The organism is Nocardia sp. NPDC050713 (assembly GCF_040654315.1).
Taxonomy (GTDB): Bacteria; Actinomycetota; Actinomycetes; order Mycobacteriales; family Mycobacteriaceae; genus Nocardia.
Window position 1 is genome coordinate 57,672 of sequence record NZ_JBFAHS010000011.1, and the last position, 55,565, is coordinate 113,236.

The following is a 55,565-nucleotide window of genomic DNA, read 5'->3' on the forward strand; positions in this document are numbered from 1 at the left end:
TACCGAGCCGAACCCTGCCCGGCGCGGACAGCGTCGCCATCCCGGAGAGCTCGGACATGCCCCAAGCATCGGAAACTTCGACGCCGATGCCGTGAAAGAAGCGCAGTACCTGGGGCGAAACCGGGGCAGCGCCCGACACCGCGAGTTTCACGCGATCCATGCCGATCGCAGCGCGGAGTTTCGACAGCACGAGTGCATCGGCTATCCGCGCCTGGACCGCGAGCGCCGTTGAGACGGGCTTGCCGTCCAGTCGAGCGTCGGAGGCGGCGCGACCAACCGACAATGCCCAGCGGGCAAGCAGGGCGCGACCTCCAGCGGCAGCTTCGACGCGAGATTCGATGGCGGCCTGGAGTTTCTGCCATACCTGCGGTACAGCCCCGAAGACCGTCGGGCGCACATCGACCAACGCGGCAGGGAAATCGGCACGGTCGGCGACGGTGGTCACCTGATTGCCTGCTACTTCGAGAGCGTAGAGCGCCGACCAGCGGTCGGCGACGTGCGCCGAGGGCAGAAACGAGATGACCCGATCGTCGGGGTCGGCTCCGATGAGTGTCTCGGTCGCCTCGAGCATGGCGAGCATATTGGCGTGGGTGAGAGCCACGCCCTTCGGGTTACCGGTGGTGCCAGAGGTGTAGATAAGGGTCAGCAGGTCCTCAGAACCGACAGCGCGCCAGGTCGATTCGAAATCGAAGTCCGCACGACCGGCCGTGAACAACTCCGACAGCGGCACAGTCCCTTCAGGCGTACCGTCGACACAGACAACATGTTCGACCGCTGTTTCCGCTGAACCCGCGAATATCGTTGGTATGAACTGTGTTTCGCCGACGATGAGCTTCGCGCCAGAATCCTTCAACAGGAAGTCGATCTGTTCCGGGGCGGAGGTGTTGTACACCGAGAACGCGGTGGCGCCCAGATGTTGCAGGGCCACGTCGATGGGGTAGAACTCGGGCCGGTTGGTCATCATCAAGGCGACACGGTCACCGCGGCGCACGCCCATCGCTTCGAATCCGGCGGCAAGCGCACGGACCTGCTCACCCCATTCCCGGAAGGTGAGGATGGTGCGGTCACCGACCGTGCGGATAGCGACCTTGTCCGGATCGCGAGCGATGGTCGACTGAAATGCCTCGCACATGGTCGATGCGGAGGCGGCGAATGCGGCCATGTGGTTCTCCTGAATTGTTGAGGGAGATCGGAGGATTCCCGTGTTCAGCGGCTGATGCGGGCGCGGTAGGCATCGCGCGCCCGAGTGTCGATGCCGAGGAAGGCGCGGTCGGCACCGAGTCGAACGTCGTCGACGGGACGGGCAGAGGATTCTCCAGGTCAGGTCCGCGTGTTGCGGACGCGTCGCCAGCCGTCGGCCGCCCAGGGGACGTACCGGAGCCGGATCGGCATTCTGCTGATGATCGGATCCAGGGCGCGTAGGGTGGCAGCCGCGCGCTGGAATCGACGCTCGCGCCGGTCGTCCCAGTCCAGCTGGCAGGCGGCACGCAGCGGTGGCGGCAGTGTGCCGACGATCATGGTGCGGATATAGAGGTTGAGCGGGGCGGCCAGGACCGACCAGATCACCGGTGGCACGAACGACGGTGCGGGAACGCCCTTTCGGATGTATCCGGTCGCGTAGGTGAGCGTCCGGTTCGGCGCGAACCGTTCGAGCATGCTGTCCCAGTACGCGACGAACTCGTCGTATGTCTGTGGCTGGCTCCGGGCGCTGACCCCGTAGTGGCGGTACCAGACCTTGCTCTCCTCGAAGATCTGGACCTTCTCCTCGTAGGAAAGCCTGCGCACGAAAGTATCTGTGCAATAGAGGATCTGGTCGAGAAATGTCGCGTGCGCCCAATAGAAGAGTTCGGGGTTGAGCGCGTGATAGCGCGAGCCGTCGGGCATCTGCCCTTTGATGCCGCGATGGAAGTCGCGCACGGTGCGCCCCCATCCGTAGGGGTCTTCGCTGTAGACCGCTTTGAGCACCGGCGGCGCGGTGCGCAGGGCTCTTCCGAGGAAGTCGCCGAAGATGACCGAATGGTCGGTGACGCCTTGGGCGAGTTCGGCAACGGCGTTCTCGGTGCCGGCCAGACGCTGGAAACCGAACAGCTGAACTCGGAAGTCCCCGTAGAACTTCCAAATCAACGAGTCGGGTCCGAGCCGCGGCATCGCATCGGTGATCTGCTCGTCGACCGGCATCGGTTCCGCTTCGCGCACGTGGTCGTGGTAGGCGGTGTGAGTGTGCTGGTCTGTCATCATGCGCTCCATCGGACATTGCCGTGGGCCGCGCCCGACCGCGGGGACAACCGGATCGGTAGGCCGTCACTCGGGTACGGGCCTGTACCGAATCCGATGGGCGGCTCGTACCCAACCGGCACGGTCCAGCTGAAACGCAGCAGCATCTTGTGCAGGATCGACTTGGCTTCCATACCGCCGAAATACATTCCGATGCACTTGTGCGCACCGCCACCGAACGGCGCGAAGGTGGTCCTGTGCCGCTTGTCCTCACGCCGGTCCGCGGAGAACCGTTCCGGATCGAATCGGTCCGGATCGGTCCACCACGGGGACATACGATGCCCAGACGACAGCGCCACGCCGATCTGGGTGCCCGCCGGAACGTAGTGACCCAGAATCGATGTGTCAGAGACGGTTTCGCGTGCCAACATGCCCACGGGCGAGCACATCCGCAGTGTTTCCTTGAAAACCAGATCAAGCGCGGGCAACCGGTCCAGATCGTCGTAATTCAGGCTGTCCTTGTTCAGAGCGATGCTCTCGGCCCGCACCCGGTCCTGCCACTCTGGATGCCGGCCAAGGAAATACGTCATCATCGCGATGGTCGTCGTGGTGGTGTCATGGGCCGCCATGAGCAGGAAGATCATGTGGTTGACCACGTCGTCGTCGGTGAACCGTGCCCCGTTCTCGTCCTGCGCCTGGCACAACACCGAGAACATTTCCGGCCCGGGGTTCGCGCGCTTGGCCGGTAGCTGAGCGCGGAAGTACTCCTCGAGAACGCGCCGTCCACGCAGACCCGCGTGCCAGCGCCCGCCGGGGACATCGGCGCGCACGATCGCCAGCCCGCCTTCGACCGTCGCGGTGAACGCACGGTGCAGTCGTTCGGCCTCGGGACCGAGCTGGGCCCCTACGAACACCTTGGTGGCGATATCGAGCGTGAGCTGTTTCGCGGTGGGGTACATGGGAAACCGGTTGCGGGGTTCCCAAGCGCTCAGCGCCTCGTCGATGGCGTCGTTCATCGTGGACAGGTATCCGACGAGCCGCGGGCGCGTGAACGCCTGTTGCAGGATGCGCCGGTGGAACATGTGTTCCTCGGCGTCCATCAGGATGATTCCGCGACGGAAGAAGGGGCCCAGGAAGGGAATCCAGCCCGAGTTGGCGAATGCCCGGTCACGATTGGCCAGCACTTCTCCCGCCGCCTCCTCCCCGACCGCGAGCACGAGCCGGGTGCCGAACGCACTGGTCCAATGCACCGGCCCGTAGCGGTTACAGAGGTGCCGCTGCAGCCCCAGCAAATCGTCGAATACGTTGAGCGAATAGCCGACAAGCGGCAGTCCGCCGTCACCGCGTACCGGGAGCAGGTCGCTTCCAGCCGGCGGTTGCGCCAGGTCCGACGGTCGCGCGGGCAGGCGCAGCACCGCAGCGGTGACAGCTGAACTCGCCTGCCGTGCAAGTGAAGTGATCATGACCGCTCCGCCTGTCCCGCAACACGACGACGATATTCGGCGCGCTCGGCGCTGTTGCCGGCGGCGAGCCCACGCTCGCCCAGTCCGCCGACCCGCAGAATCGTATCGACGACGCCACCGGGCAGCAGCTGAGTCATATCGACTGCCGAGCCGAGCCAGCGTGGCAATACGGTCTCGGCGCGACGATGGCGGACGGTGTCGACGACGGCGCGGGCGACGTCCTCCGGTTCCAGTGAAAGCGGGCCGGGCAGGCTGGCCCCGGAACCCAGGTCGGTGTGCACCAGACTCGGCATCACCGCGCTGACGCTTACGCCGAGTTCGGCGACCTCGGCACGCACCGAGGTGCTGAGTCCGAGCACGGCGTGCTTGGTGGCGCCGTAGACCGCCCCTCCCGGCGTTGGCATCTTGGCAGCGAGGGAAGCGATATTGACGATGTGGCCCCGCCTTCGCTCGATCATGCCGGGCAGCGCGGCGCGCATGCCGTGGATCGGTCCCCAGAAGTTCACATTGATCTGCGCGGTGCTGATGTTGTCCGGCTCGTCGAGGAAGCTGCCGAGCGGCATGATCCCCGCGTTGTTGACCAGGATGTCGACCGGCCCGGATGCGGCGAGGAAGGCCTCGACCGATTCGCGGGAGGACACGTCGAGAACAACAGCACTGCAGCCGATTTCGTCGGCGGTGGACTTGGCCGCCGCTTCGTCGAGATCGCCGATCGTCACGGCGGCGCCGTGTGCTGTGAACAGTGCGGCCGTGGCGCGTCCGATGCCGCGGGCACCGCCGGTGACGGCGACGACCGCTCCATTCAGACCGATTGCTGGGTATGGGGAGAGCAGGGACATCGTTGTTCCTTTGAGTGTCGAATCAGAGGCCGAGACGGCTGGGGCCGCGGCCGTGGATCAATCGGGCCGCCGCAGCGAAGAGCCTGCGACGGGCGGGTGTGTAGGGGAACCAGAAGATGTCGTTGGCTGGCAGCGGCATCCAATGGGACGCGACGACCTTGGTGTGCGTGAACTTCAGCAAACCGGTCTCCGACAGGCGGGAGCCGACACCCGAAGATTTCCAGCCGCCTTGCGGCACATCGGCGCACACCATGTTCGCGACGAAATCGTCGATCGAGACCGCGCCGGCCTCGAGGCGCTCGGCGATGCGTTCGCCTTCACCGGTGTTGGCTGCGAATACCGAGGCAGACAAGCCGAATTCGGAATCGTTGGCCAAACGTACAGCTTCGTCGGCGTCAGCGACGCGCACGATCGGCAGCACCGGACCGAAGGTCTCCTCGCGCATCACGGCCATGGAATGGTCCACGTCCACCAGCACTGTCGGCTCGAACCAGGTTCCCGCACGGTCGATCCGGTTGCCACCGGTCAAGACCCTCGCACCCTTGTCCACCGCCTCGCGAACGTGGCGATCGACGATGTCGAGCTGGGGCGGATGGGTCAGCGCACCGACATCGCTGCGGTCGTCGACCCCGGATCGGAGCGACTTCACCTTCGCCACAACGCGATCCACGAACTCGTCGTAGACGGAATGCTGCACATAGACCCGTTCGAAGCCCATGCACACCTGGCCGTTGTTGGCGAAACCACCGTATACCGCGCAATTGGCGGCACGAGCGATGTTCGCGCCCTCGAGCACGATGAGCGGATCTTTACCCCCCAACTCGAGGCTGACGGGCGTGAGAGACTCCGCGGCGCGCACCGCAACTCGGCGGCCGGTGGCCACTGATCCGGTGAACTGGACGAAATCGGCAGCATCCACAAGCGCGGCGCCGACGTCACCTGCGCCGAGAAGCACATCGAGAACCGGTGGCGCACCGATATCTTCGCGCCACCCGCGCACCGCTTCGACGACCGCGCGCGGATTGACCTCGGACGGCTTCAGCGCGACCGCGGCCCCTGCGACCAGCGCAGGCAAGGCGTCACCGATCGTCAACAGGAGCGGGAAGTTCCAGCCCCCGATGACACCGACCAGCGGGAAGGGTGAACGGTGCACGGTGTAGCGCTTGCCGAAGGTCAGTGGTGACGATCCGCGAACGGATTTGGGCGCCAGCAACCGGGGTGCGACCCGAATGTAGTAGTCGATGATCTCCTGCAGGAGGGTGGTCTCGAGGGTCGGCTCGTTGCGGACTCGCCCGCCTTCTTCCATCGCGATCTCGACGAGGTGATCGGCGTTGTCGAGCAACCACTTCCGATACCGTTTGATCCAGACCAGGCGGCCTTTCGGCCCGATCTGCTCCCACTCCCTTTGCGCGTCCCGCAGCCGCTCGGCGACGACGGCGACATGCGCGGCATCGTGGGCCGGGATTTCTTCGATCAGCGTGCCGTCGGCCGGCCGTTGGATTTTCAGAGTGGTCATGGCGTGTCTCACTTCCGAAACCGCTGGACAAGGCGCAGTGACCGTCCGAGCGGTACTCGGATCGCATTGGGCAGATCGCGGGCCGCCGACAGCGGGCCCGCCAGCGCGACCGTGAACACACTGCCGAACGCGGGACCGGTGACGTCGTACTCGACTCCCGCGATGCTGACCGCGCCTTCCAGCCGGGAGTAGCCGGTCACGAAAGCCACCTTGCTCCCGCCAGGGGCTTGTTTGATCGCCCGCTGTGCGGCGGGATTGCGAGTGAAGGTGAGATCGATCGAGCCGACCTCGTTCTCGTCGGTCAGCCGGAACTTGTGCGTGTACCCGACACCGTCGTAGGTCCGGCGTTCGAGAACATCGATGCGGCCGGTGACGAACAGATGATGCTCGCTGCCATCGGCACAGATCGACGCGAAAGGCACCGCCTTGCCGTTACGAATGAAGCCACCGGCTTGCACGATGATGCCAGAGGGGCCCGCCGAGGGCGACCAGTACCAGTTCCAGCCCTCCACAAAGGTCGGCAGATCGGTCTCCCCCAGGAAAGGCTCGAGCCAACCAAGAGTCCCGAACAGATGCTCCAGATAGCCCACACCTCCGACGTCGTAGGTGGTATCCCCCACCCGGATCGTGCCTTTGGCGAAGGCGCGGTAGACCACCCAGTGCTTCAGCTGATTGTCGATGTAGCCTTCACGCGCCTCGGTGACGTCGGCTGAGTAGTCCAGGTCGACCTCGATCCGCGCGCCGCTGGCCGCCTCCCCTTCCAAATGCTGTGTGTAGGAGGGGAACCCGCCCCGCAGGTAATTGCGCCCCTGCGTCACCTCCAACGCATTCGCGCTCGCGCGAATGGAACCGCGCGCCAGCGGCCCGCTGCCGAAATCGGCGAAGATGCCGCCTTCGGGGGAGATGATGACCCGCCGATGCTCCTCGATCACTCCTTCGAACTTCGAGAAGATCGAGATCAGGGTCATCCCGTCGATCGGCGCGCCCGGCGACTCGATCTGCAGGTTGGTGTACCACCACTCGACGGGATGCCGATCCGTGCTGGCGGTTTCGCCGACGTCCGATGGTGCTAGGTGCTCGGCTACTGACGTCACTGCCACTCCCAATCTGTCACGATCGCGTTCTAGATAATCTGGTACTCTAGCGTGACAGATAGGCCGGAAGTGGTCAAGGCACAAGCCGGGAGAACCCATGACACCCAGGGAGCGACGCATCTACGGCGGGGAAACCGCCGAACAGCGCGCCGGACGCCGCCGCGAAGGCTTCATCGAGGCCGCGATCTCCGTCGTGGCATCCCGGGGCTGGCGCCAACTGAGTGTCGAAAGAATCGCCGAACGAGCCGGCATCGGTAAGCGCTACTTCTACGAGTGCTTCACCGACCTCGACACCCTCGCCGCCGCGGTCATCGACAAGTTGAGCACCGAAGTCCTGTTGCTGTCCGTCGCCGAAGACAACACCGCCCCCTTGGAGCAGATGATTCGCGCGATGGCCGGCAACCTCACCAATTACGCACTGGCGCAACCAGATCGAGTGCGGGTGCTGTTCAGCGAGATGGCCGCCACCGAAGCCGCCGCCAAGCGCAGGACAGAAGCTGTCCATCGCATCGTCGAAGTGCTCGCGGCCGAGGTTCGCGCCATCCACAACGAGGACAACTGGCTGATCGATATCACCGCCACCGTCTTGGTCAACGGCAGCATCCAAGCAATCATCGACTGGCTCGACGGCACACTCGCACTCACCCAACAGCAGTTCATCGACCACATGACAACGCTGTGGTTATTGAATTCCGAAGGCGTACGAACCGCACACTCGCCACTACGGTAGCGCCACGACGTTCGCACTGGGCCGCGCCACCGACCCGGCATCTCCTCCAAGACTTCACATCCAAGCATCGCCAGCCACGGCAGTCATCCGATCGACAAGCTGGTCCGCAGTCGCTTCGATCCACCGTCGAGCCAATTCAGCAGCATCCGCATACTGCCGTGAACGAGAATGGATACGGCAACACCGACGGCGAGATCGGTCACCGTTCGGACAACCCGGGCATCCGAAGCCATCCGTCGCCGATCGGCGCGCTCGTCGCGCGTTTCACCTGTATAGGTCGCCGCTTGCTCGCCTCCGGAATTCGCTTCCCCGATTGGCCTTGACCACGGTGCGTCGCTCTGGCACTGTAACGTACCAGACCATTTGGCACATGTCTGTACCAGATCATACGGCTGGAGAGCATGCTTTGCTCGCGGCTCCCACGTTCGAAGGAAAAACTTTGCAACCAAACACCGTCGCGCAAGGCATCGGACTCGATCTGCCCGCCCCGCCCGTCGAGATGGAGGCCAATCTCACTGCAGCATGGGCATTCACGGGGTTCTGCCTGGGAATGTTCGTCCTGGTATCGATCTGGGCGTTATGGATGGCCGCCGCCCGAAGAGAATGGATCCCGATCGCCCTGCTCGCCGGAGGCGCGCTGTGTGGCTTTGGCGAGCCGCTGGGCGACATCCTCGGCTTGACGTGGTATCCCGTCGACACGCCGCTCATCGCCTTCACCTGGCTGGGGCGCGTCATCCCCCTGTATGTGCCGCTGGGTGAGGCGATGTTCATCGCGCTCGGCGGTTACGGTGTCTACAAGATGCTGCAGCTCGGCACACCACCTAAACGCCTGCTGGGAATTATGGCGGCCTTCGCACTACTCGATGCGGTCATGGAGATCGCCGCAGCACAAAGTGGCGTCTACGTGTATTACGGCAACAACCCGTCCCTGATCTTCGGGCTTCCCGCATACGTGATCATCCAAAACGGGGGCATGTCGATAGTTGTCGGGTGGGCCGCCTACTTTGCCACTCGCAACTCACCGAAAATGGCCCTGGCACTTCCATTCGCGATTCCGTGCCTCTACGGCGCTTACGCGTTCGGATGCACTTGGATGGTCTACACCGCGATCAATGCCGATGCGCCCACATACATTTCCGCGCCACTCGTAGTCGTTTCCCTCGTCACCAACTTCACTGTCCCGTACCTCCTCGTCAAATTCAGCACCCGAGATACCTCTGAGAACACGCACACTGCGACGCACGAGGTTGATGATCGAAAGGCCGTGGTGGCCGACATCTGAACGAACAGACGCCAGCTTCGCCGAATCGGCAGGAGTAGCAACCACATGATCCACACGGTCCGGTCATCCCAGATGCAGGCCGTCGACCACACGTACTTCCGCACGGCGCTCACGCGCAGCGGCACGATGCCACCGACCACTCCGACTCGGATCCGCCTCTCGGCGGAGGCGATCCACCGATACGGCATGCTCACCAGCATCCATCCCGCCCTCGGGCCACGCACCGCCCACCCGGCAGTGCTCGAGATCCTGTCCCGCTGCGGCGGCCCGGTCGGCATCCAAGCCGCCGGCGCCGCGAACTCACCGCCATCGCGGTCGAACACACCCCACGCATGGGCGCTCGCCTCGTCGCAGACCGTCACCGTTCCCGGCCCGCGCTCCGCCGAGATCGTGTGCCCCAAACTCGCGGACTCACTGAAAACCACTCTGCTGCAACGGCAAACCATGGCCGCGGACATCGAGAGGATACTCGACGACCACCCTCTTTCCAAGGTCCTGACCTCGATGCCCGGCGTCGGAGTCAGGACCGGAGCCCGCATCCTGCTCGAAGTCGGCGACGGCTCGACCTTGCCCACCACCGGACATCTCGCCGCCCACGCCGACATCGCCCCAGTCACTCACCGATCCGGCAGCTCCAATCCGCGGCGAGTACCCCACCAGATCCGGCAATCACAAACTGAAACGCGCCCTGTTCCTGTCCGCGCCGCCGCGCTACACGCCCCGGCCAGCCCCGCCTATCACGACCGCAAACACGCCGAAGGAAGGAAACACAACGCCGCCCTCATCTGCCAAGCTCGCCGCCGCGGCGACGTCCTTTACGCCATGCTTGAAACCAAACAGCCCTACCGCATTCCAGCACCGGCGGCCTGGTCGCCGGGCAGCTGCCCGGCGACCAGCACGGCTCAGGCGTCGGGCCCCTCGGCACGCCGGGCCCTGGCCGACATGCCGCGCTGCCACCAATCGATCACCTCACCCGCGCCAGCCATGTCTTCGATCAGATGCGCGGCGGCTTCCACCTGCGCACTGGACCCGCCGCAGAACGTCCACAACCGCTGAGCCGCCCGATGGTACTGGTGGATCACGGCGTCGACCTCGAACGCATCCAATTGCCCGGCACGGAACCGGTCCAACGCCCGGCCGACATGCTCGAGCAGCTCGCCGAGCCGCGCTTCGTGATACGCCGCCACACAATCTCGAGCAGCCTGCCGTTCCGCCTTTGACGCCACTCGAATCACGCTACCGACCACGGACTCCGCCAAAGCATCACCAGGCGATACCTCGCCGACCACCCCATGAGCGCGTCCTGGTGAGCACAAACGTCAACGGACGGGTCCAGCACGACAGTTGTATTTCGTTGTGCTGCAGCAGAGTCTGCGCACAACTCACCGTCTCGAGCACCCCGGGCAGCTTCGGCCCAAGAAGATGACGCGGCCGTGTCGCACCGACACAACTGAACGTGCTGAACGCATTTCCGCACGATTCAGATCGGCTCGTGGACGCCCTGGCCGGGCGCTGACGAGTACAGCTCCTCGATCTCTCCCGCGTACTTCTCGGCGATCACTCTGCGCTTGAGTTTCATGGTCAGCGTCACCTCCTCGCCTCCGGCCTCCCAGAACACCGGCAGGATCCGGAATCGTTTGATCTGCTCGACTCGCGACAGCTTCGAGTTGCCCGCTGCGATACCGGCTGCGATCGCTCCGATCACACCGGGATCCACGGCAAGGGTCGCCGCCGAGCTGTCGGGCAGCTGGTGCTGCGATGCGTACGGGGCCGCGCTTTCGGCGTCGAGGACGATCAGCGCCGTGTTGTAGGGCCTGCCGTCACCGATCACGGCCATGGCACCGATCAGCGGGGTGGCCGCCTTGACCGCGTTCTCGATCGCGGTGGGCGACATGTTCTTTCCCGCGGCGTTGATGATGAGTTCCTTCTTGCGATCGATGACACGGAGGAATCCGTCGGCGTCGATGGTGACGACGTCGCCGGTGTGCAGCCAGCCGTCGGGATCGATAGCCTCGGCGGTCTTCTCGGGCTCACCCCGATACCCTTTCATCACCAGCGGACCCCGCACCGACAGCTCACCGTCCTCGGCGATGCGTGCCTGCATGCCATCCAGCAACCTGCCGACAGTGCCGAGCTTGGCGTCAACCGGATGGCTGACGCTGCAGATGCACGACAGCTCAGACATGCCCCAGATCTCGGCGATCGGAACACCGAGTCCCGCAAAGAATCCCAGGGTCTGCGGCGGGATTGGAGCGGCACCGGACATCGCCCAGCGCAGGCGATCGAAACCGAGTTTCGCCCGCAGTTTCGACAGCACCGCCTCGTCGGCTCGTGCCCACGCCGCCGCCACGGGGGCAGGGACCGGCCCGCCCGCCAACAGATACCTGCTGCGCTCGGCTGCGACCTCGAGCGCCTGTCGCAGACCTTGACGCCGCTGCGGGTCGGGCTCGGCCGCAACGGAGTATTCGACAGCGGCCTTCAGTTTCTCCCATACTCGCGGCACCGCGCCCCAGATCGTCGGACGCAGGTCGGCCAGGGCGGCGCCGATCTGCTTCGCATCAGCCACCGTGGTCACCTGGGTTCCGAAGACCTCCTGGAAGTACAGCCCGGTAAGCCGGTCCGCGATATGCGCGGTGGGCATGAAAGACGTGACGCTGTCACCGAACTCGATGCCGAGCACATCTCCGACACTGTATGCCTGAAACATCAAGTTGGCGTGTGTGGTCTCGACGCCCTTGGGGTTGCCCGTGGTACCGGAGGTGTAGATCAGGGTCGCCACATCGTCGGGCCGCACCGCACGCCAGGCCGCCTCGAAGTCGAACCCCGGATCGCCGCCGGCGATCAGTTCGGGCACCGACAGTGTCCCCTCGACGGCGTCGTCAACGCAGACGATGTGTTCCACGGCCACACCGCAGTCTCGGATCCGCTCGACGTACTGCGGTTCGCAGATCACCACGCGCGCTTCGGCATTCCCGAGGACGTGGGCCAGTTGCTCGGGGGCGAGGGTGTTGTAGACAGAGAACGATGTCGCACCGAGATGCTGCGCGCCGACCTCCAGTGGATAGAAGTCGATGCGGTTGCCCATCATCATCGCGACGGTGTCCCCGTGTCCGACACCCAGTGCCGCCAATCCGGCAGCGGAAGCTCGGACACCGTGCGCATACTGCGCCCAGGTGAGGGTTCGGGTATTGCCCGGTGTACGCAGGGCGATACCCGCCGGATCCACCGCGGCGTTGTACTGGAAGGCCGCGCAGAGCGTTTCGAATCGTGACTGGTTCATCTGTTGGCTTTCTGGGGTTGGGGCGGTCATGATGTAGTCGCTCGCTGCTCGACCCGGCGCAGGAGATCCTTGACCTTCGGGTTGGCGGCGAGGTGCGCGTCTATCACGACATTGATCACACCCCGCAGCAGCGCGTAGGGCTGCCAACCGCGCGGCGCTATGGTCCGCGGCGCGCGACGCTCGATGCCCTCAGCGATTACCGTCGCAGCTTCGGCGGCGGTAATCCGAACGTTCAACGGCCAGGGCATAAAGGCCTCCAGTGCGTGGCCGAGATCGTCTCGGTCGAGCATCGCGTGCGTCATCTCGGTCTCTACGAGACCGAAGTAGGCAACCCCGGCGCTGGCCTCACAGGCCGCCAGCTCGACACGCAGCGCACGGCCGAACTGTTCGACGGCTGCCTTGCTCACCATGTAGGGGGACCCGGCCATACCGGGTGCGAAGGCGGCGCAGGACGAAACGACAACCACGTGCCCGGAGACCGCAATGACATGTTCCAGCGCTGGTCGAACGGTATTGAACACGCCGACCAGGTTGATCCCGATTACCCGGTCGAAGTCGGCGTCGTCCATGACACGAACCGTGGCCGGATTCGGCGTCACCCCCGCGTTGGCGATGACGATATCGAGACGACCGAAATGCTCGACGGTGTCCTGCACCGCCACCTGCATCGCGGCACGGTCCCGCACATCGGCGACGACGGCCAGGGCGGCGGACCCGAGTTCCGACACGACGGCCCGCACCGACCGTTCATCGACGTCCACGGCGGCGACGCGGGCGCCGCGACGGTGCAGAATTCTCGCCAGCTCGCGGCCGATACCCTGGCCGGCGCCGGTGATCAGCACCGTCTTACCCCGTACGTCGTACGGCGGCGGCGCGGACTTTCGGACCGGACCGAGAAGCGTTCTGTTCATAGGTGGCTGACCTCGTAGGATGCATGATCGAATGTCGCGGTGCGACGGCGGTATTCGAAGCTCCAGTTGGGGTAGAGCCCGGAATTGTGACCGTCGGGTGTCGTGTAATAGCTCTGGCAACCTCCGGTGAGCCACACTGTGTCCGCGCTGCGCCGCTCCATCTCCGCCACGAACGCGTCCTGCGCCTCACGGCGGACCTCGATTCGCCCGGCACCGACGGCACGTACCCTTCGCAGCGCCTCCACGATGTAGGTGATCTGGGATTCGATCATGAAGATCGCGGACTGATTACCGGCCGCGCCGAAGGGTCCCAGCGTGAGAAAGAAGTTCGGAAAGCCCGCGAGGGCCGCGCCAAGATAGCTCTGCCGCTGCTTACGCATCACCTCGCCCACAGAGACGCCCTCGGACCCGATTATTCGGTCGTATGCGGCAGCAAGAGGTTCGAACCCGGTGCCGTAGATAATCGCGTCCACCGGTATCTCGACGCCCGCCCGGGTGACGATCGATCGAGCCCGCACCTCGGCAATGCCGTCGGTGACGACATCGACGTTGGGCCGCCCTAGCGCTGGCAGGTACGCGTCGGCGAAAATCGCCCGCTTACAACCGATCATGTAGTCCGGCGTGAGCTTGCGGCGCAACTGCGGGTCGCGTACCTGACGACGCAGTTGCAGTTTGCCGATGGCCTCGTACGGGTGCCGGAATCGGTTGTCGATGAACCCGACCGAGCCGAAGCCCTCGATCGCCACGTACCAGGCTCCGCGAATTGCTTTGCCTACCAACGGGACACTGCGTAGAAGTCGCTGTGTCGCCGAACTGGTGCGGCGATCCAGCCGCGGCATGATCCATGGCGCCGAGCGCTGGAACACGGTGAGGAAGACGACCTTCGGCTGGATCTCGGGAATGAACTGCACTGCCGAGGCACCGGTACCGATGACTGCGACGTTCTTGCCCGCCAGGTCGTAGTCGTGATCCCAGTGCAGGGAGTGGAACGTCGTGCCCTCGAAGTTCTCCAGTCCGGGCAGCACCGGATACTTCGCCTCGGCGAAAACACCCGTGGCCGACAGCAGGAAGTCCGCCGTCAGCGGGCCACCGGCGGTGTCGAGCCGCCAGAGGGCCTCCTGCTCGTCCCACCGCGCCTCGAGCACTTCGCAGTTGTATCGGATATCGCGGTCCACACCGTGCTTCACCGCGACGGACCGGATGTATTCGAGGATCTCGGGCTGCCGCCCGTAGGTGCGCGACCAACCCGGATTCGGCGCGAACGAGTAGCTGTACAGGTGCGAGGGCACATCGCAGGCGCATCCCGGGTAGGTGTTGGCCTGCCACGTGCCGCCCAGGTCGTCGGCGCGTTCCATCACGACGAGATCACCGAACCCCGCTTCTCGCAGCTTGATCGCCAACCCGATGCCGCCGAAGCCCGCGCCGATGATCGCGATCTGCCTATGTTCGATCGGGTCGGTCATCGCCTCGCCTTCCTTCCGTGTAGTACGGACACGAGCAGGTCGACGATTCGGTCGACGGTCTCGGTACGAGTGAAGGTGGTCAGCGCCAGGGGTGACGGAAACCGCTGCTGCGTGGTTGATTTGGCGTAGGCGAACTCCTTCAGTCCCTCCGGTCCGTGCACGCGGCCGAATCCCGATCCGCCGACGCCGCCCAGCGGCAGGCTGGGGATGGTGGCGTGCGCGACGAACGCGTTGACCGAGACGCCGCCCGCGCGAATCCGGTCGGCGATCGCCCGGCCGTTGCGACGGGAGAACACCGTGCCGCCGAGCCCGTAGGTACTGGCATTGACCCGTTCGAGCGCCTCATCCATGTCCCGCACCCGCGTAACGGTCAGGGTCGGTCCGAATGTCTCCTCGGTAACGGCGGCCGAATCCTCCGGCACGTCCACCAGGATGGTCGGCTGCACGAAGTGGCCGTCGATGCTGTCCAGCCCACCCAGAACGGCCCGGCCACCACGCGACAGCGCGTCTTTCATATGGCCGCGAATGATGTCGAGCTGTTTCGGCATGGTGACCGGGCCGATCTTCGCCGCCCCCGTCCCTGCCCGCAGCCGCATGGCGAGGGCGCGGAGTTCGATGAGGAATTCCTCGTAGACATCCGTGTGGACGTATACGCGTTCGACTCCCAGGCAGGTCTGCCCCGCATTGGACATCCCACCCCACACCGCTGCGTCCGCGGCGGCGTCGACATCGGCATCCGCGTCGACAATCAGCGCGTCCTTGCCGCCGAGTTCCATCAGGACGGGCGTCAGGTTCTCGGCGCAGGCGGCCATGACCTTCTTGCCTGTCGCAGCGGAGCCGGTGAAACCGATCTTGCCGATATCGGCTCGACACAGCGCCGCGCCCGTTTCGCCGAATCCGGTGATCGCCTGCAACACAGGCTGTTCGGGCACCGCCCGTGCGAACGCCGCGACCAGCCACTTCCCGACGCCGGGGGTGAATTCGCTGGGCTTGAACACCACCGCATTGCCAGCGGCCAGGGCGAACGAGATCGACCCGAGTGGGGTGAATACCGGATAGTTCCACGGTCCGATCACCCCGACGACGCCGAACGGGCGATACTCCACCGCACAAGCCTGATTCAGAGTCAGCAGGCTCGGGGCCACCGACCGCCGGCCGAGCACCTGCTCCGCGTTCGCCGCCGCCCACGCCAGATGTTCGAGTGCCATCGCGATCTCGAGTTTCGCGTCGGAGATCGGCTTGCCCATCTCCTGGCGCATCAACTGCGCGAGTTCCTCTCGGCCCCAGGCGATTTCGGCGCGCCAGGCGTTCAACCGCCGAGCCCGCTCCCGAAACCCGAGCGCCTCCCACCACACCGCACCCTGATGGGCGTGTGCCACGGCCTCATCGACCTCGGCGGCGGTATGTATCGGGTACGTGCCGACCACCGCCCCCGTCGCCGGATTACGCACATCGAAGGTGGAGGCCCCCACCTGCGAACTGCCGGAACGTTCTCGGGTGGCCATCATTCGTTCCCCGCTCCCACCGGAGCTCCCGCCCGGTGAACAATGCCGTTGGCGATGGAGGCGGTGATCCGTTTCGTGACCGAATCCATCGCCCTCAGCAGCGGCTGGAGCATCCGGCCTCCCTCGACCGCGAATGTCCATGTCAATTGGGTGCCAGAGTCCGTCGCGGCGAGCTGGAGGTCTTCGGCGAATCGCCGCAACCCCGGGATCGAGGCGGATTCGACCGAGAACGACATGCGCTGTTGCTCGTCCCAGCGATAGAACCGCTCGGTCAACGCCACCGCGTGTCCGAGGGTGACAACCCGCGTCGCGCCGACGCCGAACGGTCGCGGCGACGTCCACCGATGCCCGCTGATCAGAGGCGACCAGGACACCAGCGCATCATCCGCGCTCAACCAGGCCCAGACCTCACTCAGCGGCGCCGGAACGTCAACGACGTGAACATGCCGGTTCCTCGCGCCGGCGAGGAATTCGTCATCGGATTCCTTCAAGGAGAACGCGGGGGACATCGAAGCGCTCGGTCCTTCCTGTCTTCGACGGCCCATGGTCGGGCCGTCACCTGCCGATATGCGGCCTAAAAGCGGCACATCGCAACTTGCCACGCCAGCCTAGCGCATTACTGCAACGAATTACGAGCATTGTTGCAAACTGACGGTCGTCACTCGAATTGCTACCGTTTGCCCTATGGCCGCGGCACCGAGCACAGTCACCCCAGCAGAAACCCGGATCCTCGATGCCGCGCTCGATCAGTTCGTCGAGGTCGGCATCAAGAAGACGACGACCGAGGACATCGCCCGCCGAGTGGGACTCGACCGCGCCACCGTGTACCGCCGTGTCGGCTCACGCGACGACATCGTCAATGCCGTGTTCAATCGCGAGGTCGCCCGAGTCATGTCCGATCTCACCGCGCTACCGGACCGCCACGACAACCTCGACGACCTCGTCGCCGATCTGTTCGTCACCGTGGTCACCCACTGGCGCACCCACCCGTTGGTGAACCGCCTACTGACCCTCGAACCCGAACGCGTGGTCCTGGCTCTCACGATCAACAGCGCCGGCACCTTCCCGATGTCCATCGCCACCACCGAAACGATGCTGCGCGCCGCGGTCAGCGCCGGCCTGCTCGCTGACCACGACGACCTCACCGCCCGCGCCGAAACCGTCTGCCGCCTGGCTCATTCGGTCCTCCTCGCTCCCCATGGCCGGATTCCCCTCGACACCGAAGAACAGCTCCGCGACTACGCACTGCGGCATCTGGTTCCGATCATCGCCCGGTGAGGAATTGGACTCGATCTCGTGGGGCAAGAAGGTCGGCACGGAGCACGCTGCGCGCCTGAGCCGCTTCGATGACCTGGACTGACTCGTCGTCGATGAACCGCTGCGGGTTGGTTTCGACCCTCTCCGCCACCGCCGCGTCGCCGATGCTGGCATCGACAACTGCTGTGATCAGCGGGAATTCGCGAAAGCGAACCTCAACGAACTCGGTCAGCGCGGACACGAGCCCGTCCCCCGTTTTTGGACCTCGTTCTCCTGCTCCAGCAACCGGATTCGCCGTTTCGCCGCCCGCAACTCGGCAGACTCGCTGCTGCTGGTGCCGGGCTTGGTGCCCTCGTCGACGTCGGCTTGGCGCATCCATTTCGACAGCGTCATCGGGTCGATCCCGAAATCGGCGGCGATCTGCTCGAGCGTCACACCATCGTCGCGGTTGCGAGCGACCCGCACAACGTCGTCGCGGAACTCACGAGGGTAGGGCTTGGGCACAGCGACATCCTCTCAGGCCCACCTCTCGGCAAGCCATCTCGGTTGTCACCTATCCGTGCAGCAGTCCCGTGCGCTAGGAAGCCTCGGCGGCTACCTAGACCAACCCCGCAACCTTCGCAGGGTTCGCGGCACGATGCCACCGAACTGCCTCGCATTATCCTCGGAATCATATTGGTGGAATGGGATTTACGGGCTGACCGTACCGGCGATGCGAGCTTGCCAGAGCCTGAATGCGCGACCCGCAGACGCGGGCCCTGGACCACGCAGCCACCCGAGGAGAGTACGGGGGTGTAATCTCGCTCGACATGAACACATTCGCGTTGCAACCGTGCAGCGCGCCGTGGACTCTTACAGATGCAAGAACACAACAGAAAACGCAATATTGCGTTCCCGCTGCGGCGATCAGCTTTCGCGTGCCGTCGGCACATCCCCGGCCATGCAGGTCGGACGGGTTCCAAGCGGGCCCGATGAGCCCAATATCGATGCGTAAGGGGGCTTTCCACCCCGCGATAGGACGAACTCGAGAACCATTGCCAAATCGTGTATCTCGGTCCACTCCCGAGTGCGCAACACTTGAGCGCGACGTCAAGTTCATGTCACGATTCTGGGAGCGACCGGAGCGCGCGGAGTAGCTGCCCCCACAGGACCGGCGGGTGGAGCGTCGGCGGCACGCACAGGAGGAATGCGATGAGTGAACGACAAACGGAAAATCCGGAGTTCGCGCAGATAGTGCTCAGCATGCCCGCGGCGCGGCATCTGGGTTTCTCGTTCGGTCGAGTGGCCCGGGGCGAGGTGGAGATCGTTCAGCCGTATCGCGTCGAGTTGACCGAGCACAACGGCAACTTCCAGGGTGGCGTGATCGGTTCGCTCGCGGACTTCGCCGGTGGATCGGCGGCGGGCACGTTGCTGCCTGCCGGGTGGGTGAATATGACGGTCGACTACACGGTCAAACTTCTCGCGCCTGCGCGAGGTGAAAAGCTGGTGGCGCGCGGGCGGGTCGTGAAGCCCGGTAAGGCGATCACCGTCGCAGCCGCTGATGTCTTCGGCGTCGACCAGGGCGAGGAAACGTGGTGTGCGACATCGTTGGTCACGATGCGCAATATCGAACTCCCCCTCGCCGGAAACCCGTCACCGGTGTCCCCCGCGAGTCGTGAAGGTTCGTGACCGCGTTGCTCATCCCTCGCCGAGGGCGTAGACCACCGCGTCGTCGAGGGTCAGCGAACGGCCCTTCTCGCAGGCGGCATCGTAGGCTTGCGCACCGATCGCGTTACGGACGCGCTGGTCGCACTCCTGATGGAAGACAGGCAGATTCGGAAAGAGGAATGCGTAATTGCCGACGGTGCCACCCATTGCCTCTGCGGCGGACATCATAACCGCGGCAGGCACCGGCTCACTGTCCTCGGCGGCTTTCCAGGCAAGCACCTCCAGATACGACGCGGCGGATCTCGCGTCCCGCAGCCGATGAGTCAGCCGTAGCCCGCGCTCGAGCAGTTCGGCCGCCCGTTCGCGGTCGCCTTTGCGCCAGCTGTCGATGCCGACACTCCACAACGCCCAGGAGCGGATCACCGATTCGCCGTGGGCTTCCGACAATTCGAGGACCCTGAGATTGCAGGCGAGCGCCGCCTGCGCATCGCCGCGCGAGTCGTGTGCTCGTCCGAGCAGTACCAGCGCGGTCGCCTGCGACACGAGATCAGGGCACTTTTCGACGGCACCGCCGAGGAGTCCGGACGCGCGATCGGGATCGCCTCGCAGGAGAGCCGCGAATCCCTCGGCGACGTCGACGAGTGCACGCGCCGAGGGAACTGTCAGCCGCTCGGTCAACGCCCGCGCCTGCTGCGCCCGAGCGGCCGCGGCCTGCACATCACCTTGATTGCCTGCCAGCACACTGGCGTTGAACAGCATTGCGACGCGTTCGAGTGTCGGCTCGTGCGGCGTCGCGGCCAGCGCCCGGTCGAGCCAGCGGCGCCCCTCGCCGAGCAGGCCGCGGGTCGCACAGAACAGGGCCAGGTCACTGGCCATACGGGATGCGATCTCGGGGGAGTCGGTCACGGCGAACTCGATCGCCTCGCGCAGATTCGGTAGTTCCCGGTCGAGGCGCTCGATCCAACGGATCTGCTGGACGCCGAACCACTCGGCCGCCGCCGCACGGGTCAACCGCCGGTACCACTCGAGGTGCCTGCGACGCAGTTCGAGATGCGCGCCCACGTCCCGAATTCTCTCGCGGCCGTAGTCCCGCAGGGTCTCGAGAAGCCGAAAGCGCACTACACCGTCCGATTCGGTTCGGATCAGAATCGACTTGTCCACCAACGACATCAACAGATCGATCAGATCCTCCGGATGCTCCGCACCGCAAAGAGCTTCTGCCGCTTCGAGTTCGAAGCTGCTCGCGAATACCGACAGCGACGCCCAGAGCCGCTGCTCGGCCGGAGTGCACAAGTCATAGCTCCAGCCGACGCTCCATGCGAGCGTCTGCTGCCGCTGCGGGGCGCCCCGGCTGCCACGGGTCAGCAGCGCGTACCGGTTGTCCAGCCGCTGGAGAATCTGTTCGAGCGACATGGCGCGCAGCTTCGCAGCCGCCAGCTCGATCGCCAAGGGCAGCCGATCCAGCCGGGAACAAATCCGGGCGACGGTGGCCTCGTTCTTCTCGGTCAGCGCAAATCCCGGCACGGTGGCGGCCGCGCGCTCGGCGAACAGGGTCACCGCGTCGTCCGTCAGCGGGGACAGCGGCAGTACCGCCTCCCCGCCGATGCCGAGCCCTTCCCTGCTGGTGGCCAGGATTCGCAGATCGGGGCAGGCGCGCAGCAGCGTCTCGGCGACTTCCGCCGCGGCCTCGACCACCTGCTCACAGTTGTCGAGCACCAGCAACACCTTGCGGGGACGCAAGTATTCGATCAGCACTGCTTGCAACGGGGTGGCCGCGTCGTCGCGCAGACCCAAGCCGGCGGCGACCACGTCGACCACTGCGGACCCGTCGCGGAGTTCACCCAATTCGACCAATTGCACCCCGTCGGGAAAGGCTCCTTCCGCCTCGACAGCGGCGCGCAGCGCGAGCCGGGTCTTGCCAACCCCGCCCACCCCCGTCACCGTGACCAGCGGGAACGTCGCGAGCAGCTTCTTCAGCTCGGCCAGTTCCGCGCCACGGCCGACGAAACTGGTCAGCTCCAGCGGAATACTCGGCCTGGAGCGGAAGCCTGGCCGCGCGATCGGGCGCCGCGCCGGTTGGTCGGGCTCGGCCACGCCCTGGACTGCCGCCTCGTCGAGCGGGAAGCCGAACTTTTCCTGGAGCTGCCGGAGTTGCTCGCCCAACGCGAGGGTCGAGGGGCGGTCGCGCGGATCCCGCGCCATGGCCTTTTCGACGACGGCGGCGACATCGCCGGGGATGCCGTTGTCACGCAGATCGGGGGCCGACTCGGTGGCGATCCGCAGGAACTGGGTCACCACCTGTTCGCCGGTGCGACGCTCGTACGCCGCATGCCCGGTGAGCGCGCAGAACAGCGTCGACCCCAGTCCATAGACATCGGACGCCTCGCTCGGTGGATCACCGCCGAGGATCTCCGGGGCGGTGAACGCGGGCGAACCGGCGAATGTGCCTGCCGCGGTCTCGAACGCCCCGGTGACATACGCGATTCCGAAGTCGGTCAAAGCGGGCTCGCCATAGTCGGAATACAGGATGTTGCCCGGCTTGATGTCGCGGTGCAGGATCCCGGCGCGGTGCGCGGTCTCCAACGCGCCGGCCATCTTCACCCCGAGCCGCAACACATCGGCCAGCGGCAGCGGACCGTGCCTGCGAATGCGCGCCTCCAGAGAACCGCGCCGGTAGTACGGCATCACCAGATAGGGATGACCGCTGGCGGTTTCGCCGATCTGCAGCACGCCGACGATGTTGGGGTGACCCGTCAACCGGCCCATCGCCCGCTGTTCGCGCACGAACCGCTCCCGGTCCTCGTCGAGATGCGCGGTGAGCACCTTCACCGCGACCGTCCGGTCCAGCTCGGCTTGGACGCACCGGTAGACAACGCCGAATCCACCGCGGCCGATCTCGTCGGCCTCGTCGAACCCGGCCGCATGCATCTCCGAGCCGACGGCGGGGCCCACGTCGCGCTGCGTTGTGAAAGGATCGGCCTCCGGCATCGGCTACCTACGATTCACTCCGGGTGCAGGTCCAGCGTACCCACGGCAGCGCGCGATCCGACCTGGCCGGTTTCGAGGCTCACCGTCGCGGGACAGAGACTCGCCCGGTGCCGACGCCACCCGGGCAATGCGACGTGCCGGGCACGACACCCCGAACCGCGGACACCGGTCAGGTCCGCGTTCTCCTCCCCGGGGGGAGAACTCTCCCAGCTGTGCTCCTGTGCAATCGGTCGAGGCACTGTTTACGGAGCTCGACAATCGTCGAGCTGCCGAGTGTGCGCGCGACCGGAGATGCCAGCAGGTGCATCAGGCGCAGGTGGAACTCTCTGGGAGTGAGGCCGAAACGCAGATAGGCCTCTTCGTCGTTGCCACCGTACGGGGCCCACGCGGCGGCGAATTCCAGGATGTCGTTTTCGAAGTGACTCATCGATGCCGATCTTCGGGTCGGAGGGATACAGCTAGGCCCGCGCGACCTCGCGCAGGTGCAGGCACACCTGGTCGATCGCCTGCTTCGTTTGCGCGAACACGCCGAGCTCGGTGAAGAAGCCGTGGAAGACGCCGGGATACCTGGTCAGCGAGACGGGGACCCCGTCGCGCCGCAGCCGTGCCGCGTACGCCTCGGCGTCGTCGCGGATCGGGTCGACCTCCGCGGTCAGGATCAGCGCGGGCGGCAGGCCGTGCAGCGACTCGGCGCGCATGGGTGCCGCGAGGTGGTCGTCCGCCCGGTGTCCTTGGCCGACGTATTGGTCCCAGCACCAGCGCGCGTCCGCGGCGCTCAGCAGCGGCGCGTCGGCGAATTCGGACCACGACGGCGCGGTGAATGTCCCGTCGACGGCGGGGTAGACGAGCACTTGGGTCACGGGGAGGGGGTTGTGCTCGTCGCGTCGGTGCAGGCACAGGGCGGCGGCGAGGTTGCCGCCCGCGGAGTCGCCGCCGATCGCGATGCGTTCCGGATCGATGCCGAGTTCCGGCGCCGTGCGGGTCAGCCACGCGTAGGCGTCGAGGCAGTCTTCCAGCGCTGCCGGGTACGGGTTTTCGGGAGCGAGGCGGTAGTCCAGGGACACGACCGTCCAGCCGGATCCGGCGGCGATCGCACGGCACAGCTCGTCGACTCCGTCCAGGGTGCCCAGGACGAATCCTCCGCCGTGCAGGTACACGAGGGCGGGGCTGTCGCCGTCCGGACCGGCACTGTCCGCGCGGTACAGACGAGCTCGGATCGCACCCGCGCGGGTCGGCACGGTCAGTTGTCCGACATGGTCGAGCGGCGTGATCGGCTCGGCGGACGGCGTCGTGTTCAGTAGCCCTCTGGCCTGCTCGGGGCCCAGCTCACGGAGCGGTTTCCGCAGGACATAGGCGATCATCCCGGCTGCGGCCTTGGCATTGTCGTCGAGCAGGTCCCAGCAGGCGGGAGCGTTGTCGTTCATCTCGGAAACCTCGCAAGTCGTTGACAAGTAGTGATCTGTGCCTCACCATCATAGTCACGTGACTGAGACATATGACCATGAGCTCACGTTCCATTTGGGATCCGCTGCCGACGGTGTACCGCGCACACGATCTCGTCGAATCGAAAGGACAGAAGGATGACCGAAACGACGATCGGTCCCGCGACACGCGGGGCTGACGCGGTCGGCGGGGTCGACATTCGGATCGAGGAGGACGCGAGTCCGATCGTCCGGCTGATCGCCAGGACCATCACCGATTCCCTCCGCGCGAACGGTGCGGACTCCGTCGCGGCGGCGGCGCAAAGCACGGTCGCCGTCCGCTCCCACGACACCCCGCAAGCCGCGACGATCAGCATCTCCAACGGTGCCGTCGCGGTATCGAGCGGCGTGTTCACCGAGCCCGATCTCACCATGACCGTCGACTTGAACGCGCGGCTCGCCTTGGTCGGCGAGCCCGTCGGCGCGGGCGATCTCGCCGCCGCGGCGATCGCCCTGCTGTCGCCGCCGCTGCCGGATTGGAAAGCCGCCGCGGAGTCGTTCTGGGCCGCGGCCCGGACGGTGCCGGGCATTCCCGACATGCTCGTGGCGATCACGGAGGGCCCCGACGGGCTGGATCAGCATGTCGTCGGCGAGGGCGAGACCCACTATGTGATCGCCGGTCCCCCGGAGCTGCTGGCTGGAATTTTCTCGGGCGCCGACGACCTGATCGCCGCCCTGTCCACCGGTCTGGTCGGCGTGCGCGGCACGCTCTCTCAGCTGTCGGTGCTGGTCGCCGCATCATGGAAGGTTCGTTACGATGTCTGAAATCACCTCGACCGCAACAGTTCTCGAGGCCGACGTGCATACGGTCCGGTTGGAGTCCACCAATCACGACGGCTCCTTTCTCGGCAAGAACCTCGCGCCCAAGAAGTTCGCGGCGAGCGCGGGCTCGGGCTTCGCGATGGCCGATCTACTGTTCGGCCTCGACCTGGGCAACGCGCCGACCTTGGGCTTCCCCTTCCCCGAGTGGCGTGGGCACGTGTCCGACGTGCAGTTCCGGCCCGACATGTCGACGCTGGTGCAGTGGGAGCCTGGCCTGCAGTCCGTGATCGGTGACTACTGGCAGGCGGACGGCACCCCGGTCGGACTCTGTCCGCGCAACCTGACCCGAAAGATGGTCGACCGACTCGCAACGCGAGGTTTCACGGCCACCATCGCGGTCGAGATCGAGGCGACCCTGTTCCAGGAGTCCATCCACGAGGCCCGGGCCAAGGGCTACCGCGACCTCACCCCGCTCGGCGGCTCCGCCGGAACCGCGTACCACCTCGCGAAATCCAAGGACTGGATCGACTACATGTCGGCGGTCGCCCGTCGCCTCGACGAGATCGGCATCGAGTGGGAGGCGTGGAGCGACGAGGACGCGGCAGGCCAGGTCGAACTCAACCTGGTTCCCGGTGACCCGATCTCGGTCTGCGATGCCTGGGCTCGCGCCCGGCAGGTAATGCGTGAGGTGGCCTTCGAGCTCGGTCACACTGTGACCTTCATGGCCAAGCCGACGGCCGGGTACGGCCAGGCTTCGCACGTCAACCTGTCCCTGCAGCGCGACGGGGTCAACGCGTTCTACGACGCGGACGGGCCATCGCCGACGATGCGGCACGCGGTCGGCGGGCTCCTCGCGACGATGCGGGGCGCGACGTCGATCATGCTTCCGCAGATCACCTCGTACCGCCGCTTGGTCGACCTGAGCGGCCCGCCGACGACGGTCACCTGGGGCATCGGCAACAAGAGCACCGCGGTGCGCGCGGTGTGCGGGCACCCGGCGTACTCCCGCCTCGAGTACCGCGTGCCAGGCGCCGACGCGAACCTGTACCTCGCGGTCGCGGCCATCCTCGCCGGTGTGATCGCCGGCCTCGACGGCGAGATCGAGCCGCCCGAGCCGGTCAGCGACCTGGCATGGTGCGCTCCCGACCTCGAGCGGCTGCCGGACACCATCACCAAGGCGGCCGCCGCACTCGACACGGACCTGATCCTGCGCGAGCAACTCGGGGACGAGTTCGTCGACTACTGGGTCGGTACGCGGCGGTGGGAGTGGATGCAGTTCCACACCACGGGCGGTGATCCGTTCGCCGAGCTCTCCGAATGGGAGTCGGCCCGGTACTTCGAGTTCCCGTGACCGCGGGAGACGCGACCATCCGGCCGATGATCGGCATCACCGGCCGACGCTTCCGGCTGGGGCTGGTCGACGGACTGGACAAGCGCTACGGTCACTTGCTCGCCGACGCCTTCATGTCCGACTTCTCGGACCGGATCGCCCGGGCCGGTGGCATTCCGGTGAACCTGCCCTACGACGCCGACCCGGAGGCGCTGTGCCACTGGCTGGCGGGCGTGGTCATCACCGGCGGCCAGGATGTTCATCCCGCGTGCTGGGGTGGCGATCCGTCGGTGGTCCGTGACGTGGATCCACGGGATGATCCGATGGTCCACGACCCCGATCGGGACGAGTTCGAGATCGCGCTCGTGCGTGCCGCACTCGCCAGGCACATCCCGGTCCTCGGGGTGTGCCGGGGCATGCAGATCCTGAACGTCGCTCTGGGCGGCACGCTGATCGCGGACCTCCCGCCCGGCTCGGTCGAGCACCTGTCGGGTACGGCGCCGCTCACCGACGGCGCCGACGACCACAAGGTCACGTTCGAGCCAGGTTCGATCGCGGAAGGGCTGTTCGGCGCGAGCGCCGTCACGAACTCGTGGCACCACCAGGCGGTCGACAGCTGCGGTACCGGCCTGGTGGTCACGGGGCGCACGGCGGACGGCGTCGTCGAAGCGGTCGAGCTGCCGGGCGCCGCGGTGCTCGGTGTCCAATGGCATCCCGAGTGGATGGAGCGCGACGATCCGGCGCTGAGCTGGATCGTCGCCGAGGGCAACCGGCGGATCTGACCGTGCGCCGGTCGGTATCAACTCGCGCCCACCCAGGACACGAGTGAACGCATCGTTTCCTCGGGCGATGCCTTCGAGGCCTTCGGCACTTTCGCGGCCTCTGCCACCGGCACGGAGGCATCGCCGAGATTGGCGGCCATCCACGCGTCGAGCACGCCGAGGGTGAGCTCGACCTGCGTCCGCGCCGCCCCGCGGTCGGTGAACACCAGCCAGTTGAGCGCGAATCCGTCGGACAACGCGGACACGATGTAGGTGAGTGCGTCGATGGTGTTCGAGTCGATCGTCTGGCCCGCGGCGGTCGCGGCGGCCTCCAGGATCGGCCGCGTGGTCCCGAATGCCTCGCTGTACACCATCTCGGCCTGCTTGCCCTCCTGACGCTGGGCCCAGCTGATGAGCTCGATGATCGCCGCGCCGAAGTCCGGATTCGCCAGGTACCACTCCATCACGCCGCGCAACAGAGCGCGCGCGGTGGTCGCCACGTCGCCGTGGACATCGTTGCGCAACAACACTTCTCGATACTGCCCCGCGACGTACTCGTAAACCGCCGCGAACAGCGTCTCCTTCGTGGCGAAGCAGTAGTGCAGCGTGGCCAGCGGAGCGTTCGCCTCCTGCGCGATGCGGCGCGTGGTAGCGCCGTCCACCCCGTGGGCGGCGATCATGCGCACGGCCGCCGCCACCAGTTCGGTGCGACGTTCAGCGGCGGGAATGCGGGCCATGCGTTCCTCCAGTGTCGAATCAGATCTGAACGATTGATCAAGTCAACTCAACGCTACCAGCCGGATCGGCGACCCATAACCCAACGATCGATCACCTTTTCGCCTTTCATAGTCATTTGCCTTGATCATTTGACCCAGTAGCGCTACCGTTTATGACTGGCATCACATGCCGTCGATCGACGGCGGCCTCCGCACCACCGCCACACCTCGAAGAGGACCCCATGACCGAAGTCGAATCACTACGCCGGGAACGTGCGATCGCACTCGATCGCGCGGCTATGGACCCGCCGATCGACACCCTCGTCGGCCTGCTGGCGAGCCAGGCCGTCAGCTCTCCCGACCGCGAGTTTCTCCGCTTCGCCGAAGGTTCCTGGACCTTCGGCGAGGTCCACGACTGGACGTCGCGCCTGGCGCAGCGCCTGATCTCCGAGGACGGGGTCCGACCCGGTGACCGGGTCGCGATCATGCTGCCCAACGTGGTGCAGTGGCCGATCGCCTGGCTCGCGATCCTCGGGGCTGGCGGCGTCGCGGTGCCGGTGAACTCGTCGTACCGGCGCGCGGACCTCGAATTCGTCCTCCGCGACTCCGGCGCCCGGCTGATGCTCACCGACGCCGAGCACGCCCCGCTGGCCGAAGAGGTCCGCGCCGCGAACGCCGATCTGCGGGATGTCCGCATCGTCGAAGTCGCGTCACGGAGCGAGCTCGCGCGGTACCCGGCGAACAGGCCGACGGTCGTCGTCTCCGGCGAGACGCTCGCGAACCTCCAATACACCTCGGGGACCACCGGATTCCCGAAGGCGTGCATGGTGACCCACGACTATTGGGTCCGGCTGGGGTGGATCTGCGCGAGCACGGCGGGCCTCGGCGCCGACGACGTGGTACTCACCTCGCAACCGTTCTCCTACATGGACCCGCAGTGGAACACCTCGCTGTGCCTCACGATCGGCGCTCCGCTGGTGGTGCTACCCCGGTTCTCCGCATCGGGTTTCATGGCGGACGTCCGCCGACACCGCGCCACGTTCTGCTACGTGCTCGGCTCGATGCCCACGCTGCTGTTCAAGCAGCCGCCGAGCCCGCAGGACCGGGACAACGACCTGCGCCTCGTGCTGTGCTCGGCGATCCCCGCCGCGCTGCACGCGCAGCTCGAACAACGTTGGGGCGCGCCGTGGCGGGAGATCTTCGGGATGACCGAAAGCGGGGTCGACCTGATCAGCCTGCCCAGGAGCAAAGCCGACGTCGGCAGCGGACGGCTGGGCCAGCCGGTTCCCACGAAGCAGGTCCGGGTGGTCGATCCGGAGGGCCGGGAGGTTGCGGTAGGAGAATCCGGTGAGCTGATCACGTCGGGCAGACCGAGGATGCTCGGCTATTGGAACCGGCCCGAAGACACCGCGCAGGTCCTGCGCGACGGCTGGCTGCACACCGGCGATGTCGCGGTCCGCGAGGCGGACAGCTACCGCCTGGTGGGCCGGATCAAGGACATGGTCCGCCGCGGCGGGGAGAACATCGCGAGCGCCGAAGTCGAACGCGTCCTCGAGCGCGACGACAACGTCGTCGCGGCGGCGGTGGTCGGCGTATCGGACGAGCTGTTCGGCGAGGAGGTCAAGGCCTTCGTGCAGTTGGCCCCCGGCGTCGCGGAGAATCGCGCGACCGCGGAGCTGATCATCGACGGCGCGCGAAACCAGCTGGCGCGCTTCAAGGTTCCGCGCTACGTCGAATTCGTCGCCGATTTCCCGCGCACACCGTCCGAACGTGTGTCGAAGCCGACGCTGAAGGCGCGCTCCGCCGAGCATCCGGGCATCACCTACGACCTGCGGCCGTCGCGCACCGTCGGCAACTGAGGAGCTGGACATGACCGACAACTACCTGGACGTGCGCATCGATGACGATGTCGCGGTACTCACGCTGAACCGCCCGTCGAAACTGAACGCGATGGACATGGCCACGCGGGTGCAGCTCGCGCAAACGATCCGCCAGTTCGGCACAGGCGATCTCGTCCGCGGGATCGTCCTCACGGGCACCGGCCGGGCCTTCTCCGCCGGTGAGGACCTGCGGGCGGTGCCCACCACCTACGACGAGATCCGCGAGGCCTTCGCGACCTTCCACGACATCACCCGTGCGATTCTCCAGACGAAGGTCCCCGTGATCGCGGCAGTGAACGGGATCGCGGTCGGCGGCGCCTCGGAGATCACGTTGTGCTGCGACTCCCGGATCGGCACCCCCTCCGCCGAGTACTTCCAGCCGGAGAACCACCGCGGAATCATCATCTCGAACGCCTCGAGCTTTCTCATGGGCCGCCTGGTGCGCAACCACGCGATGCGAATCATCCTCAGCTCCCACCGAATCGACGCGGACGAGGCGCTGCGGATCGGACTGCTCGACGAGATCGTGGCCCAGGAAGCACTGGTGGATCGCGCGGTCGAGGTGGTCAGGCAGTGGAACTCGGATCCCCGTACCACCGCGCTGCACCTGGGTCTGCTGCGGCCGCGCTCCGAGGACATCGAGGCCGCGTTCGCCCGTGAAGACGACGCCGCCCGCGAGTCGTGGGAGTCCGGCGCCTTCACCGAGGGGATCGAGGGCTTCTGGGCATCGAAGAGCGCGGCGTCGACGGCGCCCGCGAAGAGCAATCGAGATCGGAGACGATGATGATCACCACCGAAGCAGCACTTCTCACTGCGGTGAACGAGCCGCTGGTACTGACCGAGATTCAGGTCGACGACCCGGAGCCCAACGAAGTCCGCGTCGCGGTCTCCAATGTCGGCCTGTGCCACAGCGACCTGCACTACATGACCGGTACCGTGCACGCCGACCTGCCCGTGGTGGTCGGGCACGAGGTGGCGGGCATCGTCGAGTCGGTCGGGTCCGCGGTGACCTCGTTGCGCCCGGGCGACCGCGTCGTCGGCGCCCTCACGCCCTCGTGCGGGTTGTGCCGTAACTGCCAGGCCGGGCACTCGACGCAGTGCCAGCGCGTCTCGCTGATCCGGCAGCGGCCCCGCCCCGCTTTCCAGCTGCCGGGCGGTCAGGTCGTCGAGCGGCTCGGCGACATCGGCGCATTCTCCCGGCACATCCTGATGCGGGAGAACTCGCTGGTGAAGGTGCCCGACGAGGTGGGACTGCACGTCGGGTGTCTGCTTTCGTGTTGCATCGTCACCGGCGTCGGGGCTGTTTTCCGCGGCGCGAAGGTACGCCCCGGGGCCACGGTGGCCGTAATCGGTTGCGGCGGAGTCGGATCGGCCATCATCCAGGGCGCGCGGCTCGCCGGTGCCTCGGCGATCGTCGCCGTGGATCTCGACGATGCCCGGCTCGCGGCGGCGCGTGCCTACGGCGCCACGCACGTCGTGAACGGCGCGGCAGATGTCCCGGCCGAGATCCGGAAGGCGCTCGGCGACGGGGTCGACTACTCGTTCGAGGCCGTCGGTTCCGCGCGTACCGCGGCCACCGCGCTGTCGGTCCTGCGCGCCACCGGTACCGCGTGCCTGGTCGGCATCGCACCCGACGGCACCGACCTCACTCTCCCCGCGTCGGATTTCTTCTTCGGCGAGAAGCGCCTCATCGGCTCCTACATGGGCTCGGGCCAAGCACACGAGGACATCACCCAGTTCGCGCGCCTGTACCTGCAGGGCCGTCTGCTGCTCGACGAGATGGTCAGCGACGTCATCCCGTTCCACGAGGTCGGCAAGGGCTTCGAGGCGATGAAGTCGGGTGGGGTGACTCGCATCGTCGCCGACCTCACCGTGTGATCACACCGACGCCGTCCACACCTACGCACCGAAGGAGGCCGCAGATGTCGAACACGCAACTGCCCCAACCGATCAACTACATCGCCGACGAGTGGTCCGAGTGCCGGACGATCCCGGACGCGTGGAATCTCGACCCCAACACCAGGCAACCCGTCCACACCGCCGTCACCACCGACCCGGACGACGTGGAGCGCGCTCTGCGGCACGCCGAGCGGTCCTACGGCTTCGAACGCTGGGAAGACGCAGCGCGCGAGGAACGCGCTGCCGCCCTCGAGCTCGCGGCCGACCTCGTCGAGACCCGGATCGAGGACATCGCCCGCACCGATGCCCTCACCAGCGGCGTCCCGATCGCCAAGGCTCGGATGGTCGCGCGATTCCTCCCGCACCGGATCCGCTCGTCGGCCGCGGATCTGCGCGCCATCCCGCGTCGCACGGCGCTGGCGGCCGGTGGCCGCGACGTGCGGCTGTACAAGGTCCCGTGGGGCCCCGCGGCGATCCTCACTCCGTGGAACGGCCCCAGTTTCATCCCCGCCGCGAAAATGGTGAGCGCTCTCGCCGCCGGTTGCCCTGTCATCCTCAAACCGTCGGAGCACGCGCCGAGCAGCGCCCAGATCATCGTCGAGTGCTTCGTCAAGGCGGGGCTGCCGGACGGTGCGCTGCAACTCGTCCACGGTGCGGGCGACGTGGGCGCGGCGATCACCGGCGATCACCGGATCAAGATCGTCTCGTTCACCGGCGGCCCGAACGCGGGTCGCGCGATCGCCCGCGCGGCCGCGGAGGACTTCAAGGTGCTCCAGCTCGAGCTCGGCGGCAACAACCCGGCCCTCGTGCTGGACGACGCCGACATCGACGTGGCCGCCGACGGAATCCTCGACGGTATGACCAAGCTCAACGGTCAGTGGTGCGAGGGCCCCGGCAAGGTGCTGGCGCACAAGAGCCTCGTCGCACCGCTCCTCGACGCGCTGCTCGATCGCATCCACCGCATCGATATCGGGCACTCGCTCGACGAGAACACGCAGCTGGGCCCGATCTCGAACGCACCGCATTTCGCCACGCTGCAGAGCCGGATCGAAGAACTGCGGGCCAACGGCGCGACGATCCATCAGCCCGCGCGGCTTCCCGCACTCGACGGATTCTTCCTGTCCCCCACCGTCGCTTCGGGAGTCGACGCGTCGGTGGCGACCGCCGAGCTGTTCGGCCCGCTGGTCAGTGTGCACGCCGTGGAGTCCGACGAGGACGCACTGCGCGTCGCCAACGCCAACCCGTCGGGTCTGGACGCGTACGTGTTCGGCGGCGACCTGGAGCGCGCCGTCGAGGTCGGATCCCGGGTGCTGTCGGGCGAGGTGCGCGTGAACGGCGCCAAGATCGCCGATCTCGGCGACGAGTCGGCACAGAGCTTCTGGGGCGCGTCCGGAATCGGCGGGCACGGGCCCGGTGAGTCCGTCCGGGTGTTCTGCGGCGACCGCGTGGTCGGCGTCGATTCACCCGACCTTCCCATGTAGCGATCGCGACTACTTCCGCGTCACCCCTTGACTGTGACCGGAACCACTGCTGTACTTCTACTGGGTCATTTGATCCAGTCGCACGATCGAATCAACGAAAGCGGCGAATTCATGAACTCCTCCTCCCCCTCGGACAACGGGGTCGTCGATGTCATCGGCGTCGGCGCCGGCTTCACCGGCCTCTACCTCTCGCACCGGCTGACCACAGCCGGGTGGACCTTCGCGGGTTTCGAGGCCGGACCCAGCGTCGGCGGCACCTGGTTCTGGAACACCTATCCGGGCGCCCGCTGCGACGTCGAGAGCATCTACTACTCGTATTCGTTCGACGAGGCGCTCCAGCAGGAGTGGACGTGGAGCCAGCGGTTCGCGCCGCAGGCCGAGATTCTCAGCTACATCGAGCATGTCGCCGACCGCTTCGACCTGCGCAAGCACTTCACGTTCGACACCCGCGTGGTCAGCTCGACGTGGAACGCCGCCGATCGGTTGTGGGAGGTGCGGCTGGACAACGGTGAGACCCGGCGCAGCCGCTACCTGATCTCGGGTGCGGGCGGCCTGTCCACCCCGAAGGACTTCGACGTGCCGGGTCTCGAGAACTTCACCGGCCTGCGGGTGTCCACCAGCAAGTGGAACATCTCGCTCGACGAGCTCGCGGGCAAGCGCGTCGCCGTGATCGGCACCGGATCCTCAGGCGTGCAAGCCATTCCACTGATCGCGCAGGTCGCCGAGCACCTCACGGTGTTCCAGCGCACACCGAACTACGTGATGCCCGCGCGCAACGCCGAACTCTCCCAGGCGCAGGTCGACGCCGTGAAGCAGAACTACGAGGTGATCCGTGAGGAGTGCAGGCACTCACCCGGCGGCATCCCCGATCGTCCCGTCACCGACAAGGCCTTCGACGTCTCGGCCGAGGAGCGCCGACGGCGCTACGAGGAGGCCTACGAGCGCAGCGGCTTCCAGGGCGTCGGCGCCGAGTTCGCCGACCTGCTCCTCGACGCCGAGGCGAACCGGACCGCGTCGGAATTCCTCCACGACAAGATCCGGGAGATCGTGCAGGATCCGGCCACCGCCGAGCTGCTGGTGCCCAAGTACCACCCGCTGGGCGCCAAGCGCAGCGTCTTCGGCACCGACTACTACGAGACCTACAACCGGCCCAACGTGTCGCTGGTGTCGCTCCGCGACGAGCCGATCGAGACGATGACCGAGAACGCGATCGTCACCTCGAAGGGCGCCTACGAGGTGGACGCCGTGGTGCTGGCCATCGGGTTCGACGCCTTCACCGGCCCGCTGTACGGGCTCGGTCTCACCGGCGCGTCCGGCAAGAAGCTGCAGGAGGCCTGGTGCGACGGCATCCGCTCCTACCTCGGCATCATGGCCGCGGACTTCCCCAACTTCTTCATGGTGGGCGGCCCGCTGAGCCCCGCCCTGGTCAGCAACGTGGTGGTGACGATCGAGCAGGCCGTCGACTGGATCGCCGATCTCCTCGAGCACGCCCGCGACACCGGCGCCACGCTGATCGAGGCCACTGCCGAGGCCGAGAACGAGTGGGTGGACATCACCGAGGCGACCGTCGCTCCCACGCTGTTCGCCACGACCGACTCCTGGTACCGCGGCTCCAACATCGAGGGCAAGCCGAACACCTTCATGGGCTACGTGGGCGGTGTCGGCAAGTACCGCCGGATGTGCACCGAGATCGCCAAGCGCGGCTACCCCGGCGTCGAGATCGACGGCGAAACGGAGTCCCGCCACCTCGGCCCCATCCACCTGGAGATCTCATGAGTAAGGCAGTCCACCGGCGCTACGTCGCCTTCTCCGACGCGCACTACGCGGGCAATCTGGTCGACGGCGCCTACGCGCTGAAGCTTTTCGGAGACGTCGGCACGAACCTGTCGATCGAGCTGGACGGCCACGAGGGCTTGTTCGCCGGCTACTCGTCCGTCGAGTTCCTCGCCCCCGTCCGGGGCGGCGATGTCGTCGAGGCCGAGGCCACGCTGGTGCAGAAGGGCAACCGCAGTCGCACAGTCGATTTCGAGCTCCGCGTCATCTGCCGCGGCTCCGACGACACCGGCCGATCGCAGGTCCTGGAGTCTCCCTTGGTCGCGGTGCGCGCTCGCGGCACCGCGGTCATCCCCGCGGACGAGACGGAGCAGCGGCCATGAAACTGATCCCGGAGACCGGTTGGGCAGAACAACCTGCCACCGTCGAACAGTCACTGACCGGTGCCGTCGACTGCGACGTGGTCGTGATCGGCGGCGGTGGGGGCGGCATGTCGGCCGCGATCCGGCTCGCCGAGAAGGGCATCGACGTGGTGCTGCTCGAGGCGAAGACCCTCGGCTGGGGAGCCACCTCGCGCAACGCCGGATACATCACGAACTCGATCGCCGCCGATCCGGAGCTGCTCGGACTGCTGCTGAAATCCGAGCGGCTGCGCAACCTCTACCGGTACGCCGAGAACTCGGTGCATTTCGCCGAGGACGCGATAGAGCGTCACGAGATCGACTGCGGCTATCAGCGGGAGGGCATCGTGATGGCCGCCGTGTCCAAGGGCCAGCTTCGGCACGCTCGCCGCAACGCGAGGGTCATGGCGGAGGCCGGATCGCCGGCCGAATTCGTCGAGGGCCGTGCGGCGGGCCTGCCGGAAGGCTTCCTGGGCGGAGTGCGCGAGGGTGTCGGCGGCACGCTCAACCCGGGTGAGTTCGTTCTCGGTCTGCGGACCGCGACGATCGCGTCCGGCGTGCGCGTCTACGAGCACACCCCCGCCCGCGACGTCACGGACACCGGCGACGGGGTCACCGTCGAGACCCCGGACGGAAAGGTCCGGGCTCGCAAGGCGCTGCTGACCACCAACGCCTACAGCGCGGGCCTGTTCATCGCGCCGAAGAATCTCGTCACCCCGGTGTGGACCTCGTTGGTCGAGACCGAACCGGTCGCACCCGAGCGACTCGACGAGATCGGCTGGACCAGCCGCGCCCCGATGGTCACGCTGCACATGATCCTCGAGAGCTACCGCGTCACCCCACGGGGCACCATCGTGTTCGGCACCCGGCGCGTACAGACCGGCCGCGCCCCACTGCCCGACCGCACTCCCGCGCCGAACGTCGCCGACGACCTCGTCCGTGGATTCCACGACCGTTTCCCCGGCCTGCGCGACATCAAGCCGCAGAAAGCCTGGGGCGGCTGGATCGGCATGAGTTCCACCTGGCTTCCCGTCGCGGGCGAGGCTTCCGACAACGTGCTCTACTCGCTCGCCTGCAACGGCCACGGCTTCGCTCAGGCACAGTACGTGGGCCATCTGCTGGCCGACCGCATCGACGGTGCGCCGCTGCACGAGGACCTGGCGGCGATCTGGCACGGCCGAAAGCGCTTCTGGCCCAGCTTGGTCAGCGGTCCCGCGCTGCACGCGGCCTGGCTCGCCGACCGCGCCTCCGACCGTTTGGCGGCCCTCACGAAATGACCATCGCCGCCGGTCGGCTGATGTCACCCCTGCAAGGAGGAATCATGTCCATCAAAGAACTGCTCTTCGCGGTCGCGGACATCTGGATGATCGCCGTCGGATTCACCTACGGGACCAAGTTCATCCGGAACTACAAGAACTACCTGCTCGGCATCGAGTGGATCATCGTCGCGACGTCGGGTACGAACTTCCTGCTCTACGGCCTCCTGAAGGCCGGTCACGACAGCCCGATGTACGGCCTCGCGTACTTCCTGGACGCCTTCTCCCGGTCCATCGGCATCACGCTGATCCTGGTCCTCGGACTGATGCAGGTCACCCACCGGTACAAGCCGTCGGTGGCGGTGGACGTCGGCGCGTTCGCCCTCGCGGGCGTGGTGGGCTTCCTCCTCAGCCAGTTCGCCGAGGAGATCGGCACCCCAGGCAAGATCTTCTACATTGTGGTCAACGTGCTCACCACGCTCTTCCTGATGTATTTCGTCAAGCGCCTGTGGGACATCGACGAGCGCGGGCACGCCGTGTGGGCCGCCGTCGCCACCGCCTGCGGATTCGTCATCGCCGCGACCTACGACTTCGTCCGCATCCCGGGCGACGACGCGGAGCACACGATCTTCTACATCTTCGCGCTGTCCACGTGGGGCCTGCAGATGTTCGCGTACTACCGCGCTTACCGGGCGTTCGACGCCTACAACAAGCGCGTCGACGCCCAAGCGGTCAGCGGCGGCGCCTCGGTCACGGCGTGAACCGTTGCAGCACCGGAAATCTCATGAGTCAGGAGTCGATATGACAACGCAGGATGTGCAGGAAGAGACCACCGAGGTGGTCGTCGTCGGCGCCGGTATGTCGGGGTTGATGGCGGCGACCACGTTGTCGCCGGAAACCGACGTGATCGTGCTCGAGTCCACCGATCGCACGGGCGGACGGGTCGACACCGTCCGGCAGGGCGACTACTGGATCAACGTCGGCACCCAGTTCACCGAGGGCACAGGCACATTGATCGACGCCCTCGACCGGCACGGCATCGAGATGGGCTCGCTCGCGGGCAAGGGCGTCGGACTGTACTTGAACGGCGGGTTGGTGGACACCTCGAATCCCGTCGAGCTCATGTTCCGCACGCGGATGACCATGATGGACCGGATCGGGATGGCCATCGTCGGTGCACGCATCCTGCGGGTCGTTCCGTTCTTGGAGTCGCAAAGCCGTATCGCGCAACGGGTTCGCGCCAAGCTCGACACCAAGCTGGCGTCGTACCTGCTGAAGGGCGTCCGGTCGGAGCTGGCCGCCGCCGTCGTCCGGTCGTGGTCGGCGCAGTGGATGGGATGCGAGGTGGAGGAGACCGCCGCCACCCAGTTCGTCACGTCGGTGGGTCTGGCGCTGGCCGACCCGGCGAAGATCCCGAACTTCTCACTGCCGGTGGGTGGCAACCAGACGTTGACCGACGTTCTGACAAAGGACCTCGGCGCCCGAATCCGGCTGAACTCGGCGGTGCGGTCGGTGCGGCGCGACGGTGACGGCGTGGTCGTCGACTACCTCGACGGTGACCGTCCGGTGCGGCTGCGGGCCAAGCGCGCGATCGTGACCGCACCCGCCGACATCGCCGAGCGGATCATCCCGGACCTCCCGCAGCAGCACCGAAACGCGTTCAACGACATCACCTACGGCAGGTACGTGGTGGTCGGATTCTTCACCGACGAAGTCGGGCCCCAGCGCTGGGACGACTACCTCGCTGTCTCGACACCGCAACTGTCGTTCCAGGCGATGTTCAACCACGCCGCGGCGATGCGCAGCGGCGACGATCGCAAGCCCGGCGGAGCCTTGGCCTGTTTCGCCGGCGGCGCTCAGGCCGACGCGTTGTTCGACCTGTCCGACGAGGAGATCGTGTCGCGATTCACGAAGGACCTGCTCACCGTGTTCCCCGAGCTGGAGGGAAAGCTGGGCCAGGGCATCGTACGGCGGCACCGCCGGGTCGTGCCCTTCTGGGCGCCCGGGCGACGGAATTCGCTTCCGGCGCTGCGTGATCCGCTCGGAACCATCCACCTCGCCGGCGACTACCAACTCGATATGCCCTCGCTCGCCGACGCAGCCGCGTCCGGCGAGCGCGCGGCGAAGGCGGTACTGGCGAGCCTGAGCGCCGCGCGATAGTCGATCGACAGCCCATCGCGATCAGTCGCTTCACCGCCTTGCCAGGGAAGCGACTCCGGGACCGTGTTCAGGCCGCGGGCAACGCCAGAGCCCCTGCCGCATCCCGTCTCTTCCGTTACAGGTTGTCGAGCCGCAGAGCTGCCACCCTGTCCAGGAGGGCTCGGCGGACAGTGTCGGGACTCAGCACGCGCAGTGTGGTGCCCAGGCCCATCAGATAGGTGACGAGACAGTCGATGTCGTTGGCGCCGATGTCGACGAGGGTGGCGTCGGGGCCGTCGGGGCGGTGGGTTCCGATGGTGGCTGGCACGATCTGCAAGGCTTGCTGGAGAGGCACGGAGAGCCTGATCGTGGCGTAGAGCGGGTAGGTGACCGCGGCGATCGCTTCGGTGACCAGCGTGGCGGGGTCGGGCGGATTGTCGTGTTCGATGCGGTGTCCGGTGAGTTCGGTGCGCAGAACCCGGTCCACCCGGAAGGTCCGCCATTGCTGTTTGTCGACGTCTTCGGCGAGGAAGTACCAGCGGCGGTTGGCGCGCACCAGACGATAGGGGTCGACATAGCGGCGGGTGATGCGCTGGTGATGATCGCGGTAGGTCAGCGCGAGGCGTTCGCTCTGTCGGCATGCCGTGGCCAGAGCCCACAGTACGGACGCGTCGGCTTGCGGGGATACCTCCGCTCCGTCGGCGGTGTGGGCGAGGGTGCGGTTCACCGCGTCGAGGTGGCGCGCGAACCGGTCGGGTAGCAGGGTTTGCAGTTTGAACAGCGCCGACAATGCCGAGACGCTGCTGCCGAGCACGCCGCCTGCCGCGGTTTCCCGCAACGCCACCGCCACTGCGAAACCCTCCTCTTCATCGAGGGCGAGTGCTGGAACCCGTGGTCGACGAGCCAGGCGATAGCCTCCCCACGGGCCGGGATCGGAATCGATGCCGTACCCCAGTTCCCGCAGACGTGCGATATCGCGGCGCACCGTACGGTCGGTCACTCCCAGTCGCCTGCTCAATTCCTGACAGGTCCATGCTGGGCGGGAGTCCAGCAGAGCCACTACACGCAGCAACCGCGAAGTAGGTCCGATCACAGTCGGTATTCTCGTCCGAATCCAGGACCGGACCTGTCCTGGTCGGCCCCTAGGGTCTGGACCATGACTGCTGAACCGACAACCCAGAGCCGTGCCGCCGTCGAGGGACGGCCGATAATCCGTTGGCTTTCAATCGATTTCGACTGCCCCGACCCTGTCGAGCTGGCGCAGTTCTACAGCCGCGGACTCGGCCTGCCGGTGCTCTACACCAGCGATGACTTCGTCCTGCTCGGGACCGAACTTGCCGGGCCGGGGCTGGGTTTCATCCGCATCCCGGACTATCAACGCCCGAGCTGGCCGGAATCGGTGGTGGCCAAGCAGGCCCATCTGGAGTTCGGGGTCGACGATCTGGATTCCGCGCAAGCGTGGATGAGCGAACTGGGCGCGATCCCGACCACCTTCCAACCCGACCCGAACCACCGCCGGGTGATGCTCGACCCCGCAGGCCACCCGTTCTGCCTGACCACCCACGATGTCTGAAGCGGGGCAGGGCAACCCTGCTCCCGAGTCCGGGCGGACACGTCCTACCGCCTCTGTTCGGAGCGCTGGTGCTCGCGCCACGCCTTCTGGGTCGCGGTCAGTTTCATGCGAGGGGTTCGGTTCCGGAAGAAGTCAACCACCAGTAGTACCGGCACGATGAACGCCTGGAAGAAGATCAGGTAGGAGCCGCCCTCGAAGAGGAAAGCCAGGTAGAGGGCGTAGCCCAGGTAGAGGGGTCCGAGAATCCCGTTGATCAGGCGCGAAATGTTGCTCTGCCGGTTCTCCGCCAGGGCCATGGCGATCATGACGACGCCGCTTACCGCGAGCAGCCCTACATACCAATTGAACATGTGACCCCCCAGAAAGATTCGGCCGTACCGGTCGGTCTGGCCGAGGCGTCACGATAGCACCGTTCACGGCAAGACAGCCATCGACTTTCGGCACCGCGGAAGCTGGGCGTCCAGGCAGGGCGCCGAGAGCGTCTTGCGATCTCGTTACAGGTTGACGTTTGGTGTCGATGTGTAATACTCCCCTGGACCGGCGACCAGGAAGTGAGTTGCGCCGTTGACCGACAACGCCCGAGAGGCGCTCGAGATCCTTCGGGATGCGAGCCAATTCCAGTGGTATGTGATCCCGCTGCTGCTGATCGTCATCTACATCTATGCCGTCGAAGTCGAGCGGCGGAACTGGAATGTCCTGTTCGCCGGGCTGGCGCTGTGGGGCATGGACTGGTTCAACGAGATCTGGAACTCCCTGGTCTTTCACGCCACCGGCCGTGCGCCGGTCTGGGGCGCCACCGGACCCACCGCCTACCAGATCCTCATCGGCCTCAATATCGAGATCTGCTTCATGTTCGCCGTCATGGGTGTCGCGGCGGCGAAGATGTTGCCACCCAAAGAGACTCGCATCCTCGGCCTGCCCAACAGGCCGGTGCTCATCGCCGCCAACTCGGCCGCGGCGGTCGGCGTCGAAGTGCTGCTCAACAAGGCCGGTGTACTCACCTGGGAATGGTCCTGGTGGCAGCCGAGCTTTCCCTTCCTCATCTGGCTCATCGGCTACGTGCCGTTCTTCGCCGCCTGCTTCTTCGTGCACGACCTGCCGACCGTGCGGGCCAAAGCACTCACTGTTGGAGCGATTCTCGGTGTCGACGCCGTAGCGATCGTCGGTTTCGGCGCCGCGGGGTGGTTGTGATGCGAAACGTCCGACGTACGGCTTTCGCTGTGGCCGGGCTGGTATTCGCCAGCATGACAACGCATTCGGTAGCCGTCGCGGATACCGGCTGCATGGTGGTGGGCACGGTCGGCACTCCGGAAGTCACTGTCGACGAAACCACCGCTGGGCTGGAGGCATTGGCCCCCGCCGATGTCGCACTGCCGGAGCGGGTCCACTTCCGCACCACCACGGAGTCGTTCAACCGGCGCTGGACGTTCGCGAATCGCGACGGCCGGGTCTACGTGAAAGAGACCGCCGCCAACGGTGGTTGGCGCACTGTGGCACTACCGGGCTGTCTGGAGGGCCGCATCGTAGGCGTGTCCGCCGATGACGACGAGGTCATGATGATCGACCGCGACGGCCGGTTCTTCACCATGGATCACGCGCTCAGCGCACCCCGAGACTGGAATTGGAGCAGCCGCTACGGCACCCCGCTGTGGACCGGACCCGGAAACTCGCTGCCGCCCGGCACGAGCACTTGGTCCTGGTCGGTTCTCTCACCCAACGAAGACCACGTCTGGCGGGATACGGCGGGCAACGATCATCCGGTCGGCGGAGCGAAGGTGTCGCACGTCTTCGCGCTCACCGACGACGGTCGGCGGATCCGATACATCGATCCCTGGCTGCCGGTGGATCACAGCTACGAGATGGCCACGCCGCACGGCGGCCGGTTCCAGGCGGTCGCGCTGTCGACGAGTGCGTCGACCTCGCTGATCGTCAACCGCTTCGGCGACTTCTACACGCGCCTCTACGATTTCGACATCTCCGGCGCCGACAAGGTGTTCTTCCGCTACTCCTATTCCGACCAGAGCGGACTGCCCGAGGCTCCCGACATGCTCGCGGAACGAGTGGACAGCCGGTATGCCGCGATCCAGCTGCCCGCACCGGACTGGGTGCGGCAGCCGAAGGTGCCGGGCGACATCACCGACCGCATCTCCATCCACCGAACCGCACCAGGTTCGGCGGCGCGGGAACTGCGCGTCGAAGGTCGCGACGGCGGTCGAAACGGTTACTGGACAAAGCAACTCACCGACGACTCGTGGACCTTCGTCCCCACCGACCAGGCCCCCGTCGGGACCGCGCTGGAGAATTCGCCGACGGATCGTTCGCTCGATACGCTGGCGGCCCCATCGCCGTACGACTACCACGGCGTCGCGAGGCAGGGGTGGAGCGCGCGAGTGCGCACCTTCGACGCGGCCGTCACCCCGACTCCGCTTCTGATCGACTTCGGCGACGGCAAGCAGCTGGATCTGATACTGCACACCGTCGATGGCCTGCGCCAGACGCCGCAGTTGCCGGGGATCTCCAGTCAGCCCAGGCATTTCGACGGAACGATCGAGGTACCTCCGGAGCTGTTGGCGAATCTCGACGCGCAGCCCGCAGAGGTGCGTGACTTCGTTCGAAACGTTCTGGGCGGGAACCGATTCACGGACACGCCCGTCGAGGTCACCGACGCTCGGTTCCGCATCGACCGGTTGGATCTGACCCTCAACCGATCCTGATTCAGTGCCCGCGCCGAATGCGGAGGCCGATTGTCTCGATCCACGTGATCATTTCGCGAGCCGAGCCTGCCGCACGAGTCGAACCCGGCGCGGAGCGAACGCCATCGCGCCGCGCACGGTTCCCGCGTAGACGACCAACGCGGCGCGGTCGGCCTTTCCGGACCGCACGCCGAGCAGTTCTCGCGCCCGTTCGTGCTGGAGCGCGCGGACGGCGAAGTCCGGCAATCGGCGCGGGGTCCACGCGTCAGGGCGCAGCACCTGCGCGGCCAAGCGATCGCTGTGCGCACTGCGGCGCAGCACCGAATCGCAGGCGTCGGCGAAGTACTCGGTGAACTGCGGCCAGGTCTCCGGCACGTGCCGCGTCGAGATGCCGTAACGGTCGTACCACGCGCGGCATTCGGCGTAGAGGCGCTCGCGTTCCAGCGCGGTGAGGGGCCGCGCGAAGGTCTCGATCGCCGTCACCAGAGTGTCGACGTAGGTCGCGTGCTGAAAGAAGAAGACCTCGGGATGCAGGGCGTGGTACCGACGTCCGGCGTCGTCCACACCCTTCACGTGCTCGTGGCCATACCTGATGAGGGACCGCAGATCTCGCGAGGAGTAGGCGATGGTGATCATGCTCGAGACCGTGCGCTTCTTGTGCTCCCACAACCGCACATGCGTGTGCTCGACCAGACCGGCGGCGATGGTGGGATGCAGGATCTGTAGCGCGACAGCGCGTGGCAGCGCCAGCGCGAAGCGGCGGTCGCCCAGATAGCGATGAAGCAGCGAGGCGGTTGTCCGCTCGGGCGCGGCGACGTGCGACAGGCTGGTCATCGCGCCGACGGGTTGCCGAATTCGACCGCCCGCCCCTCCCCCTTGCCCCGCATCGCGGCCGTCGGATTCGGCAGGATGATCCGTCGCGCATGCCGTTCGAACCGGCCATTCGGCGTGGTTCTCATATCTACCTCCACGAGTCCATGAGAGAGTTTCGTTACCACTCTCTCACCAGTTGTCGGTCGCGGCAATGGCGGCACGTCCCGGAAACGCGGCGGTCGACCGTGAACTCGATTCGGTTCCCGCAGTCCCCGCACTAGCCAAATTTGTATAGCGCGTGCCTTCGTCCCAACTAGCCAACTTTGGCTATCGAGAGGAAGAGCTCGATGAAGTCGGTACGACTGATCAGGATCATGTCGGCCGCGCCCCAGCCCGCCGAAAATGCCTCAATCGCAGGCAAACTCACCACAACGATGAACAGGGCCGTCGTCATGGGCGACTCGCACGGCAAGCACCAACTAGCGGCCCAGATCCTGGACGCGGCCCTCGATCGGAACAAGGACACCGCGACGGCGACCGAGCTCCTCCAAGCCCTGGCCTACCGCGCCGAACTCGCGGTCCGCGCCGAAGACCCCGCCGCCGCCCGCGACGCCCTCACCCAAGCGCGTGCGCTGCCCCTCTCCGAAGCCGAGCGCGCCGAACTCGCGGAGACACTGGCCGAACTCGAAGACATCGAGGCCGTTCTCCCGCCCGCGGCGCAACCCTGACCGGCAGCCGCAGACCCTCGCGCCACAACTGACCGCATCGCGCCGATGCGACCTGAACAGCCTGCCGGAGCGTGATTCAGCGGACGAACAACGCCGACTCGAACAAGGGGAACCCGGTCCGGCTTGCCGACGGCTGGATGGTCAGTCGCCGTTCCGACTACTCGTCTCACCGGAACCATTGGTGGACAACGCCATTTCGCGATCCGGCTCGCCCTGGTTGGTGATGGCGGTGGGGATCTTCGGGAGGGCGTGGGGGTGGTGGCGGCCGAGCCAGTTCAGTAGTTCCTCGCGGACGGCGCAGCGCAGGGTCCAGGCGTCGTCGGCGTCCGCGGCCGACATCGTCGCGCGCACAACGATGTTCGTCGGTGTGCTGTCGGTGACGAGAAGGTTCCAGTTGCGGCCGTCCCAGTCCGGGCGGTCGCGAAGGTAGTCGTGCAGGTGCTCGCGCAGCAATGGCACCGGCGTGCTGTGGTCGAGGTGCAGGAACACGGTGCCGGTGATCTGGGGGCCGCCGCGCGACCAGTTCTCATAGGGCTTGCTGTTGAAATAGGAGACCGGCATGGTCAGGCGGCGGTCGTCCCAGATCCGCACGGTGAGGAAGGCGAGGGTGATCTCCTCGACGGTCCCCCACTCCCCTTCCACCACAACGGTGTCGCCGATCTTCACCGAATCACCGAAGGCGATCTGCAACCCCGCTATCAGATTGCTCAGCGTCGACTGCGCGGCGACGCCCGCGATGATGCCGATGACGCCCGCCGACGCCAGCAGCGAGGTGCCCAGCGTGCGCAGGCTCGGGAACAGCAGCAGGATCGCCACGGCCGCGGTCGTCACCACCAGCACCGAGGTGATGATGCGCCGCACCAGTCCGAGCTGGGTGCGCAGCTGGCGAACGCGCGAGATCTCGCTCGTGTGCTCGGCATAACGGCGCAGCAGGTTCTCGGCGACCGCGTCGGCGGCCCGGATGACCAACCACGCCGCGGCCATGATGGCCGCCGCGGCCAGGATGTTCCTGACCATCGCGTCTTGGCGTAAATCCAACTCCGCCAACGGATATGTCGCGTACAGCGCCACCGCGCCGAGCAACGCTTGCAGCGGCATCTGCACGCGGCGCAGCAACAGCGGCAGGTGCGTGCCGGGTCGACGGCGCGCGCTGTAGCGCAGCAGCCAGTCGACGAGCAGTCCCGCCGACACGGTGATCGCGACCGTGCCGAGCAGCACGATCAGCGGCCGTAGTACGTCTTCCACGAGATCGAACTCCTCTCGTCGTCACCTCGGCCACGTTGCGCCGCCGCGTGTTTCGACGGCCACACCGTGGCCCAGGCGCCTTCGATCACTGCTCCGGTACGCCACGTGGGCGCTTCCTCACAGCAGGACCAGGGTGAAACTCAGCACGGAGAGCAAGAGAATCCATGCCGCGATGGTCAGATGAATGGAACCCGCTGCATCGGTCGAGCCGGAACGGTGTCGGCGGTCGGCGCGATACTGCGGGTGCGAAGCCGAAACGGCCACGTCGTCCTCCTTCAGTCGGCTTTCCTCAGTCAGTCGCATACCCGCTTTCGCGGAAGATCGACATGACGACCCTGTGGCGAATCGCACCGCGCGAATTCGGCGGTGAAACATGCCGTTTCGCTATTCCCCCAGCTCACCGCGCCGACACGGCCCCAGACCCTTGGTCGGCGCGCTTACGGTCCGCCGAGCCGAGCCGCGGCGTCGACCCGGATCGTCTCGCCGTTGAGCATCGGATTGTGAATCACGTGCGCCACCAGCTCGGCGAACTCCGCGGGTGCGCCGAGGCGAGCCGGGTGCGGCACACGCGCCAGCGACGCCCGCCGCGCGAAATCGGGCAGCCGGGCGAACATCGGCGTATCGAACATCCCGGGCGCGACGGTGACGACGCGAATCCGCGCGCCCGCGAGATCGCGCGCCGCCGCTAAGGTCATTCCGGCCAGGCCCGCCTTGGACGCCACATAGGACACCATTCCGGCCGGTGCGTCGAAACCTGCGATCGACCCCGTGTTGACGATGACACCGCGCTCACCCGCCACGACCTCGAGCCGGGCCATCCGTTCGGCGGCAAGGCGAATCACGTTGAACGCGCCTACCAGATTGACCTGTACCACCTGCGCGAACTGCTCCAGCGGAAGCGGACCGGAAACGTCCAGCGTCAGCCCGGTGCGATCGATTCCGGCGCAATTGACCACGGCGCGTAGCGAGCCGAGCTCGGCGGCACGATTCAGGGCAGCGGCTACGTCACGTTCCTCGCACACATCGCCGATCACCTCGTGCACCGAATCACCCTGGAGCGCTCCGGGTTCGACAGGTCGGGTATCGAGTACGACCGCGGTCGCGCCCACCTCTGTCAGCCGCCGCACCACGACGAACCCGAGCCCCGACGCACCACCCGCGACGAGAACCACCGAATCTGCGATATCCACGGAACCACCTCACCTGTCGATCGAATCGGCGTGCCGCACCTGGCGGATCGGCGCGATAGGTCGTCCATCGCATGGCCGTCACGCTTCTGTGTCAGCCAACATAGAATGTGCTGTGCAGCCAGTCAATGGTCGATGACCGAGACAGGGCCTAGGCTCGACCCACCGGAATCGGAAGACAGGAAGGACCGCAGTGGCCGATCGACGCGCCGAGACCACCCGTGCGAGCAGGCGGATGCTGATCGACGCCGCCTCCGCGCTGTTCGTCGAAAAGGGCTACCAGCAAACGACTTTCGCCGACGTGGCGCAGCGTTCGGGGATCAGCCGCGGCTCGATTCCGTGGCACTTCGGGAACAAGGAGGGCTTACTCACCGCGGTACTCGACCACGCCGCGGAAGCGCTGCTCGAGGCGTCCGACGCCGCCGACTCCGCGGAGTTACCGCAGGCCTACGACCTTGTAGCGCAGGCCAAGCGATCCTCGATGGCGCGCACGTCACTGCTGTTCGTCACCCTGTATGTGGAAGCGGTGAATCCGGCGTCCCCGATCCACGACAAGTACGTGGCGCTGCACGAACGGCTACGGCAGTCGACGAAGCGGTGGATCGAGCGCTTCGTCCGCCTCCCCGAGACCATGACCGCCGACGGCCTCGCGACGATCCTCGTCGGCGCGGCCATCGGCATCCATGTGCAGAGCGCGATGGCGCCCGACCGGATCGACATCGATCGAGCCATCGACGAACTCGGCGAATTGCTGAAACCGTATGCGGTCGAGGCGAATACGCGGGACTGACGGCCCTACTGCATGGCGAAGCGAAGCAGGGCCTGCTTGTCGCCCTGCTTGATCTTGCCCTTACGGTTCAGAACCTCGAGCTGCCAGGCGTTGCCGTTGCGGAAGGCGCGGGCCACAGCGTTGGCGTTGTCGGTGCCGAGCAGGGAGGGCCAGATGTCGGCGACCTGCTGGCTGCTACCGCCGGAGGCGTCGTACACCTTGAACGAGATGTTGTTCGCCTTCTCGAAGGAGCTGCCCTTCTTGAAGGCAGCCGCCACGAAAACGATAGCGTCGATGCCGCCGGGCACATCGGCGAAGGTGACATGCACCGTCTCGTCGTCACCGCTGGCCGCGCCGGTCTGCGCGTCGCCGGTGTGCAGGACCGCACCGTTGCCCAGCGGATCCAGCGAGTCGAGGCCCGCGAAACGGACCGGCTCACTGCCCTGCATGAGGATCGCGACCAAGTCCAGGTCGACGCCGCGCTTGCGGCGCGCCCAGCCGAGGGCGCCGCCGCTGGTGCCCGCCGAGGGATCCCAGCTCACGCCGACACTCAGCTTGGTGACGCCGGCGAGATCCGCGGCGCCGTCCTCTTTCCGAAGCGTGATCATGGCCCAGTTCCCCTCCTGCCCCGTCCGAGTCTCGGCGGCGGCTTTCGCTCGGGCGCAACGTCCCTGGTGTCGACCACGACCCTACCCATGACTTTCGGCCCCGACAACACGAAACAGACGGGGGTCACGAGTACGTAGGCGGCCGACGGTTCGGGCTGCTGAGCGCGGTGAGTCGAATCATCTGTCGCTCACCGCGATTCGAGCGAACCAGGCCTGGCCGACCGTATTCAGGACAGTTTCCGCAGCAATTCCTGGGCGACACCCGCCGAGGAGGCGGGGTTCTGGCCGGTGATCAGGTTGCGGTCGGCGACCACGTTCGGCGTCCACGGGTCGGCCTCGCGGAAGTCGGCGCCGATCTGCACGAGGCGATCCTGGAGCAGCCACTTCGCCTTCTCGGCGAAACCCGCCTGTGTCTCTTCGGCATTGGTGAAACCGGTCAGGGCGTAACCGGCGAACGCGTTGGTTCCGTCGGGCTTCGTGGCGGCGAGCAGCGCGGCGGGCGCGTGGCACACCACGGCCAACGGCTTGCCGGAATCCAGTGCGGCGGTGAGCAATGCGCCGGAGGTGGCGTCGACGGCGAGGTCTTCCATCGGCCCGTGCCCGCCGGGATAGAACACGGCGTCGTAGTCGGCGAGATCGACATCCGCCAGCGCGACCGGGTCGGCGAGCTCGGGACTCGTGGATACCACCCGTGCCCGGTGCTCCGCGGTCTCCTGGCCGCCGTTGACCTCGGGCGCGAGACTGCCCTGGTCCACGGTGGGGACCACGCCGCCGGGAGTGGCCACCACGATCTGGTGGCCCGCGTCCTTCAGCGCCTCGAAGGGCACGACGAATTCCTCGGCCCAGTATCCGGTCGGATGCTTGGTGTCGTCGACCAACGTCCAGTGGTCGACACCGGTCATTACGAAAAGAATCTTCGCCATACCGCGACGCTAGGCCCGATCCACCGGGCCCCACCAATAGGAATCGGCATGTCAGATATCGAGATTTCGATACCGACACAGTGTTGACATCACGTGATGTCAACAATACCGTCGAGGGGTGCCTGTTTCAACGATGAGACGCGAGGACGGCGGCATGACCACAGCGGCGTACGAGGACCAAGCGCATGCGATTCACGCGCGCGACGTGCGGTTCGATTTCGATTCGGTCCCCATGCACTACATCCCCGGCGAGGTGATGGCGACCCACATCATCAACGTCATGCATCTGGTGCTGCCGGAAGGCGAGCGAGCCATGGCGCAGGCGCTGGCCGAAGCCTTGCCGCTCATCGACGACGAACGCTTGCGCGAGGAGGTGCAGGGGTTCATCGGCCAGGAGAACATGCACGCCAGCTCGCACGAGAAGGCGCGCGAACACCTGGAGTCGATCGGGCTGGACGTCGCCCCGATGGTCGACACTGTGTCCTGGCTGGTGGATCGGGTGCTCGGCGATCACGGCCTCACCGGGCGCGCCAAGCACCAGTGGCTGTGCGAGCGGCTCGCCCTCTTCGCGGGGATGGAGCACTACACCGCCGTCATCGGGGAATGGCTGCTGACCAACGACAAGCTCGAGGCCAAGAACATGCATCCGGCGATGCTCGATCTGATCCGCTGGCACGGCGCGGAGGAGGTGGAGCACCGCAGCGTCGTCTACGACGCGTACATGCACGTCGACGGCGGCTACTTCCGCAAGGCTCGAACCAGCCTGCTGGCGAGCTTCGGCTTGCTCGCGCTGTTCGTGATCTCCGGTGGGTATCTGTTCCACAAGGATCCCGAGCCGGACAAGGGACGGCTCTGGCCGCTGCAACTGCTGAGCGCCTCGGCCCGCGGTGTGATTCCACGGTTCACCACATTCGTCACCGAGATCCCGCGCTATCTGCGGCCGGGTTTCCACCCGTCCCAGCTCGGTCCCATGGACAACGCGATTCGCTACCTGGCGCAGTCGCCCGCGGCCCGCGCGGGTGAGGCGTGAGCGCCGTCGTGACCGGGAACTATCGCCCGCCGCTCCCGGCTCGCGCGATGGCCGGTCTGCTCGACGCCTACAAGCGCGCGTTCACCGCCGAAGCGACGGCCGGACTGCTGTCACGTCCGAATCCGGTGCGACGCACAGGTTTCGACATGGCGCTGCGGATCGACGCCCGTGTCGTCGAGGCCGAGGACGTGGTGAGCCTGTCGCTGCGCTCGCCCACCGGCGCCGAGCTGCCGACCTGGATTCCCGGCGCGCACATCGATGTGTTCCTGCCGTCCGGACGTCAGCGCCAGTACTCGCTGACCGGCGACCCGGCGAGCCGGGTGCAGTACCGAATCGCGGTGCGCCGCATCGCCGATGGCGACGGCGGTTCCCGCGAGCTGCACGAACTCCGGGAAGGCGACTTGCTGCGGATACGCGGGCCGCGCAACGCGTTCACCTTCGTCAACGCGCCCGCGTACCTGTTCGTCGCGGGCGGGATCGGCATCACCCCGATCCTGCCGATGGTCACCGAGTGCGCGCACCGCGGTCTGCCGTGGCGGTTGATCTACCTCGGCCGATCGCGGGCGAGCATGCCGTTTCTCGGCGAGCTCGAACGCTGCCGCGGCGGCCGCCTCGAGGTGCGGCCGGACGACGAGTTCGGCGTCCCCGTTCTCGACGCCCTGATGACCGAGGCGCCGCGCGGCGCCGCCGTGTACGTCTGCGGGCCACCGCCGCTGATGGAATCCGCGCGACGCGTGCTCTCCGCCACCGACCCGACCGCCTCGGTGCACACCGAACGGTTCTCGCCGCTACCCGTCCACAACGGGCAACCGTTCCGAATCGCGTTGCGGCGCAGTGGGACGACGGTCGATGTCGGCGCCGACGAATCCGCGCTGTCCGCCATCCGGCGCGTCCTGCCCGGCACGGCGTTCTCGTGCAGGCAGGGCTTCTGCGGCACCTGCAAGACGCGGGTGCTCGGTGGCGAGATCGACCACCGTGACCGGCTTCTCACGGATTCCGAGCGGGATTCCGCCATGCTCACCTGCGTTTCGCGCGCGCTCGGGGACGAACTCGTCCTCGATCTCTGACCACGGGCAACGGCGCCCGTTTCGGAAAGGAAGACCCTTCATGGCCGCACCCAGCGGAACAGACCCCGAGCACCGCGCGATCGTCGTGATCGGCGCGGGCATCGCGGGCATCGGCCTCGCCGTCAAGCTGCGCGAAGCGGGCTTCGACGACTTCGTCCTGCTCGAGCGCGCGAGCGAGCTGGGTGGCACCTGGCAGGCCAACACCTACCCGGGCTGCGCCTGCGATGTGCCCTCGCACCTGTACTCGTATTCGTTCGCGCCGAATCCGAACTGGTCGCGCACCTACGGAACCCAGCCGGAGATTCTCGACTACTTGCGCTCGGTGGCCGAGCGCCACGATGTGGTGCGGCACATGCGATTCGACACTCCGCTGGTCCGCGCGGAGTGGGACGAGGCCGCGCTGCGCTGGCATATCGAGACGGAACGGGGCGAGCTCACGGCCGAAGTGCTGATCTCGGCCGTCGGCCCGTTCAGCGAGGCCAAGATTCCGGACTTTCCCGGTATCGGCGATTTCGAAGGCGCGCAGTTCCATTCGCTGCACTGGGATCACGAACACGATCTCACCGGCGAGCGCGTGGCCGTGATCGGGACGGGCGCGTCCGCCGTGCAGTTCGTTCCGGAGATTCAGCCGATCGTGCGGCGGCTCACGGTGTTCCAGCGCTCGGCGCCGTGGATCGTCTCCCGGATGGACCGGCGGACACATGCCGTCGAGCGGGCGCTGCTGCGACGAATGCCGGTGCTCGGCAAGGCGATCCGCGGCGCGTACTTCGCGGGCATCGAGAGCTTCGGGCTCGTCGGTTTCGTGGACCGGCGGTTCCGGCACCCGTTCCAGGCGCTGTCGCGGTGGCAGCTGCACCGGCAGGTCAGCGATCCCGCATTGCGCGAGAAGCTGACTCCCGACTACATGATCGGCTGCAAGCGCGCCATCTTCTCCGACGCGTACTATCCGGCGCTCACCCGGGACAACGTGGAGGTGGTGACCGAGCGCATCGCGGAGATCCGGCCGCACTCGATCGTCACCGACACGGGCGCGGAATACCCGGTCGACACCATCGTGTGGGGCACCGGTTTCGGTTCGCTGCCGCAGTTGTACGAGCGGATCGTCGGCAAGGACGGCCGGTCGATCGCCGAGGCGTACCGGGATCGTCCCGGCAGCTATCTCGGGGCGGCCGCCGCCGGGTTCCCGAACATGTTCTGCACGCTGGGGCCGTTCGGCGCGGCAGGGAATCAGTCGGCCATCTACATGATCGAGGGGCAGATCGGTTACATTGTCGACGCGCTGAAGACGATGCGCGACAAGGGTATCCGGCGCGTCGAGGTGCGTCCGGGCGTGCAGCGGTCCTTCCTGAACGAGATGGAGGAACGCAGCAGGGAGACCGTCTGGTTGAAGGGCGGCTGCGACAGCTACTACACCACCGCCGACGGTCGCAACGCCGGTCTGTATCCGGACTGGAGCTTCCAGTATCGGCGTCGCGTCGCCGAATTCGACGCCGAGTCCTACGAATCGAGTCTGCGATGAGCGCGAACACCTTCCATACCGTGCGACAGCTGTTGCGCGCGGTTCCCGCCGCGTTGGCGGGTGATCAAGGGCAGTACGACGTCGCGGGCAAGGTCGTGGTGATCACGGGCGGCGCGACCGGCATCGGGTTCGCCCTCGCCCGGCTGCTGCGCGAGCGGGGCGCGCGGCTCGCGCTGGTCGACATCGACGGCGCGGCGGCCACCGCCGCCGCGGCACGTCTCGGTGGGCGCGCGATCGGCGTGCGGGCCGACGTGGCGGATCGCGCGGACATGCGGGACGCGATCGGCCGGGTGCGCGAGCATTTCGGCGGCATCGACGTCGTCGTGGCCAACGCGGGCATCGTGCCGAAACCGTCGAGCATCCGGCTGATGGATCCGGCGGACTTCGACCGCGTCCTGGCCGTGAACCTGACCGGCGTCTTCAACACCGTCCACCCCGCTCTCGACGACATCGTCGCCGCGCGCGGGCACGTGGTCGTCGTGTCGTCCTGCGCAGCGTTCGCGCCGGGGATGGGTGGTTCGCCGTACATGGTGAGCAAGGCGGGCGTCGAGCAGTTCGGCAGGGCGCTGCGCGTCGAGCTCGCCGCCTCGGGCGCGACCGCGGGCGTCGCGTATTTCGGCGTCGTCGATACCGCGATGACCCACGGCACGCTCGATGACGACGACATGGGCGCGGAATTCGGCGACCTGCTGCCGTGGCCGCTGAACAAGCGGATCAGCGCCGCCGAGGCCGCCGCGTCCCTCGCCGACGGCATCGCCAGGCGCGCGCCGCGCACGATAGCGCCCGCGGGCTGGGAGCCGTACGCCATGCTGCGCGGCGCGTTGAACGTGGTTCTCGATCAGCAGCTCAGCGCCGACGAGCGGGTGCGCTCGCTGACGAACCGCCTGGAACAGCGCATTCGGTCGGAACGGAATCCCAACCCGACCTGACTGCCTCGACCACACGGTTGTGAACTGACTCATAGTTAATTTACTATCGGGTCAATTCGAATCGTGGAGAGGACGCGGATGGCGACGCGATCGTGGTGGGGCTGGGGAACCGTGGCGGGCGCCGTGATCGGCGAGGAGCGGGCGGCGTTGACGCGCCGGGTGGCGGCGCTGCTGCCCGGCGCGGACCTCACCGTGCACGAGGCGCCCGATCCGTCCTCGCTGGAACTGCCCGCACCGCGGGTGCGGGTGCCGGACGCGTTGGCGCCCTTGGCCTCCGAGGATCCGGTCGACCGCGTGACGCACTCGCACGGACAGGCCTTCCGCGACGTGGTGCGCAACCTCCTCGGCCGCGTCGACCACGTGGTCGATCAGGTCGTGCGCCCGCGCACCGAGCGGGACGTGATCGACGTCCTCGACTGGTGCACCGACGCCGGGGTGGCGGCGATTCCGTTCGGCGGCGGCACGTCGGTGGTCGGCGGCGTCGAACCTCGTTGCGCCGCTGAATATCCCGCGACAGTGGCGGTGGATCTGAGCGGTCTGAACCAAGTGCTGGAGATCGACCGCACGAGCCGAGCCGCGCGCGTCCAGGCGGGTATCCTCGGGCCCGCCTTGGAAGACGCCCTGCGCCAACACGATCTGACGCTGCGCCACTTCCCGCAGTCGTTCGAGTTCTCCAGCCTCGGCGGCTGGCTGGCCACCCGCGCGGGCGGGCACTACGCGACCGTCTACACCCACATCGACGACCTGGTCGAGTCCATGCGGGTCGTCACACCGATCGGCGTCAGCGAATCGCGCAGACTGCCGGGGTCCGGCGCGGGGCCGTCGCCGGACCGGATGTTCCTGGGCTCCGAGGGCACGCTCGGCGTGATCACCGAGGCGTGGATGCGGTTGCAGGACCGGCCGCGCTGGCGGGCGGGCGCGTCGGTGGTCTTCGACGACTACGCCCAGGCGGTCGCCGCGACGAGGACCATCGCCCAATCCGGCTTGTTCCCGACGAACTGCCGGTTGCTCGATCCGGTGGAGGCGTTCCTCAACGCCGGAACCAGTTCCGCGGGCGGCGTTCTGGTGCTCGGCTTCGAGTCGGCGGATCAGCCCGTCGACGAGCCGATGCGATGGGCGGTGCGGATCTGCCGCGATCACGGCGGCCGGTTCCCCGACGGGGTGCGCAGCACAGACGCGGCCGAGCGGAAGGCGAGCGGCGGCGCGTCGGACACCTGGCGTTCCTCTTTTTTGCGCATGCCCTACCAGCGCGACGCCCTCGCGGCGCAGTCCATGATCGTGGAGACCTTCGAAACCGCTTGCACCTGGGACCGTTTCGACGATCTGCGGGCGGCGGTGCTGCGAGCGGCGACCTCCGCCTTCGAGACGCTCGGCGTGCCGGGAGTGGTCAGCTGCCGGTTCACCCACGTCTATCCGGACGGCCCCGCACCGTATTTCGGCATCTACGCCGCGGGTCGCTGGGGGCGGACCGTGGAGCAGTGGGACGAGATCAAAGCGACGGTCTCGGAGGCGCTGGCGACAGCGGGCGGCACCATCACCCACCATCACGCGGTCGGCCGCGACCATCGGCCGTGGTACGACCGGCAGCGCCCGGAGCCGTTCGCCGCCGCACTGCGCGCGGCGAAGTCGACGCTCGACCCGGCCGGGATCCTCAACCCCGGCGTGCTGATCGATCCGATCGCGCGTGGTGGCGCATGACGCTGAGCAAGGCGGGCACCAAAGGCGTGCCACGGGAACGGCGCGAGCAGCAGATCCTCGATATCGCCACCGTGGAATTCGGCGACCGCGGCTACGCGAAGGCCTCGGTCGCCGATATCGCGGCCGCGGCCGGTGTGTCGAAACCGTTGATCTACAACTACTTCGAGTCCCGCGACGGTCTGCACGCCGCCTGCGTACGCCGCGCGGGCGACGGGCTGGTCGCGGCGGTGTCCGCGGCACAGGCCGTTTCGGGAGCGGAGGGCAAGGCTCTGGCCACACTGGCCGCGATCTTCACCGCCATCGACGGGCGGGTGCAGAACTGGAAGATCATCTACGACAGCACGTTGCCCGCCGGTGGTCCGGCGGCCGAGCTGGCGCGCGGCTATCAGAAAGCCTTGAACGCCATGGGCGCCGAGGGGTCGGCTCAGGTGCTCGCCGATGCCGCGGTGACCGACCCGGAGGATCACTCGCTGCTGCTGGCGATCTGGTTCAGCATCGTGTCCACCGTCGTCTCGTGGTGGGGCGAGCACCCGCACCACTCCCCCGACGAGATGACGGCGCGCTGTGTGCGCCTGTTCGAAGCCCTTCGCGCACCGGCGAATCCGCGCGGCTGACTCGCGCGGATTCGCCGGGTTCGCTACTTGTCCGGCCAGGTGCCCGTCAGGCGCTGGTATCCCGTCGCGCCCGCGCGATCCACGGCGGCCTTGACCAAGCC

At 66.8% G+C, this 55,565-nt stretch carries 55 protein-coding genes and 1 pseudogene (2 of these 56 cut by a window edge); 30 read left to right on the forward strand and 26 right to left on the reverse strand.

What is annotated here, in order from left to right; all coding sequences use genetic code 11:
* The 6 genes from AB0H49_RS20605 to AB0H49_RS20630 form a co-directional block, all read right to left on the reverse strand.
* On the reverse strand, positions 1-1,162 hold the 5' portion of the coding sequence (locus AB0H49_RS20605) for a long-chain fatty acid--CoA ligase (protein WP_357253582.1). The gene continues 611 nt to the left of window position 1, outside the view; the window shows 1,162 of its 1,773 coding nt (coding positions 1-1,162); its start codon is at positions 1,160-1,162; its stop codon lies beyond the left edge, outside the window.
* 158 nt (positions 1,163-1,320) lie between these two features.
* Positions 1,321-2,235, reverse strand: coding sequence for an oxygenase MpaB family protein (locus tag AB0H49_RS20610; RefSeq protein ID WP_357253584.1), 915 nt, complete (start codon positions 2,233-2,235; stop codon positions 1,321-1,323).
* Positions 2,235-3,677 (reverse strand): cytochrome P450, encoded by a 1,443-nt coding sequence (locus AB0H49_RS20615; RefSeq protein WP_357253586.1) that lies wholly within the window; start codon positions 3,675-3,677, stop codon positions 2,235-2,237. The genes AB0H49_RS20610 and AB0H49_RS20615 overlap by 1 nt, the downstream gene beginning before the upstream one ends.
* The gene (locus tag AB0H49_RS20620) at positions 3,674-4,516 is read right to left on the reverse strand and encodes an SDR family oxidoreductase (RefSeq protein ID WP_357253587.1); all 843 of its coding nucleotides are present in this window, start codon (positions 4,514-4,516) and stop codon (positions 3,674-3,676) included. The genes AB0H49_RS20615 and AB0H49_RS20620 overlap by 4 nt, the downstream gene beginning before the upstream one ends.
* Before the next feature lie 22 nt (positions 4,517-4,538).
* Positions 4,539-6,032: an aldehyde dehydrogenase family protein gene (locus AB0H49_RS20625; protein WP_357253589.1), complete on the reverse strand. Its 1,494-nt coding sequence runs from the start codon at positions 6,030-6,032 to the stop codon at positions 4,539-4,541.
* An 8-nt stretch (positions 6,033-6,040) separates the two neighbouring features.
* Positions 6,041-7,000, reverse strand: a complete 960-nt coding sequence (locus AB0H49_RS20630; RefSeq protein WP_357253591.1) for a hypothetical protein — start codon at positions 6,998-7,000, stop codon at positions 6,041-6,043.
* Between the two features lie 223 nt (positions 7,001-7,223).
* Here AB0H49_RS20630 and AB0H49_RS20635 point away from each other — a divergent pair, with 223 nt between their 5' ends.
* From AB0H49_RS20635 to AB0H49_RS20655, 5 genes and pseudogenes are all read left to right on the forward strand, one after another.
* Positions 7,224-7,856: a TetR/AcrR family transcriptional regulator gene (locus tag AB0H49_RS20635; RefSeq protein ID WP_357253593.1), complete on the forward strand. Its 633-nt coding sequence runs from the start codon at positions 7,224-7,226 to the stop codon at positions 7,854-7,856.
* Positions 7,857-8,014: 158 nt separating this feature from the next.
* The gene (locus AB0H49_RS20640) at positions 8,015-8,179 is read left to right on the forward strand and encodes a hypothetical protein (protein ID WP_357253595.1); all 165 of its coding nucleotides are present in this window, start codon (positions 8,015-8,017) and stop codon (positions 8,177-8,179) included.
* A 47-nt stretch (positions 8,180-8,226) separates the two neighbouring features.
* The gene (locus AB0H49_RS20645; protein WP_357253597.1) at positions 8,227-9,138 is read left to right on the forward strand and encodes a hypothetical protein; all 912 of its coding nucleotides are present in this window, start codon (positions 8,227-8,229) and stop codon (positions 9,136-9,138) included.
* Positions 9,139-9,312: 174 nt separating this feature from the next.
* Positions 9,313-10,005: pseudogene (locus AB0H49_RS20650) on the forward strand (transposase); the annotation flags it as partial.
* Positions 10,006-10,202: 197 nt separating this feature from the next.
* Positions 10,203-10,358, forward strand: coding sequence for a hypothetical protein (locus tag AB0H49_RS20655; RefSeq protein ID WP_357253599.1), 156 nt, complete (start codon positions 10,203-10,205; stop codon positions 10,356-10,358).
* Positions 10,359-10,618: 260 nt separating this feature from the next.
* Here AB0H49_RS20655 and fadD11 read toward each other — a convergent pair whose 3' ends face one another.
* Genes fadD11 through AB0H49_RS20680 form a run of 5 tightly spaced genes read right to left on the reverse strand, consistent with a single transcriptional unit; the run spans position 10,619 to position 16,899 of the window.
* Positions 10,619-12,418, reverse strand: coding sequence for a fatty acid--CoA ligase FadD11 (gene fadD11 / locus AB0H49_RS20660; protein WP_357253601.1), 1,800 nt, complete (start codon positions 12,416-12,418; stop codon positions 10,619-10,621).
* A 26-nt stretch (positions 12,419-12,444) separates the two neighbouring features.
* Complete coding sequence (locus AB0H49_RS20665; protein WP_357253603.1) at positions 12,445-13,329, reverse strand: short-chain dehydrogenase/reductase; 885 nt, start codon at positions 13,327-13,329, stop codon at positions 12,445-12,447.
* Positions 13,326-14,792, reverse strand: a complete 1,467-nt coding sequence (locus AB0H49_RS20670; protein ID WP_357253605.1) for an NAD(P)/FAD-dependent oxidoreductase — start codon at positions 14,790-14,792, stop codon at positions 13,326-13,328. The genes AB0H49_RS20665 and AB0H49_RS20670 overlap by 4 nt, the downstream gene beginning before the upstream one ends.
* A complete protein-coding gene (locus AB0H49_RS20675) occupies positions 14,789-16,297 on the reverse strand; it encodes an aldehyde dehydrogenase family protein (RefSeq protein ID WP_357253607.1) in 1,509 nt (502 codons plus the stop codon). The genes AB0H49_RS20670 and AB0H49_RS20675 overlap by 4 nt, the downstream gene beginning before the upstream one ends.
* Entirely contained in the window at positions 16,297-16,899 is a 603-nt protein-coding gene (locus AB0H49_RS20680; RefSeq protein ID WP_357253609.1) for an SRPBCC family protein, read from the reverse strand. The genes AB0H49_RS20675 and AB0H49_RS20680 overlap by 1 nt, the downstream gene beginning before the upstream one ends.
* Before the next feature lie 82 nt (positions 16,900-16,981).
* Here AB0H49_RS20680 and AB0H49_RS20685 point away from each other — a divergent pair, with 82 nt between their 5' ends.
* Positions 16,982-17,575, forward strand: a complete 594-nt coding sequence (locus AB0H49_RS20685; protein ID WP_357253611.1) for a helix-turn-helix domain-containing protein — start codon at positions 16,982-16,984, stop codon at positions 17,573-17,575.
* Here AB0H49_RS20685 and AB0H49_RS20690 read toward each other — a convergent pair.
* Together AB0H49_RS20690 and AB0H49_RS20695 are read right to left on the reverse strand one after the other, a co-directional pair.
* On the reverse strand, positions 17,562-17,795 hold the full coding sequence (locus AB0H49_RS20690; RefSeq protein ID WP_357253613.1) for a hypothetical protein: 234 nt from the start codon (positions 17,793-17,795) through the stop codon (positions 17,562-17,564). The two genes, AB0H49_RS20685 and AB0H49_RS20690, sit on opposite strands and share 14 nt — an antisense overlap.
* Positions 17,783-18,058 (reverse strand): transposase, encoded by a 276-nt coding sequence (locus tag AB0H49_RS20695; protein ID WP_357253614.1) that lies wholly within the window; start codon positions 18,056-18,058, stop codon positions 17,783-17,785. Before AB0H49_RS20695 ends, AB0H49_RS20690 begins: the two co-directional genes overlap by 13 nt.
* Before the next feature lie 687 nt (positions 18,059-18,745).
* On the opposite strand from AB0H49_RS20695, the gene AB0H49_RS20700 reads away from it, so the two are divergent.
* A complete protein-coding gene (locus tag AB0H49_RS20700; RefSeq protein WP_357253616.1) occupies positions 18,746-19,222 on the forward strand; it encodes a PaaI family thioesterase in 477 nt (158 codons plus the stop codon).
* A gap of 9 nt (positions 19,223-19,231) precedes the next feature.
* Here AB0H49_RS20700 and AB0H49_RS20705 read toward each other — a convergent pair whose 3' ends face one another.
* Positions 19,232-22,189 (reverse strand): protein kinase, encoded by a 2,958-nt coding sequence (locus AB0H49_RS20705; RefSeq protein ID WP_357253618.1) that lies wholly within the window; start codon positions 22,187-22,189, stop codon positions 19,232-19,234.
* Between the two features lie 458 nt (positions 22,190-22,647).
* Complete coding sequence (locus AB0H49_RS20710) at positions 22,648-23,613, reverse strand: alpha/beta hydrolase (protein ID WP_357253620.1); 966 nt, start codon at positions 23,611-23,613, stop codon at positions 22,648-22,650.
* Between the two features lie 156 nt (positions 23,614-23,769).
* On the opposite strand from AB0H49_RS20710, the gene AB0H49_RS20715 reads away from it, so the two are divergent.
* From AB0H49_RS20715 to AB0H49_RS20725, 3 genes are read left to right on the forward strand one after another with little or no spacing between them, the layout of a single operon-like run.
* Positions 23,770-24,435 carry a hypothetical protein gene (locus tag AB0H49_RS20715; protein ID WP_357253622.1) on the forward strand — a complete coding sequence of 222 codons (666 nt, stop codon included), beginning with the start codon at positions 23,770-23,772 and terminating at the stop codon, positions 24,433-24,435.
* Positions 24,428-25,783, forward strand: a complete 1,356-nt coding sequence (locus AB0H49_RS20720; protein ID WP_357253624.1) for a glutamine synthetase — start codon at positions 24,428-24,430, stop codon at positions 25,781-25,783. Before AB0H49_RS20715 ends, AB0H49_RS20720 begins: the two co-directional genes overlap by 8 nt.
* Positions 25,780-26,544, forward strand: coding sequence for a gamma-glutamyl-gamma-aminobutyrate hydrolase family protein (locus tag AB0H49_RS20725; protein WP_357253626.1), 765 nt, complete (start codon positions 25,780-25,782; stop codon positions 26,542-26,544). The genes AB0H49_RS20720 and AB0H49_RS20725 overlap by 4 nt, the downstream gene beginning before the upstream one ends.
* Before the next feature lie 17 nt (positions 26,545-26,561).
* Here the strand turns inward: AB0H49_RS20725 and AB0H49_RS20730 are convergent, their stop codons facing one another.
* Positions 26,562-27,260 (reverse strand): TetR family transcriptional regulator, encoded by a 699-nt coding sequence (locus AB0H49_RS20730; protein WP_357253628.1) that lies wholly within the window; start codon positions 27,258-27,260, stop codon positions 26,562-26,564.
* A gap of 221 nt (positions 27,261-27,481) precedes the next feature.
* On the opposite strand from AB0H49_RS20730, the gene AB0H49_RS20735 reads away from it, so the two are divergent.
* From AB0H49_RS20735 to AB0H49_RS20775, 9 genes are all read left to right on the forward strand, one after another.
* Positions 27,482-29,098 carry an AMP-binding protein gene (locus AB0H49_RS20735; protein ID WP_357253630.1) on the forward strand — a complete coding sequence of 539 codons (1,617 nt, stop codon included), beginning with the start codon at positions 27,482-27,484 and terminating at the stop codon, positions 29,096-29,098.
* 10 nt (positions 29,099-29,108) lie between these two features.
* A complete protein-coding gene (locus tag AB0H49_RS20740) occupies positions 29,109-29,903 on the forward strand; it encodes an enoyl-CoA hydratase/isomerase family protein (protein WP_357253632.1) in 795 nt (264 codons plus the stop codon).
* Entirely contained in the window at positions 29,903-30,997 is a 1,095-nt protein-coding gene (locus AB0H49_RS20745) for a Zn-dependent alcohol dehydrogenase (protein WP_357253634.1), read from the forward strand. Before AB0H49_RS20740 ends, AB0H49_RS20745 begins: the two co-directional genes overlap by 1 nt.
* A 44-nt stretch (positions 30,998-31,041) precedes the next feature.
* Positions 31,042-32,499, forward strand: coding sequence for an aldehyde dehydrogenase family protein (locus AB0H49_RS20750; protein ID WP_357253636.1), 1,458 nt, complete (start codon positions 31,042-31,044; stop codon positions 32,497-32,499).
* 111 nt (positions 32,500-32,610) lie between these two features.
* Positions 32,611-34,275, forward strand: a complete 1,665-nt coding sequence (locus AB0H49_RS20755; RefSeq protein ID WP_357253638.1) for an NAD(P)/FAD-dependent oxidoreductase — start codon at positions 32,611-32,613, stop codon at positions 34,273-34,275.
* Entirely contained in the window at positions 34,272-34,655 is a 384-nt protein-coding gene (locus AB0H49_RS20760; protein ID WP_357253640.1) for a hotdog fold domain-containing protein, read from the forward strand. The genes AB0H49_RS20755 and AB0H49_RS20760 overlap by 4 nt, the downstream gene beginning before the upstream one ends.
* Entirely contained in the window at positions 34,652-35,950 is a 1,299-nt protein-coding gene (locus AB0H49_RS20765; protein ID WP_357253642.1) for an FAD-binding oxidoreductase, read from the forward strand. Before AB0H49_RS20760 ends, AB0H49_RS20765 begins: the two co-directional genes overlap by 4 nt.
* A gap of 44 nt (positions 35,951-35,994) precedes the next feature.
* On the forward strand, positions 35,995-36,690 hold the full coding sequence (locus AB0H49_RS20770; protein ID WP_357253644.1) for a transporter: 696 nt from the start codon (positions 35,995-35,997) through the stop codon (positions 36,688-36,690).
* Positions 36,691-36,730: 40 nt separating this feature from the next.
* A complete protein-coding gene (locus tag AB0H49_RS20775) occupies positions 36,731-38,089 on the forward strand; it encodes an NAD(P)/FAD-dependent oxidoreductase (RefSeq protein WP_357253646.1) in 1,359 nt (452 codons plus the stop codon).
* Between the two features lie 115 nt (positions 38,090-38,204).
* On the opposite strand, the gene AB0H49_RS20780 is transcribed toward AB0H49_RS20775, so the two are convergent.
* A complete protein-coding gene (locus AB0H49_RS20780; protein ID WP_357253648.1) occupies positions 38,205-39,161 on the reverse strand; it encodes a WYL domain-containing protein in 957 nt (318 codons plus the stop codon).
* 63 nt (positions 39,162-39,224) lie between these two features.
* On the opposite strand from AB0H49_RS20780, the gene AB0H49_RS20785 reads away from it, so the two are divergent.
* A complete protein-coding gene (locus AB0H49_RS20785) occupies positions 39,225-39,641 on the forward strand; it encodes a VOC family protein (RefSeq protein WP_357253650.1) in 417 nt (138 codons plus the stop codon).
* Between the two features lie 44 nt (positions 39,642-39,685).
* Here the strand turns inward: AB0H49_RS20785 and AB0H49_RS20790 are convergent, their stop codons facing one another.
* The gene (locus tag AB0H49_RS20790; protein ID WP_357253652.1) at positions 39,686-39,991 is read right to left on the reverse strand and encodes a hypothetical protein; all 306 of its coding nucleotides are present in this window, start codon (positions 39,989-39,991) and stop codon (positions 39,686-39,688) included.
* Between the two features lie 214 nt (positions 39,992-40,205).
* On the opposite strand from AB0H49_RS20790, the gene AB0H49_RS20795 reads away from it, so the two are divergent.
* On the forward strand, positions 40,206-40,832 hold the full coding sequence (locus AB0H49_RS20795) for a hypothetical protein (RefSeq protein WP_357253654.1): 627 nt from the start codon (positions 40,206-40,208) through the stop codon (positions 40,830-40,832).
* Positions 40,833-40,885: 53 nt separating this feature from the next.
* Positions 40,886-42,355, forward strand: a complete 1,470-nt coding sequence (locus AB0H49_RS20800) for a hypothetical protein (protein WP_357253656.1) — start codon at positions 40,886-40,888, stop codon at positions 42,353-42,355.
* Positions 42,356-42,403: 48 nt separating this feature from the next.
* Here the strand turns inward: AB0H49_RS20800 and AB0H49_RS20805 are convergent, their stop codons facing one another.
* Both AB0H49_RS20805 and AB0H49_RS20810 read right to left on the reverse strand, forming a co-directional pair.
* Positions 42,404-43,168 (reverse strand): oxygenase MpaB family protein, encoded by a 765-nt coding sequence (locus AB0H49_RS20805; protein WP_357253658.1) that lies wholly within the window; start codon positions 43,166-43,168, stop codon positions 42,404-42,406.
* Positions 43,165-43,293: a hypothetical protein gene (locus AB0H49_RS20810; protein WP_357253660.1), complete on the reverse strand. Its 129-nt coding sequence runs from the start codon at positions 43,291-43,293 to the stop codon at positions 43,165-43,167. The genes AB0H49_RS20805 and AB0H49_RS20810 overlap by 4 nt, the downstream gene beginning before the upstream one ends.
* A gap of 201 nt (positions 43,294-43,494) precedes the next feature.
* On the opposite strand from AB0H49_RS20810, the gene AB0H49_RS20815 reads away from it, so the two are divergent.
* A complete protein-coding gene (locus tag AB0H49_RS20815) occupies positions 43,495-43,875 on the forward strand; it encodes a hypothetical protein (RefSeq protein ID WP_357253661.1) in 381 nt (126 codons plus the stop codon).
* Positions 43,876-44,016: 141 nt separating this feature from the next.
* On the opposite strand, the gene AB0H49_RS20820 is transcribed toward AB0H49_RS20815, so the two are convergent.
* The 3 genes from AB0H49_RS20820 to AB0H49_RS20830 form a co-directional block, all read right to left on the reverse strand.
* Positions 44,017-45,120: a mechanosensitive ion channel domain-containing protein gene (locus AB0H49_RS20820; protein ID WP_357253663.1), complete on the reverse strand. Its 1,104-nt coding sequence runs from the start codon at positions 45,118-45,120 to the stop codon at positions 44,017-44,019.
* Between the two features lie 117 nt (positions 45,121-45,237).
* Positions 45,238-45,384, reverse strand: a complete 147-nt coding sequence (locus tag AB0H49_RS20825; protein WP_354999389.1) for a hypothetical protein — start codon at positions 45,382-45,384, stop codon at positions 45,238-45,240.
* 173 nt (positions 45,385-45,557) lie between these two features.
* Complete coding sequence (locus tag AB0H49_RS20830) at positions 45,558-46,310, reverse strand: SDR family NAD(P)-dependent oxidoreductase (protein ID WP_357253666.1); 753 nt, start codon at positions 46,308-46,310, stop codon at positions 45,558-45,560.
* 190 nt (positions 46,311-46,500) lie between these two features.
* Between AB0H49_RS20830 and AB0H49_RS20835 the strand changes: the two genes are divergently transcribed.
* Entirely contained in the window at positions 46,501-47,097 is a 597-nt protein-coding gene (locus tag AB0H49_RS20835) for a TetR/AcrR family transcriptional regulator (protein ID WP_354999387.1), read from the forward strand.
* Between the two features lie 5 nt (positions 47,098-47,102).
* Here the strand turns inward: AB0H49_RS20835 and AB0H49_RS20840 are convergent, their stop codons facing one another.
* Both AB0H49_RS20840 and AB0H49_RS20845 read right to left on the reverse strand, forming a co-directional pair.
* Positions 47,103-47,684, reverse strand: coding sequence for a TerD family protein (locus tag AB0H49_RS20840; RefSeq protein ID WP_354999386.1), 582 nt, complete (start codon positions 47,682-47,684; stop codon positions 47,103-47,105).
* A gap of 227 nt (positions 47,685-47,911) precedes the next feature.
* Entirely contained in the window at positions 47,912-48,607 is a 696-nt protein-coding gene (locus tag AB0H49_RS20845; protein WP_357253668.1) for a type 1 glutamine amidotransferase domain-containing protein, read from the reverse strand.
* A gap of 154 nt (positions 48,608-48,761) precedes the next feature.
* On the opposite strand from AB0H49_RS20845, the gene AB0H49_RS20850 reads away from it, so the two are divergent.
* From AB0H49_RS20850 to AB0H49_RS20875, 6 genes are all read left to right on the forward strand, one after another.
* Entirely contained in the window at positions 48,762-49,637 is an 876-nt protein-coding gene (locus tag AB0H49_RS20850; protein WP_357253670.1) for a metal-dependent hydrolase, read from the forward strand.
* Positions 49,638-49,684: 47 nt separating this feature from the next.
* Positions 49,685-50,704 carry a PDR/VanB family oxidoreductase gene (locus AB0H49_RS20855; RefSeq protein ID WP_357253837.1) on the forward strand — a complete coding sequence of 340 codons (1,020 nt, stop codon included), beginning with the start codon at positions 49,685-49,687 and terminating at the stop codon, positions 50,702-50,704.
* Positions 50,705-50,744: 40 nt separating this feature from the next.
* Complete coding sequence (locus tag AB0H49_RS20860; protein WP_357253671.1) at positions 50,745-52,223, forward strand: NAD(P)/FAD-dependent oxidoreductase; 1,479 nt, start codon at positions 50,745-50,747, stop codon at positions 52,221-52,223.
* A complete protein-coding gene (locus AB0H49_RS20865) occupies positions 52,220-53,152 on the forward strand; it encodes a short-chain dehydrogenase/reductase (RefSeq protein ID WP_357253673.1) in 933 nt (310 codons plus the stop codon). Before AB0H49_RS20860 ends, AB0H49_RS20865 begins: the two co-directional genes overlap by 4 nt.
* Before the next feature lie 78 nt (positions 53,153-53,230).
* Positions 53,231-54,850, forward strand: a complete 1,620-nt coding sequence (locus tag AB0H49_RS20870) for an FAD-binding oxidoreductase (protein ID WP_357253675.1) — start codon at positions 53,231-53,233, stop codon at positions 54,848-54,850.
* On the forward strand, positions 54,847-55,464 hold the full coding sequence (locus tag AB0H49_RS20875) for a TetR/AcrR family transcriptional regulator (protein ID WP_354999380.1): 618 nt from the start codon (positions 54,847-54,849) through the stop codon (positions 55,462-55,464). The genes AB0H49_RS20870 and AB0H49_RS20875 overlap by 4 nt, the downstream gene beginning before the upstream one ends.
* A 23-nt stretch (positions 55,465-55,487) precedes the next feature.
* Here AB0H49_RS20875 and AB0H49_RS20880 read toward each other — a convergent pair whose 3' ends face one another.
* Positions 55,488-55,565, reverse strand: partial view of a DUF4235 domain-containing protein gene (locus tag AB0H49_RS20880; protein ID WP_354999379.1) — the 3' portion only. Its footprint extends 183 nt past the window's final position; only the last 78 of its 261 coding nucleotides appear in the window; its start codon lies beyond the right edge, outside the window; its stop codon occupies positions 55,488-55,490.

Coding starts and splice junctions, on each gene's coding strand:
- AB0H49_RS20610 (WP_357253584.1), bottom strand. CDS start 2,235: ATGACAGACCAGCACACTCACACCGCCTACCACGACCACGTGCGCGAA.
- AB0H49_RS20615 (WP_357253586.1), bottom strand. CDS start 3,677: ATGATCACTTCACTTGCACGGCAGGCGAGTTCAGCTGTCACCGCTGCG.
- AB0H49_RS20620 (WP_357253587.1), bottom strand. CDS start 4,516: ATGTCCCTGCTCTCCCCATACCCAGCAATCGGTCTGAATGGAGCGGTC.
- AB0H49_RS20625 (WP_357253589.1), bottom strand. CDS start 6,032: ATGACCACTCTGAAAATCCAACGGCCGGCCGACGGCACGCTGATCGAA.
- AB0H49_RS20630 (WP_357253591.1), bottom strand. CDS start 7,000: ATGACCCTGATCTCGATCTTCTCGAAGTTCGAAGGAGTGATCGAGGAG.
- AB0H49_RS20635 (WP_357253593.1), top strand. CDS start 7,224: ATGACACCCAGGGAGCGACGCATCTACGGCGGGGAAACCGCCGAACAG.
- AB0H49_RS20645 (WP_357253597.1), top strand. CDS start 8,227: ATGTCTGTACCAGATCATACGGCTGGAGAGCATGCTTTGCTCGCGGCT.
- AB0H49_RS20655 (WP_357253599.1), top strand. CDS start 10,203: ATGGTACTGGTGGATCACGGCGTCGACCTCGAACGCATCCAATTGCCC.
- fadD11 (WP_357253601.1), bottom strand. CDS start 12,418: ATGAACCAGTCACGATTCGAAACGCTCTGCGCGGCCTTCCAGTACAAC.
- AB0H49_RS20665 (WP_357253603.1), bottom strand. CDS start 13,329: ATGAACAGAACGCTTCTCGGTCCGGTCCGAAAGTCCGCGCCGCCGCCG.
- AB0H49_RS20670 (WP_357253605.1), bottom strand. CDS start 14,792: ATGACCGACCCGATCGAACATAGGCAGATCGCGATCATCGGCGCGGGC.
- AB0H49_RS20675 (WP_357253607.1), bottom strand. CDS start 16,297: ATGGCCACCCGAGAACGTTCCGGCAGTTCGCAGGTGGGGGCCTCCACC.
- AB0H49_RS20685 (WP_357253611.1), top strand. CDS start 16,982: ATGGCCGCGGCACCGAGCACAGTCACCCCAGCAGAAACCCGGATCCTC.
- AB0H49_RS20700 (WP_357253616.1), top strand. CDS start 18,746: ATGAGTGAACGACAAACGGAAAATCCGGAGTTCGCGCAGATAGTGCTC.
- AB0H49_RS20705 (WP_357253618.1), bottom strand. CDS start 22,189: ATGCCGGAGGCCGATCCTTTCACAACGCAGCGCGACGTGGGCCCCGCC.
- AB0H49_RS20710 (WP_357253620.1), bottom strand. CDS start 23,613: ATGAACGACAACGCTCCCGCCTGCTGGGACCTGCTCGACGACAATGCC.
- AB0H49_RS20715 (WP_357253622.1), top strand. CDS start 23,770: ATGACCGAAACGACGATCGGTCCCGCGACACGCGGGGCTGACGCGGTC.
- AB0H49_RS20720 (WP_357253624.1), top strand. CDS start 24,428: ATGTCTGAAATCACCTCGACCGCAACAGTTCTCGAGGCCGACGTGCAT.
- AB0H49_RS20730 (WP_357253628.1), bottom strand. CDS start 27,260: ATGGCCCGCATTCCCGCCGCTGAACGTCGCACCGAACTGGTGGCGGCG.
- AB0H49_RS20735 (WP_357253630.1), top strand. CDS start 27,482: ATGACCGAAGTCGAATCACTACGCCGGGAACGTGCGATCGCACTCGAT.
- AB0H49_RS20740 (WP_357253632.1), top strand. CDS start 29,109: ATGACCGACAACTACCTGGACGTGCGCATCGATGACGATGTCGCGGTA.
- AB0H49_RS20745 (WP_357253634.1), top strand. CDS start 29,903: ATGATCACCACCGAAGCAGCACTTCTCACTGCGGTGAACGAGCCGCTG.
- AB0H49_RS20750 (WP_357253636.1), top strand. CDS start 31,042: ATGTCGAACACGCAACTGCCCCAACCGATCAACTACATCGCCGACGAG.
- AB0H49_RS20755 (WP_357253638.1), top strand. CDS start 32,611: ATGAACTCCTCCTCCCCCTCGGACAACGGGGTCGTCGATGTCATCGGC.
- AB0H49_RS20760 (WP_357253640.1), top strand. CDS start 34,272: ATGAGTAAGGCAGTCCACCGGCGCTACGTCGCCTTCTCCGACGCGCAC.
- AB0H49_RS20765 (WP_357253642.1), top strand. CDS start 34,652: ATGAAACTGATCCCGGAGACCGGTTGGGCAGAACAACCTGCCACCGTC.
- AB0H49_RS20770 (WP_357253644.1), top strand. CDS start 35,995: ATGTCCATCAAAGAACTGCTCTTCGCGGTCGCGGACATCTGGATGATC.
- AB0H49_RS20775 (WP_357253646.1), top strand. CDS start 36,731: ATGACAACGCAGGATGTGCAGGAAGAGACCACCGAGGTGGTCGTCGTC.
- AB0H49_RS20785 (WP_357253650.1), top strand. CDS start 39,225: ATGACTGCTGAACCGACAACCCAGAGCCGTGCCGCCGTCGAGGGACGG.
- AB0H49_RS20790 (WP_357253652.1), bottom strand. CDS start 39,991: ATGTTCAATTGGTATGTAGGGCTGCTCGCGGTAAGCGGCGTCGTCATG.
- AB0H49_RS20800 (WP_357253656.1), top strand. CDS start 40,886: ATGACAACGCATTCGGTAGCCGTCGCGGATACCGGCTGCATGGTGGTG.
- AB0H49_RS20805 (WP_357253658.1), bottom strand. CDS start 43,168: ATGACCAGCCTGTCGCACGTCGCCGCGCCCGAGCGGACAACCGCCTCG.
- AB0H49_RS20810 (WP_357253660.1), bottom strand. CDS start 43,293: ATGAGAACCACGCCGAATGGCCGGTTCGAACGGCATGCGCGACGGATC.
- AB0H49_RS20815 (WP_357253661.1), top strand. CDS start 43,495: ATGAAGTCGGTACGACTGATCAGGATCATGTCGGCCGCGCCCCAGCCC.
- AB0H49_RS20840 (WP_354999386.1), bottom strand. CDS start 47,684: ATGATCACGCTTCGGAAAGAGGACGGCGCCGCGGATCTCGCCGGCGTC.
- AB0H49_RS20845 (WP_357253668.1), bottom strand. CDS start 48,607: ATGGCGAAGATTCTTTTCGTAATGACCGGTGTCGACCACTGGACGTTG.
- AB0H49_RS20850 (WP_357253670.1), top strand. CDS start 48,762: ATGACCACAGCGGCGTACGAGGACCAAGCGCATGCGATTCACGCGCGC.
- AB0H49_RS20855 (WP_357253837.1), top strand. CDS start 49,685: ATGGCCGGTCTGCTCGACGCCTACAAGCGCGCGTTCACCGCCGAAGCG.
- AB0H49_RS20860 (WP_357253671.1), top strand. CDS start 50,745: ATGGCCGCACCCAGCGGAACAGACCCCGAGCACCGCGCGATCGTCGTG.
- AB0H49_RS20865 (WP_357253673.1), top strand. CDS start 52,220: ATGAGCGCGAACACCTTCCATACCGTGCGACAGCTGTTGCGCGCGGTT.
- AB0H49_RS20870 (WP_357253675.1), top strand. CDS start 53,231: ATGGCGACGCGATCGTGGTGGGGCTGGGGAACCGTGGCGGGCGCCGTG.
- AB0H49_RS20875 (WP_354999380.1), top strand. CDS start 54,847: ATGACGCTGAGCAAGGCGGGCACCAAAGGCGTGCCACGGGAACGGCGC.